The sequence below is a fragment of the Mycolicibacterium chubuense genome (assembly GCF_001044255.1).
GTDB lineage: Bacteria > Actinomycetota > Actinomycetes > Mycobacteriales > Mycobacteriaceae > Mycobacterium > Mycobacterium chubuense.
In genome coordinates, this window is record NZ_JYNX01000060.1 from 329932 (window position 1) to 387602 (window position 57671).

Consider the following 57671-nt stretch of genomic DNA (forward strand, 5'->3'; position numbering starts at 1 on the left):
GCAGCAACACCAGCAAATGCGGTTTTCCTGAACACTCGCTGTTAACCCGCTGGTCGCCTGCTGCTCGTCGGAGTGTCGTACGGTGCGGGCGGTCCGGCCGGCAGCCCCCGGCCGGAGGTCCGCGTGGGAAGGAACCGGAAGATCTCATGGCGCTCGTGCCGCTGAACCTGTTCGTCAGCCACGACGGGAAGTCCCGTCGGCAACACATCACGTGCGTCTTTAAGTGCGGCGACGCGTGCTCCAAGCCGGTGCCCAACCGGAGCGACAACGAGTACTTCGGCGACATCGCCAAGGTCGTGTCCCGCCGTTCGATCCTGCAGGCCGGCAGCGTCGCGGTGCTCGCCGTCGGCGCCGGATCCGCGCTCGCGGCATGCTCATCGCCGACCCAGCCCGCGCCGACGTCGTCGTCGGCGCCCGCCCCGGCCTCTCCCCCACCGGGCATGAACTTCGCGTCGGTGGCCCCCAACAGTGAGGACGCGGTCGTCGTCGCCGACGGCTACCGGCAGGCCGTCGTCATCAGCTGGGGCGACCCGATCCTTCCCGGCGCGCCCGCCTTCGACGTCGCCAAGCAGACCGGCGCGGCCCAGCGCGGCCAGTTCGGGTTCAACAACGACTTCGCCGGGTTGCTGCCGATCCCCGGCCGGCAGAACCGCTTCCTGCTGGTCACCAACTTCGAGTACGTCACCCCGCAGTTCATGTTCCCCGGCTTCGACGCCGACGCCCCCACCCGCGAGCAGTTCGAGGTCGAGCAGGCCGCGGTCGGGATGGGCGTGGTCGAGGTGGAGCGCACCCCCGACGGTCTGAAACCGGTGATGGGCTCCTACAACCGGCGCGTCACCGCCGACACCCCGTTCACCCTGACCGGTCCCGCAGCGGGCAGCGATTTCGTCAAGACCGCCGCCGACCCCGCCGGACGCACCGTGGCGGGCACGTTCGCCAACTGCTCGGGCGGCGTGACGCCGTGGGGCACCGTGCTGTCCGGGGAGGAGAACTTCCACGAGTACTTCGGCGCCGCCGACGGTGCGCCGGCGCCGGGCCCGGTCGACGCCGACCGCAGGGACCGCTACGGCGTCGCGGCCGAACCCACCGCCCTCAAGTGGGAGACGTTCGACCCGCGCTTCGACCTGACGAAGACGCCCAACGAGGTCAACCGGTTCGGCTACGTCGTCGAGCTCAACCCGTGGGACCCCGCGTCGACCCCGGTGAAGCACTCCGCGATGGGGCGCCTCAAGCACGAAGGCGCCACCATCTACGTCACCGACGACGGCACCGTGGTCGCCTACACCGGCGACGACCAGCGCTTCGACTACATGTACAAATTCGTCTCCGCCAAGAAGGTGCAGCCCGGCACCGATCCGGCCGCGATGGCGCACAACATGACGATCCTCGACGAGGGCACGCTCTACGTCGCCAAGCTCTCCAGCGACATCCCGCCCTCGGAGATCGACGGCTCCGGCACTCTGCCGGCGAAGGGCTCGTTCAGCGGCACCGGCACCTGGCTTCCGCTGCTGCGCAGCGGGCCCGGTGGGCAGGCGCAGTCACTGGTCGACGGCGTCACCGCACAGGAAGCCGCGGTGTTCACCCGGATGGCCGCCGACAAAGCCGGCGCCACGAAGATGGACCGCCCCGAGGACTTCGAGGCCAACCCCAAGACCGGCAAGGTCTACGTGGCGCTGACCAACAACGACGAACGCGGGGCGCCCGGCGAGGCCGCTCCCGACGCCGCCAACCCGCGCAACGACAACAAGAGCGGACAGGTCCTCGAGATCACCGATGACCACGCGGGCACCGACTTCACCTGGGAGCTGCTGCTGGTGTGCGGTGACCCGAAAGCGGCCGACACCTATTTCGCGGGATTCGACAAGAGCAAGGTCAGCCCGATCTCCTGCCCGGACAACCTGGCCTTCGACAGCCACGGCAACCTATGGATCTCCACCGACGGCAACGCACTCGACTCGAACGACGGACTGTTCGCGGTCGCGCTCGACGGCCCCAATCGCGGTGAGGTGAAACAATTCCTGACCGTTCCCCTGGGCGCGGAGACCTGCGGACCGATCGTGACCGACACGCTGGTGACGGTGTGCGTGCAGCACCCCGGGGAGAACGACGACAACAGCATCGACAACCCGCAGTCGCGCTGGCCCGAGGGCGGCAACGGCACGGCGCGGCCGTCGGTGGTGGCAGTGTGGAAGGACAACGGGCAGATCGGTCTCTGAACGGTTGCGCGCGTTTGCGTCTGCTCGCGAGAGGCTATCTTGAGGCATGACCCGACCCGTGCGTATCGGCGTGCAACTGCAGCCACAACACTCCACCGAATACCGCCACATCCGGGACGCGGTGCGCCGCTGTGAGGACATCGGCGTCGACGTCGCGTTCAACTGGGACCACTTCTTCCCGCTGTACGGCGACCCCGACGGCGCACACTACGAATGCTGGACGATGCTCGCCGCGTGGGCCGAGCAGACCTCCCGCATCGAAATCGGCGCCCTGGTGACGTGTAACTCCTACCGCAACCCCGAGCTGCTCGCCGACATGGCCCGCACCGTCGATCACATCTCCGACGGCCGGCTCATCCTCGGTATCGGATCCGGTTGGAAGCAGAAGGATTACGACGAATACGGCTACGAATTCGGCACCGCGGGCAGCCGACTCGACGACCTCGCCGCGGCGCTGCCGCGCATCGAATCCCGGCTGGGCAAGCTGAATCCCGCTCCGCTGCGCGACATTCCGATTCTGATCGGTGGGCAGGGCGAGAAGAAGACCCTGCGCCTGGTCGCCGAACACGCCGACATCTGGCACGGCTTCACCGACCGCTCCACCTACCCCGGCAAGGCCGAGGTGCTCGACCGCCACTGCGCGGACGTCGGGCGCGACCCCTCGGCGATCGAGCGCTCATCGGGCGTGCCCGAGGGCAGCGAGGACGCCATGCTCGCCGGAGCCGAGGCCCTGGTCGGCCTCGGTGTCACGCTGCTGACGATCGGCGTCAACGGTCCCGACTACGACCTCACCAAGGCCGAGGCGCTGTGTCGGTGGCGGGACCGCCAGGCGGGCTGACCGGCGCGGCATTGCACTCCGATTGAGCCGAACCTTCCGGCCCTGGCGCGCGGCCCACTACGTTGCTTGAGATGAGCAGCAAGCGGGTACCGCGCCTGACCGTGAAAAGTTTCGTTCTGGTCCTGGTGGCGGCGATGATCGCGGCGATGGGGTTCGCCGCCCCGGCGGGCGCGCAGGTGGATCAATGCGCCCCGCCCGGGGTGCAGAGCGCCAGTGCGCTGCCGACCAATCTGGCGGCCGCGGCCACCGGCCCCGCCGAAGACAAGTACACGACCGCCGGCGTGCGTCCGCTGCAGGACATCGACATCAACGCGCTGGGCTTGTCCAGCCCGGGCACGCTGACGGTCGGCACCCTGTCCGATGCGCCGCCCAGCATCTGCATCAACTCAGCCGGCCAGTTCACCGGGTTCGACAACGAGCTGCTGCGGGCGGTCGCCGACAAGCTGGGCCTGAAGATCAACTTCGTCGGCACCGAGTTCTCCGGCCTGCTGGCACAGGTCGCGTCCCGCCGCTTCGACGTCGGCTCCTCGTCGATCACCACCACCGACGCCCGGCGGCAGACCGTCGGCTTCACCAACGGATACGACTTCGGTTACTTCTCGCTCGTGGTTCCTCAGGGCTCGCCGATCACCGGGTTCGACAAACTCGCCGCGGGTCAGCGCATCGGCGTCGTGCAGGGCACGGTGCAGGAGGCCTACGTCATCGACACCCTCAAGCTGCAGCCCGTGAAGTTCCCCGACTACAGCACGCTCTACGCAAGCCTCAAGACCCGCCAGCTCGACGCCTGGGTCGCGCCGTCGCAGCAGGCGCAGGGCACCGTGCAGCCGGGTGACCCCGCCGAGATCGTCGAAAACACCTTCAGCCTGGACAATTTCGTCGCGTGGGCGGTCGCGAAGAACAATCAGCCGCTGATCGACGCGCTCAACTCCGGCCTCGACGCGATCATCGCCGACGGCACCTGGTCGCGGCTGTACTCCGACTGGGTGCCGCGCGCCCTCCCGCCGGGCTGGAAGCCCGGATCCAAGGCCGCACCCGAACCGAAGCTGCCCGACTTCGCCGCGATCGCCGCGGAGAACCAGTCGAAGGCCACCCCCGCGCAGGCCGCGGCGCCGCCGTCGACACTGTCCCAGCTCGCCGCGTCGTTCCTGGACTGGGACCTCTACAAGCAGGCCATCCCGGACCTGTTCAAGACCGGTCTACCCAACACCCTGATCCTGACCTTCGCCGCCAGCGTGATCGGACTCGTGCTCGGCATGGCGCTCGCGGTCGCCGGCATCTCGACCTCGCGGTTACTGCGCTGGCCCGCCCGCATCTACACCGACATCTTCCGAGGCCTGCCCGAAGTGGTGATCATCCTGCTGATCGGGCTCGGCATCGGACCGGTGGTCGGACAGCTGACCGGCAACAACCCCTACCCGCTGGGGATCGCCGCGCTCGGCTTGATGGCCGCCGCGTACGTCGGCGAGATCTTCCGGTCCGGCATCCAGAGCGTGGACCCGGGACAGCTGGAGGCGTCGCGCGCGCTCGGCTTCAGCTACGCGACCTCCATGCGGCTCGTCGTCATCCCGCAGGGCGTGCGCCGGGTGCTGCCCGCGCTGATGAACCAGTTCATCTCGCTGCTCAAGGCGTCGTCGCTGGTGTACTTCCTCGGCCTGATCGCCAACCAGCGCGAGCTGTTCCAGGTGGGCCGCGACCTCAACGCCCAGACCGGCAACCTCTCACCGCTGGTCGCCGCCGGACTGTTCTACCTCGCCCTGACCATCCCCCTCACCCACCTGGTGAACTTCATCGACACCCGGCTGCGCCGCGGCCGCCGGCCCGACGAGGAGGACCCGCTGCTGACCTCGACCTCCCAGGAGATGAACTGATGACGACGACGACCGCGGTCTCGCTGGCCGCCACCGACCTGCACCTGTCCTTCGGCCCGAACGCCGTGCTGCGCGGCGTCGATCTCGACGTCGCCGCCGGCACCTCGACGGCGGTGATCGGACCGTCCGGGTCGGGCAAGTCCACACTGCTGCGCACTCTCAACCGGCTCTACGAACCCGATCGCGGGGACATCCTGCTCGACGGGCGGTCGGTGCTGCGCGACGACCCGGACGAACTGCGGCAGCGAATCGGCATGGTATTCCAGCAGTTTCAGCTCTTCCCGCACCGCACCGTGCTCGACAACGTGACGCTGGCGCCGCGACGGCTCAAGGGCCTGGACGCCGACGCCGCCCGCGAGCTGGGACTCGCGCAGCTGGATCGGGTCGGACTGCGGCACAAGGCCGACGTGCGGCCGGCCACGCTGTCCGGTGGGCAGCAGCAACGCGTCGCGATCGCCCGCGCGCTGGCGATGTCCCCACAGGTGATGTTCTTCGACGAGGCCACCTCGGCGCTCGACCCCGAACTCGTCAAAGGGGTGCTGGCACTGATCGCCGAACTGGGGGCCGACGGCATGACGATGGTGATCGTCACCCACGAGATGGACTTCGCCCGATCCTTCGCCGACGCGGTCGTGTTCATGGACCGCGGACAGGTCGTCGAGACGGGACCCCCGGAGCAGGTCTTCGAGAAGGCCGAGACCGAACGGCTTCAGCGCTTCCTGTCTCAGGTGCTTTGACGCACCTGTCAAGTTTTTTTCTGCAAAGCCGCTGACCGGACGGTCCGCAAGCCCCCGACAGGTTAGACTGGCGAAATTATGACGGGCACGGAGACGCAGGTCAGCGAGGTCGCGGGCGAACTGCAGCGCGTGCTGGCCAAGGTGATGTCCGTGCTGCGCCACACCGGGAAGACGGCCACCGCCGGGGACCTGACGCTCGCTCAACTGTCCATTCTGCTCACGCTCCTGGATCAGGGCCCGATGCGGATGACCGAGTTGGCGGCCCACGAACGCGTCCGCACGCCGACCACCACGGTGGCCATCCGCCGGCTCGAGAAACTCGGCCTGGTCAAGCGGTCCCGTGACCCGTCGGATCTGCGCGCGGTCCTGGTCGAGATCACCCCCGAGGGCCTGTCCCAGCACCGGGATGCCCTGGCCTCCCGGCAGGCTCACCTGGCCGAGTTGCTCGCCAAGCTCAGCGAGGACGAGCTCGCCGCACTGACCAAGGCGCTCGCGCCGCTCGAGCGCATCGCCGAATAGCGCTCAGCCCAACCAGTCAAGCACTGCCGCGGCGGTCCACGACTGCTGCATACTGCCCAACGGCTCGCCGGTGAACGGCTCGTAGTACTCGGCGAACGTGCCATCGCTGGCTTGTCGCAAGCCTTCCCGCCGCAGCGTCGAGGACCGTTCGGCCCAACCGCGCCGCGCGAAGCACCACGAGAACAACCACGTCATCACCGGCCACACCGGACCCCGCCAGTACTCCCGCGAGCGGAAGTCACGCGACACCGGCGACGTCGACGGGATCAGCGCGTACGCGAGATCGGGATGCCCGCTGAACCGCGGGCCCTCCAGCAGCCGGATCAGCGCCCGCTCCCGGTCGTGCGGCAGGACGCCGCACAGCAGCGGCGCGAACTGCGCCACCGTCTCGGTCGCGATCCACCTCTCCGCGCGCACGTCGTAATCCCTTGCAGCACCGGTTCTTTCGTCGCTGGTCGCGACCACGCCCGCGCGGAAACGCTCCGCCCAGGAGTACAGGTCCTTCACGTCGGCGTTCGGGCGCTTGTGGTCCTCGCCGATCTCGGCCAGCACCTGGCACGCCACCGAGAAGATGGCCGAGACGAACACGTCCTCGACCGCGAAACTCATGGCCTTGGACAGCAATTCATCGTCGAAGCGGACGGCCTTCATCTCCTCGACCAGCCAGAGGTAGCGGTCGTACTCCATGTCGCTGGGCCGCTGGCTGGCGTCGGTGTTGATCTTGTTGTCCTCGCGCTGGTACTCGGGCACGTCGCCGGGAATCACGTTGGCGTACGGGCTGTCCCAGCGTGGGGAGTTGTCCATGCCGGATTCCCAGCCGTGGTACAGGGTGACGCGGCCGCGGCCCCTCTGATCGCGGCACTCGGCCAGCCACCGGTGCCAGCGCACCAGATCGCCCCAGCGCCGGTCGAGGAACGCGTCGGCGACAGCACGGGTGGACCGGCCGCGCCGACGGGCGTGGTCGAGGATGCGCTGCACGGCGATCGCGTGCACCGGCGGCTGGGTGATGCCTGAGGTGTGCCGGCCGCGCGGCGCGTCGGGGGACAACGCCGAACACGCCCAGCGGGCCGGGCCCGGGAAATACCCGTCCACCCCGTTGGCGAACACGATGTGCGGGATCATGCCGTTGCGCCACTGCGCCGACAGCAGCGTGTCCAGTTCGACGACGGCCCGCTCGACCGACAGCGGGGCAAGCCCGATGGCCACGAACGCCGCGTCCCAACTCCACATGTGCGGATAGAGCAACGGCGCCGCGGTGGTCATCGTGCCCAGGTCGTTGCCGCGCAACAGGTAGGCCGCGCGGGCGGCCAGTTGCGTCGGGGCAAAGCTCGGATCGTGGGGCATCGCCTCCCATGATGCGACCTCTTCGCCCGCCGCGCAGGTCGGTAGTGTCGGCGTGTGCCGACTGCCATGATCACCGGAGCGTCCGGAGGCCTCGGAGCCGCGCTGGCCGACGCGCTGGCTCCGACGCACACCCTGTTCCTCGCGGGGCGTCCCTCGGAGCGGCTGGACGCGGTGGCAGAGCGGCTCGGAGCGACCACCTGGCCCCTCGACCTCGCCGACCCCGACGCGATCCCCGCCGTCGTCGAACCCATCGTCGAGCTGGACGTGCTGATCCACAACGCCGGCGTCGCCTACCCCGGGCGGGTGGCCGAGACCACCGTCGACCAGTGGCGCTCCACGATGGCCGTCAACGTGATCGGCGCTGTCGCGCTGACCCTCGAACTCCTGCCGGCGTTGCGCGCCGCGGGCGGGCACGTCGTGTTCATCAACTCCGGCGCGGGCATCAACGCATCGCCGGGGCTGGCGTCGTATTCGGCAAGCAAGTTCGCGCTGCGCGGTTTCGCCGACTCGCTGCGCGCCGACGAACCGTCGCTGCGGGTGACCTCCGTGCACCCCGGCCGCATCGCGACGGCGATGCAGGAGGACCTCGTCGCCTATGAGGGCCGTGAGTACGACCCCGGGCAGTACCTCAGCGTGCAGACCGTCGCCCGCGTCACTGCCGACGCGATCAACGCACCCAGCGACGCGCACGTCCACGAGGTCATCGTCCGGCCCCGGTAATGGGATTTCGGCGTAGTTCGTCACCCTCAGCGTGACCAACTACACCCGAATCGCAGCCTTGATGGTCGCAAGGACGCGCTCCGGATATTCGGTCAGGTCCAACCAGGTGAAGCGCAACACCTGCCAACCCTGCAGAGCGATCACGTTCTGTCGTTCCCGATCGCTCTGGAACGTCGCCTGATCGCTATGGAACGCCCAGCCGTCCACTTCAATCACCACCTTCGCGCCGCGGAAGGCGACATCGACCATATATCCACCGATACGCACGTTGGCACGCCAACCGGTGATCCCCGACGACCGCAAAAGTCCGGTCAAGATTCTCTCGGCCGTGGAATGCGTGCCATCCGCGGCCTGTAGCAGGATGCGGGCGGCGGGTGAACCGTGGCGGCCCTTGTTCCGCAGGTGCGCGCTCCACAGCTGCTGAAGCGTCGCCTCCCGTTGGAGTGCCCGATCCATCACCGCCCGGTTGCCGGATCCGCGTACCGCAGCCTCCAGGGCGGTCAACGGTAAGGCTGTGACTTTCAGGCCTCTGCACTCCACGACATCACCCGTCTTCAGATCCCGCCGACGCACGCGCGCCCCCGGCCGCTTACGTCCGCTGCCATGGCGTGGCGTCGTCATTTCGACATCGACCGGCGCGTACCTGGTGAGGCCGTGCCACCACGCGGCGGCAAGTCCGCTGGCCACTGCATGCTCGCCGAACGACCACACTGCTGCACGCACCCGGGCAGCGTCGGTGAAGGGGCGGTCTTCGACGAAGTAGACACCCCGGGCGCACTGACGCCACTCGCCGGACTGGACCCTCCGGTTCACCGACTGTCTGCTCAACCCCACGGAAAGGGCCTGGCCCGCGGTGATCACTCCGTCGTGCCGGCGGAGGTAGTCGTTCAGCACACCTTCATGGACGCACCGGCGGCCGAACCGGTTCCGTGACGCGCGATTCGGGTGTCGTTGGTCAACGTCAGCGTGACCAACGACGCCGAAATCGCGAGTTAGACGACGATGTTGACCAGCCGGCCCGCCACCACGATGACCTTCTTCGGCATACGGCCGTCGAGGAAGGCCACGACCTTCTCATCGGCCAGTGCAGCCGCCTCCACGGTGTCGGCGACGGCATCCGCAGCGACCGTGACCCGGCTGCGCACCTTGCCGTTGACCTGCACCGGATACTCGACAGTGTCGTCGACCAGGTACTGCTCGTCGGCGATCGGGAACGGGCCGTGGGCCAGCGAGCCCTCGTGGCCGAGCCGCGACCACAGCTCCTCGGCCAGGTGTGGCGCAAGCGGCGCCACCATCAACACCAGCGGTTCGAGCGCGGCGCGCGCCGTGACCGACTGCTTGGTCAAATGGTTGGTGTACTCGATCAGCTTGGCCGCGGCGGTGTTGTTGCGCAGCCCCGCGTAATCGTCCGCGGCGCCGGCGATGGTGCGGTGCAGCAGCCGCAGCGTGGCCTCGTCGAGCGCGTCGTCGGTGGCACGCACTGCACCGGACTCCTCATCGACCACCAGGCGCCAGATCCGTTGCAGGAAGCGGTATGCACCGACGACGTCCTTGGTGGCCCACGGCCGCGACGCCTCCAGCGGGCCCATCGACATCTCGTACACCCGCAGCGTGTCGGCGCCGTAGTTGTCGCAGATCTCGTCGGGCGACACTGAGTTCTTGAGGCTCTTGCCGATCTTGCCGAACTCCTGGCTGACCTCGATCTCACCATCCGGCCCGGTCCAGAAGAACCGTCCGTCGCGCTCGATGACCTCCGCCGCCGGCACGTACGTCCCGCGCGCGTCGGTGTAGGCGAACGCCTGGATGTAGCCCTGGTTGACCAGGCGCCGATACGGCTCGCGGGAGCTGACATGCCCGAGGTCGTGCAGCACCTTGTGCCAGAACCGGGAGTAGAGCAGATGAAGCACCGCATGCTCGACGCCGCCAACGTACAGGTCGACGCCACCCGGGTCGTCCGGGCCGTGCTCGGCCGGGCGCGGCCCCATCCAGTACGCCTCGTTCTCCTTGGCGCACATGGCTTCTGCGTTGTAAGGGTCGGTGTAGCGCAACTCGTACCAGCTGCTGCCGGCCCACTGCGGCATCACATTGGTGTCCCGGGTGTAGGGCTTGGGCCCGTCGCCGAGGTCGAGTTCGACGTTGACCCAGTCGGTGGCCTTGGCCAGCGGCGGCGACGGCTCGCTGCCGGCGTCGTCGGGGTCGAACAGCACCGGAGAGTAGTCCGGCACGTCGGGCAGCTCCACCGGCAGCATGTGCTCGGGCAGGCCGTGGGCGCGGCCGTCGGCGTCGTAGACGATCGGGAACGGCTCGCCCCAGTACCGCTGGCGGGCGAACAGCCAGTCGCGCAGCTTGTATTCGATGCGGGCGCGGCCCCGGCCGTCGGCGGTGAGTCGCTCGGTCATGGCCGCCTTGGCCGCCGCCACGTCCATGCCGTCGAGGAAACCGGAGTTCACCATCAGGCCCTCACCGGTGTACGCCGCCTCCGATATGTCCCCGCCAGTAACCACTTCCACGATCGGCAGCCCGAACTCGGTCGCGAAGTCCCAGTCCCGCTGGTCGCCGCCGGGCACCGCCATGATCGCGCCGGTGCCGTAGCCGGCCAGCACGTAGTCGGCGATGAACACCGGAACCTGTTGTCCATCAGCGGGATTGGTGGCGTACGCGCCGAGGAACACGCCGGTCTTGGTCTTGTTCTCCTGGCGCTCCAGGTCGGACTTCGCCGCGATCGCGGCCCGGTAGGCGGCCACCGCCTCGCGCGGGGACGACGCACCGTAGGTCCACCGCGAGTCCACCCCGTCGGGCCACTCGGCGGCGACCAGGTCGTCCACCAGATCGTGCTCGGGTGCCAACACCAGATACGTCGCACCGAACAGCGTGTCCGGGCGGGTGGTGAACACCTCGACGTCGCCGGCGGGGGTCCCGAACAGCACGCTGGCGCCCGTCGAGCGGCCGATCCAGTTGCGCTGCATCGTCTTGACCTTCTCTGGCCAGTCCAGAACCTCGAGGTCGTCGAGCAACCGGTCAGAGTACGCGGTGATGCGCATCATCCACTGCCGCAGACGTTTCCGGAACACCGGGAAGTTGCCGCGCTCACTGCGGCCGTCAGCGGTGACCTCCTCGTTGGCCAACACTGTGCCCAGACCGGGACACCAGTTGACCACCGAGTCGGCCAGATAGACCAGCCGGTGCCCGTCGATCACGTCGGCGCGCTCACCGCTGCTCAACGACGACCACGGCCGGCCGTCGCCCGTCGCCCGGGTGCCCGCCTCGAACTCGGCGACCAGCTCGGCGATGGGACGGGCCCGGTTGCGCTCCGGGTCGAACCATGCGTTGAAGATCTGCAGGAAGATCCACTGCGTCCACTTGTAGAACTCGACGTCGGTGGTGGAGAAGCTGCGGCGCGCGTCGTGGCCGAGGCCGAGCCGCCCTAGCTGGCGGCGGAAGTTGACGATGTTGGCCTCGGTGCGGGTGCGCGGGTGCGTCCCGGTCTGGATGGCGTACTGTTCGGCGGGCAGACCGAACGCGTCGAAACCCAACGCGTGCAACACGTTCCGTCCGGTCATCCGGTAGTAGCGGGCGTACACGTCGGTGGCGATGTAGCCGAGCGGATGCCCGACGTGCAGCCCCTCCCCCGATGGGTACGGGAACATGTCCTGGACGAACATCTTGTCGGCCGGCACCGGTGTGCCGTCGGGCGCGGCCAGCGAGCCGACCGGGTTGGCGACGTCGAAGGTTCCGGCTTCGGTCCACCGCTGCTGCCAGGAGCGCTCGATGTCCCCGGCGAGCTCCGCGGTGTAGCGGTGCGGCGGGGTGTCGTCGGCGGCATGGTGCGCAGTCGGCGTGTCGGTCACGTGATCAGCGTATAAGCCGCTTGGTGGCGGCCCCGCGGGCCACGGGTTGATCTCGGTTCCGTTGCGGATGCGTCAGGGCTTGGTCCCAGGTCGATTCCAGCCCTGGTGAGCGTGTCGAGCCCGTGGATACATTGCTCGCCTGACCCGGGTGCGCTTGGCCCGGACCGTCGGGAAAAGGGATTGGGAGGACTTCACTCGATGAGCGAAAACGGCCGTCGCTGGCGGGTTCTGGCGGGAGGGATCGGCGCATGCGCCGGTGTCGCCGTTGTGCTGGGCGTCACGGGCACGGCGTCCGCGCAGCCACTCCCTGTGCAGCCGACGCTGCCGTCGCCGGCCACGATCGCCCAGCCGGTGCCGGCCGCGCCGAACGTCGTGCCCCTGCAGCCGGGTGTGACACCCGCCACTGCCGGGGTGGCCGCCGTACCCGCCGGCGTCACGGCCGCGACTCCGCCCGCCGTCCCTGCCGCGCCCGCGCCGACGATCGTGCCGGCGACCTCAGGCACGCTCAGCGACTTCTTCGCCGCGAAGGGCATCACCCTGGAGCCGCAGTCCAGCCGTGACTTCCGCGCGCTCAACATCGTGCTGCCCATGCCCCGCGGCTGGCAGCACATCCCCGACCCCAACGTGCCGGACGCGTTCGCGGTCATCGCCGACCGCGTCGGCGGCAACGGCCTGTACTCGTCGAACGCGCAGGTGGTGGTCTACAAGCTGGTCGGTGGGGACTTCGATCCCAAGGAGGCGATCAGCCACGGCTTCATCGACGCCCAGCAGCTGCCCGCGTGGCGCTCCACCGACGCATCGTTCACCGACTTCGGCGGGATGCCGTCCTCGCTGATCGAGGGCACCTACCGGGACAACGCGATGACGCTGAACACCTCCCGGCGCCACGTGCTCGCGACGGTCGGCCCGGACCGCTACCTGGTGTCACTGGCGGTGACCACGAGCGTCGACCAGGTGGTGGCCGCCGCGGACGCCACCGAGGCGATCGTCAAAGGCTTCAAGGTCAGCGTGCCGTCCGCGGCGCCCCCACCCGGAGTGCCCCTGGGCGCCCCGCCCGCACCGGCGCCGCCGGCACCCCCAGCTCCCGCTGTCCCCGCTGTGGCGGCCCCCCCGCCGCAGCTGCTGGGACTGCAGGGATAAGCGACGTCGTCCCCCGGGCGAAGCCTGGCGCCCGGGGGACGGCGGCCCGCTGCCGACGCCGTATCCTCTGACCCATGATGGTCGCCGCAATGCTGTGTCTCGGCGTCGCCGCCGTGACCGCGGCGCTGGGCGTCTGGTCGCTGACCCGGCCGGTGTCCGACGACTTCGTCCGTCAGGTGCTGCGCGGGGTCGCCCCGACACAGCTGGCCGCGGCGGTGATGCTCGCCGCCGGCGCGGTGGTCGGTTTGTCGGCTCCGCGGCCGACGTCGACGGTGGTGCTGCTGGTGTGCATCGGCGGTGCGCTGGCGACCGTGGCCGCAGGATGCTGGCAGAGCGCCAAGGTCGTGGCCCGCGCGAACGCCCGCGTCGCGGCGGGTGCGGACAGCTGCGCGGGGGCGTGCGCCTCGTGCACGCTGTCCTGCGACCGCTAGTTGCGGCTGAGATCGATGGGGTGTGTCGCGAGCAGCGACAGCGGCATCGGCTGACGACGCAGCACCCGCCCCCACAGGTCTACCCGTGGCTCCACCAGCACGTCTGACGGCAACGCGGACAACACGATCCAGTCGTCGCGCTCGATCTCGCCCTCGAGTTGGCCGATGGTCCAGCCCGAGTACCCGGCGAAGATGCGCACCCCCTCGACCAGCGGGGCGATCGCGTCGGGGTCGGCGTCCAGGTCGACCATCGCGATCCGGCCCTGCACGTGGCGAAGGCCATTGACGCCGGCCGGGTCCACGCCGACGCGCAGCGTCGCCAGGCACAGCGCCGCGTCGCGTTTGACGGGTCCGCCGATGAACATGGTCTTCGGTTTGGTCGCGAGCTTCACCCATTGCGGGAGGACGTTGTACACCGCGGTCTCGCTCGGCCGGTTGAGCACCACGCCCAGGGTGCCGCCGTCGTTGTGCTCGACGACGTAGATGACGCTGCGCCGGAACGTGGGTTCCAGCAGATCGGTGTTGGCCAGCAACATCGTGCCCGCGCGGACCCGGTAGGCCGCGGGTGCGACGAAATCCTCCGGATCCTCTGGCTGCGCCACCCGACCATTCTGTCATCACCGTCGTCTGCCGGAGGCGAACAAGCGGGGCCCGCCCGGATATTTGTACTGTGGCTCCGGTAGCGACATCTCTCGACGCAGCCACCACTCTCCTAGGACGTGAATCCCGTGCCCGACGATCGCGCACCTCGCGCAGCGTGGCGTTCGGTGTGGGCCTCGACCAGGTCCCTGCCCGAGTTCCGTCGCCTGTTGGAACTGCGGGCGGTCAGTCAGTTCGGTGACGGCCTGTTCCAGGCCGGGCTGGCCGGTGGGCTGATCTTCAGTCCCGAGCGGGCGGCGGGTCCCTGGCAGATCGCCGCGTCGTTCGCGGTGCTGTTTCTGCCGTACTCGCTGCTTGGCCCGTTCGCCGGCGCGCTGCTGGACCGCTGGGACCGCCGGGTGGTCCTCATCGCCGCCAACCTGGGCCGAATGGCTATGGTCATCGCGGTCGGGCTGCTGCTGGCCGCGGGCGTGGGTGATGTGCCGATCCTGTTGGGCGCGTTGATCGTCAACGGGCTGACGCGATTCGTGTCGTCCGGGCTGTCGGCCGCGCTACCGCATGTGGTGCCCCGCGAACAGGTAATGGCGATGAACTCCATCGCCACGGCCACCGGCGGCGCGGCGGCGTTCTTCGGCGCGAACTTCATGCTGCTGCTGCGCTGGCTGTTCGGCGCTGGCGACGCCGGCGCCTCGGTGATCATCTTCCTGGTGGCGGTGCCGGTGGCGCTGGCGCTGTGGCTGTCGGTGCGCTTCCCGCCGCGCATGCTCGGCCCGGACGAAAGCATCCGCGCGGTGCACGGGTCGGTCGCCTACGCGGTGGCCACCGGGTGGGTGCACGGCGCGCGCACCGTGCTCGCGGTGCCGACCGTCACCGCGACGCTGGCCGGGCTGTCGGCGCACCGGATGGCGTTCGGTCTCAACACACTGCTCGTGCTCGTGCTTGTGCGCCAGAGCGACTCCGCCTCCGTCGCAGGTCTCGGCACCGCCGCCCTGTTCCTCGCCGCAGCGGGACTCGGCAGCTTCCTGGCCAACGTCGTCACCCCGACGCTGGTGCGGCGATGGGGCCGCTACGCCACCCCGATCGGGGCGCTGGCCTTCGCCGCGGCGGTGCAACTCTGTGGCGCCACCCTGCGGCTGCCGGTGATGATCGCGTGCGGCTTCCTGCTGGGCGGCGCCGGTCAGGTGGTGAAGTTGTGCGCGGACACCGCGATGCAGATCGACGTCGACGACGCGCTGCGCGGCCACGTGTTCACGGTTCAGGACTCGCTGTTCTGGATGGCGTTCATCCTCGCCATCGCTGCGGCGGCGTTCGTCATCCCGGCCGACGGCCATGCGCCGGGACTGGCGGTCGCGGGCACCGTCGTCTATCTCGCGGGGCTGGCGGTCTACGCGACGGTCGGTCGCCGGCGCCGACAGCCGGGCTAAGGTGACCGGCATGGCCGGAGCTGCCCCGATGGTCGCGGACCTGCGCGCCGAGAGCGACGACCTGGACGCGTTGGTAGCCGACCTGCCGGCGGACCGGTGGGCGACCGACACTCCCGCCGAGGGCTGGACGATCGCCCATCAGATCGCCCATCTGCTGTGGACCGACCGCGTGGCGCTGGTCGCCGTCACCGACGAAGCAGCGTTCGCCGCGGACATCGTGTCGGCGGCCGCGCAGAATCCCACCGGGTTCGTCGACGCCGCGGCGGAGGAACTCGCGGTGACTCCGCCCGCGCAGCTGCTCGCCGACTGGCGACACACGCGCACCGCCCTGCACGACGCCCTGCTCACCGTCGAGGACGGCCACAAGCTGCCGTGGTTCGGGCCGCCGATGAGCGCGCCGTCGATGGCCACCGCCCGGCTGATGGAGACCTGGGCGCACGGCCTGGATGTGGCCGACGCGCTCGGAGTGACGCGGGTCCCGACGGGCCGGCTGCGCTCGATCGCCCATATCGGTGTGCGCACGCGCGACTTCGCCTACACGGTGCACGGGCTGACGCCGCCGGCCGAACCGTTCCACGTGAAACTTCACGCGCCGGACGGCGCGGAATGGTCCTGGGGCCCCGACGATGCGGCGCAGCGGGTGAGCGGGTCGGCCGAGCACTTCTGCATGCTCGTCACGCAGCGTCGCGCGCGGTCGGAACTCGACGTCGTCGCCGTCGGACCCGACGCCGAGCAGTGGCTGACGATCGCGCAGGCGTTCGCCGGCCCACCCGGGCGCGGCCGCGGCTGATCGGAGGTCAGAGGCTGTCGGCGCTGTCGGCGGCGCCGTCGTCGTCGGTGTCGACCAGGCGGACATCCCAGCGGCCGTCACCGTCGATGTCGACCCACGCCGTCCCCGCCCCGAACGCCCGGTCTGCCAACCCGTCACCGTCACTGTCGGTCAACCGCTCCGCTGCCTGCCCGTCCCCGTCGAGGTCCACCGTCGCGCTGTCCGCCGGGTGCTCCACCCCGTCGAGCCCGAGCCAGCGCACCGCGGCTGCCCGGTCTGCGCTCACCGCCCAGGTACCGGTCCCATCGTCGGTGACGTACGCCTCCCCGTCCCCGCCGAAGTCCAGCACCCCGTGGTCGGCCCACCCGTCGACGTCGAGGTCGGCGAGTGCGTCGTCGAGAAGGCCGTCGCCGTCCAGATCGAGCGTCACGGCGTCGCGCAGCCCGTCACCGTCGACATCGGTGGTCGGGTCGGCGCTCCATATCGTCGCCGAGCCGTCCGGATCGCCCAGGCAGTACTCCATACCTGTCAGACGCGCGGCTCACCCTTCTCGTTCCACCACGTCAAGAGTTCCTCGATCGCTTCCTCGCGGCTGAGCGGGCCGCGGTCCAGCCGCAACTCCTTGAGGTGATTCCACGCCTGCCCGACCTGCGGCCCGGGCGGGATGTCGAGGATCTGCATGATCTCGTTGCCGTCGATGTCCGGCCGCACCCGCGCCAAGTCCTCCTTGGCCGCCAATTCGGCGATGCGGTGCTCGAGGTCGTCGTAGTTGGCCTGCAGCCGTGCGGCCCGGCGTTTGTTGCGCGTGGTGCAGTCGGCGCGCACCAGCTTGTGCAACCGGCTCAGCAGCGGGCCGGCGTCGGTGACGTACCGGCGCACCGCCGAGTCAGTCCACCGGCCCTCGCCGTACCCGTGGAACCGCAGGTGCAGATAGACCAGTTGCGAAACGTCATCGATCATCTGCTTGGAGTATTTCAGCGCGCGCATCCGCTTGCGGGCCATCTTCGCGCCGACGACCTCGTGGTGGTGAAAGCTCACGCCGCCGTCGGGTTCGTGCTTGCGGGTGGCGGGCTTACCGATGTCGTGCAGCAGCGCCGCCCAGCGCAGCACCAGGTCCGGGCCGCCGCCTTCAGAACCGAGGGGTCCCTCGAGGTCGATCGCCTGCCGCAGCACGGTCAGCGAATGCTGGTAGACGTCCTTGTGCTGGTGGTGTTCGTCGATGGCCATCCGCATCGCCCCGACCTCGGGCAGCACCACCTCCCCCAGCCCGGTCTGCACCATCAGGTCGATCCCGGCCACCGGATCGGCGCCCAGCAGCAACTTGTCCAGTTCGGCGGCCACCCGCTCGACACTGATCCGGCCCAGCTGCGGCGCCATCTCCTCCAGCGCGCGGTGCACCCGCGGCGCCACGGTGAAACCCAGCTGCGACACGAACCGGGCCGCGCGCAGCATGCGCAGCGGGTCGTCGCCGAAAGACACCTCCGGCGCGGCGGGAGTGTCGAGGGTGCGGGCCTGCAGCGCGGTCAGCCCGCCCAGCGGATCGAGGAAGTCACCGATGCCCCCGGGCCGATCGGGGTCGATGCGGACCGCCATCGCGTTGACGGTGAAATCGCGGCGCACCAGGTCGTCGTCCAGGTTGTCGCCGAAGGACACCTCCGGATGCCGCGTCACCTGGTCATACGAATCGGCGCGGAACGTGGTCAGTTCCAGCCGGTCACCGTTCTTGCCGACACCGAGCGTGCCGAACTCGATGCCGGTGTCCCACAGTGCGTCGGCCCACCCGGCCAGCAGCGCCTTCATCTGCTCGGGGCGGGCGTCGGTGGCGAAGTCCAGATCGGTGCCCAGCCGGCCCAGCAGCGCGTCCCGCACACTGCCGCCGACCAGATAGAGCGCGTGCCCCCGCTCGGCGAACAACCGTCCGAGCCCCTCGAGCACCTCGCGATGCCGGTTCAGCGACACCTGCGCAGCGGCCAGCAGTTCGGGGACATCTCGTCCGGACGTGGGCTCAGGCACGTCCGGTGAGCCTACTGGTCACAGGCATGTCACCGACCGGCGAGTGCGGCGTGGGCTGCAGTTCACGGCAGCTACTATCGCTTGGGTGTCGGACGGCGAGCAGCCAAAACCACGACGGCGCCGAGGGCGCCGCCGCGGCCGACGCGCGGCAGGTCCGCCGGAGCCGGGTGCCGAGAACACCAACGGACACCGCCAGAAGGCGACCTCAAGCGCCGCAGACACCCCGTCGGCCGCGACACCCAAACCTGCGCGCTCCCGCCCCCGTCGGCCCACAGAACGGCTGCGCACCGTGCACGAGACATCGGCGGGCGGCCTGGTCATCGACGGTCTTGACGGACCCAAGGAAAGCCAGGTCGCGGCGCTGATCGGCCGCATCGACCGGCGCGGACGGATGCTGTGGTCGCTGCCCAAGGGGCACATCGAGCGGGGCGAGACGGCCGAACAGACCGCTATCCGCGAGGTCGCCGAGGAAACGGGCATCCAGGGCAGCGTGCTGGCGGCGCTGGGCAGCATCGACTACTGGTTCGTGACCGAGGGCCGCCGCGTGCACAAGACCGTGCACCATTACCTCATGCGATTCGCCGGCGGGGAGCTCTCCGACGAGGACGTCGAGGTGACCGAGGTCGCCTGGGTGCCCCTGCACGAACTGCCGAAGCGGCTGGCCTACGCCGACGAGCGCCGCCTCGCCGAGGTCGCCGACGAGCTGATCGACAAACTGCACACCGACGGGCCCGCGGCGCTGCCGCCGCTGCCGCGCAGCACGCCGCGCCGGCGCGGACAGACGCACTCGCACACCCGCAACCACCGGGCCGACTCCACCGCTCAACCACAGCCCGGCGGGCGGACGAACGGCTGCGGTCAGAGTCCGTGACCCGTCCGCCCGCGCGCCTGCTCGCCGCGGTCGTCGCGCTGCTGTTGGCTGTCGTGCCGATCGTCGCACCGGCCGTCGCGGACGCCCAACCCTCCACGCTGCCGTTCCTCACCGTGCAGATCGACGGCATCACCCCTGACGTCGTCACCACGACCAGCGACCCGATGGTCACCGTCACCGGCACGATCCGCAACGTCGGCGACCGCGCCGTGCGCGACGTGGTGGTCCGGCTGGAACGGGCCGGCGCGGTGACGTCCTCGACCGCGCTGCGCACCGACCTCGCCGGAAACGTCGACCAGTATCAACCGGTCGCCGACTTCATCACCATCGCCCCGGAAATGGCTCGGGGACAAGAGGTTCCGTTCCGGCTGGGCTATCCGCTGCGCTCCCCCGACCACTCGTCGCTCGACATCACCGAACCCGGGGTCTACCCGGTGATGGTGAACGTGAACGGCACCCCGGACTACGGGGAGCCCGCCCGGCTCGACGACTCGCGGTTCCTGCTTCCCGTACTCGGCGTGCCGCCCGCGCAGTCGTCCGACGCCACCACCGACGCGGTGACCTCCGCGGTCCCCCCGGACACCACCCGTCCGGTCGGGCTGACGATGTTCTGGCCGCTGGCCGACCGGCCGCGGCTGGCCGCCGGCGCACCGGGTGGCACCACCCCGGTACGGCTGATCGACGACGACCTCGCCACCTCGTTGGCCGCGGGCGGCCGGCTGGACGCCCTGCTCGCCGCGGCCGATTTCGCGACCAGCCCGCAGGTCGATCCCGGCGGCGAGGTCACCAGTGCGCTGTGTCTGGCCGTCGACCCTGACCTGCTCGTCACCGTGAACGCGATGACCAACGGCTACGTCGTCAACGACGCCGCCGACGCCGGGCCCCGGACCACCCCGACCCATCCGGGCACCGGCCAGCAGGCCGCGATCGGCTGGCTCAACCGGCTCAAGGCGCTCGCCCAGCGCATGTGCGTGACGCCGACCGTCTACGCCCAGGCCGACCTCGACGCGCTGCACCGGGTGGCCGATCCCGGCCTGTCGGCGATCGCGACCAACGGTGCCGGCGACATCGTCGACCAGATCCTCGGGGTCACCTCGACCCGCGGGGCCAGCATCGTCGGCGACGGGCCGCTGACCGCGCCCGCGGTGGATCTGCTCTCGGCGCAGGGCCCGACCGTGGCCATCGCCGCGGCGAACCTGACCGGGCCCAGCGACGCCGACGGCGGGCAACCCGGGACCGCCGACACCGCGCCGGTGCGCTACACCGCCAACGTGGTCACCACTCCGTTCGACCCGGCGGTCGGCGCGGCGCTCGCCGGTATGGGCACCGGCCCAGAATCGCCGTCGTACCTGGACCCCTCGTTGGACATCGCGGTCAAGCAGGACTCCGCGATCGCGCGGCGCCAGGATGCGCTGGGCGCGCTGTTGTGGCGCGGGCTCGACCCCGAGACCGTGCCGCGTGACCAGATCCTGATGCCGCCGATGACCTGGAGTGCCACCGCCGACGACGCCGAGGCCGTCCTCACCGCGGTGGCCAGCACCATCCGGTCCGGGCTGGCCGTGCCGCGGCCGCTCACCGCGGTCATCGATGCGGCGAACGCGGTGCACGGCGGCGTGCCTGCGCCGCCGGAGAACGCGGGCAACCCCCGCGGCCGGTTCGACGACGGTGTGGTGTCGGGCATCGCCGCGACGACCGCCCGGCTGTGGGGCCTGACCGGCGCACTGACCACCGACGAGCGGACCGGACTGACCGGCACGCAGTACACCGCTCCGCTGCGCGAGGATCTACTGCGCGCGCTGAGCTTGTCGGTACCACCCGATGCCCGCAACGGGCTGGCCCAGCAGCGACTGACCACCGTCGGCACCACGGTCGAGGACCTGTTCAAGGCGGTCACGATCGTCAACCCTGGCGGCTCCTACACCCTGGCCACCGAACGCAGCCCGCTGCCGCTGGCGCTGCGCAACGACCTGCCGGTGCCGATCCGGGTGCGGCTGGACATCGACGCCCCACCCGGGATGACGGTGACCGATCCCGGCGAGATCGTGCTGCCCCCGGGCTTCCTGCCGCTCAAGGTGCCGATCGAGGTGCACTTCACCCAGCGCGTCGCCGTCGACGTCGCGCTGCGCACCGCCGACGGTCTGGCCCTCGGCGAGCCGGTGCGGCTCTCGGTGCACTCCAACGCCTACGGCAAGGTGCTGTTCTTCATCACGCTGACCGGCGGGGCCGTGCTGGTGCTGCTGGTCGGACGACGGTTGTGGCACCGGTTCCGCGGCCAGCCCGATCCGGCCGACCTCGACCGGCCCGACCCCATCGAAGTGGCACTGGCGTACCAGGACGACGACGGAGGGCGCCGGTGAGCACCGCCGGTCCGCGCCGGGCGCCCGCCCGCTCCGAACTGTCCGACGCCGCCGTCGTGTCCCGATCCTGGGGCATGGCGCTGGCCACCCTGGTCAGCCGGCTCACCGGATTCGCGCGGATCGTGCTTCTCGCCGCGATCCTGGGTGCGGCCCTGTCCAGCGCGTTCACCGTGGCCAATCAGCTGCCCAACCTGATCGCCGCGCTGGTCCTCGAGGCGACGTTCACCGCGATCTTCGTCCCGGTGCTGGCCCGCGCCGAGCGCGACGACGCCGACGGCGGAGCGGCGTTCGTGCGCCGCCTGCTCACGCTGGCGACCACGCTGCTGCTGGTCGTCACCATCGTCTCCACGCTCGCCGCGCCGCTGCTGGTCGACCTCATGCTCGGCTCCGACCCCCTGGTGAGCCGCCCGCTGACCACCGCGTTCGCGTTCCTGTTGCTGCCGCAGATCATCTTCTACGGGCTGTCGTCGGTGTTCATGGCGATCCTGAACACCCGCAACGTCTTCGGGCCGCCCGCGTGGGCGCCGGTGGTCAACAACGTCGTCGCGATCCTCACCCTCGGGCTGTATGTCCTTGTCCCGGGCGAACTCTCGATCGATCCCGTCGAGATGGGCAACGCCAAGCTGCTGGTCCTGGGCATCGGCACCACGCTCGGCGTGGTGGCGCAGACCGCAGTCCTGCTCGTGGCGATCCGCGCCCAGCGGGTCAGCCTGCGTCCGCTGTGGGGCATCGACGAGCGGCTCAAGAAGTTCGGCATGATGGCGCTGGCGATGGTGCTCTACGTGCTGATCAGCCAGGTCGGCATGGTGGTCGGCAACCAGATCGCCAGCGGTGCGGCCGCGTCCGGCCCGGCGATCTACAACTACACCTGGCTGGTGCTGCAGCTGCCGTTCGGCATCATCGGCGTCACGGTGCTCACCGTCGTGATGCCCCGGCTGTCGCGCAACGCCGCCGCCGACGACGGGCCCGCCGTGCTCGCGGACCTGTCGCTGGCGACGCGGCTGACGATGGTCACCCTGATCCCGATCGTGGCGCTGTTCACCGTCGGCGGCCCGGCGATCGGCAGCGCGCTGTTCGCCTACGGCAATTTCGGCTCCGTGGATGCCGGATACCTCGGCATGGCGATCACGCTGTCGGCGTTCACGCTGATCCCGTACGCGATGGTGCTGCTGCAGCTGCGGGTGTTCTACGCCCGCGAGGAGCCGTGGACGCCGATCGTGCTGATCGTCGTGATCACCACGGTCAAGATCGCGGCGTCGTTGGCGGCGCCGCACCTGACCGCCGATCCCGAAATGGTGGCCGGCTACCTGGGCCTGGCCAACGGGTTGGGTTTCCTCGCCGGGGCGACGGTCGGTTACCTGCTGCTGCGCTCGCGGCTCGACCCGCCCGGCGGCCGGCTGCTGGGCCTCGACGTCATCCGCACGATCCTGGTCACCATCACCGCGTCGCTGGCCGCCGGACTCCTCGCCCACGTGCTGGACCGCCTGCTCGGGCTGGCAACCCTGACCGACCGCTGGGGCGGCGCCGGCTCACTGCTGCGCTTGGCCGTGCTCAGCCTGGTGATGGCGCCGATGATCGCCGGAATCCTGCTGGCGGCGAAGGTGCCGGAGGCGGTGGCGGCGCTGGCCGCCGTGCGCGGCCGGCTACGTCGGAGCCGGGCGCCGGCCGGGAGTTCCGTCCCGACCCGGGCGGCCGGTCCGCTCACGTACCCTGATCTCACATCGTCTCCGCGACGCCCGCGTCAGTTTCCCGGGCCGGCGCGGCGGGGACCCAGGGGCATGGTTGCCGACGACAGGAGAGGGAAAGGAGCTGGTGTGAGCGACACCCCCGCCGGCGGTTCCCCTGCGCCCTCCGACTCCTCCGCCACCACCCGGATCAATCGTCCGTCGGCCGACGACTTCCAGCCCGACGTTCCCGAGGTGCCCGAGGCCGCCCCGCAGCCTGACCGCCCCACCGAGGCGATCGCCACCGCCGGCCCGCCGCGACCGCGTTCGGACTACAGCAACGACCCCACCCGCGAGTCGCTGGCCTTCGATCCGCCCCGCGAGCCCCCGCTGGAGGCCGCGACAGCCGTCGAGGACGCCGCCCACCTCATCCCGGGCGCGACCGTCGCCGGCGGGCGCTACCGCCTCCTGGTGTCCCACGGCGGACCGGCCGGCCTGCAGTTCTGGCAGGCCCTCGACACCGCGCTGGACCGGCAGGTGGCCCTGACCTTCGTCGACCCCGAGTCCCGGCTCCCCGATCACGAGGTGCAGGAGATCCTCGACCGCACCCAGCGGCTGGGCCGCATCGACATGCCCGGGGTGGCGCGCGTCCTCGACGTGGTCCGCGTCGGCAAGGGCGGTCTGGTGGTCTCCGAGTGGATCCGCGGTGGATCGCTGGCCGAGGTCGCCGACACCTCGCCGTCCCCGATCGGCGGCGCCCGCGCGGTCCAGTCGCTGGCAGCCGCCGCCGAAGCCGCACACCGCAGCGGCGTGGCACTCGCCATCGACCACCCCGCCCGGATCCGGGTCAGCATCGAGGGCGATGTGGCCCTTGCCTTCCCGGCCACGCCGGCCGCCGCGACCCCCGACGACGACATCCGGGGTGTCGGCGCAGCCCTCTACGCACTGCTGATCAACCGCTGGCCGCTGCCGGAGACCGGTGAGCCCAGCGGACTGGCCGCCGCCGATCTCGACCCAGCGGGCCAAGCCGTGGAGCCACGCACCGTCGACCGGGACATCCCCTTCCAGATCTCCGCGGCCGCCGTGCGGGCGGTGCAGGAGAACGGCGGCATCCGTAGCGCGTCGACGATGCTCAACCTGCTGCAGCAGGCAACGGCGGTCGCCGACCGGACCGATCACCTCGCACCTGTGGACGAGACGGTCGAGGAGCCCGGCAGCGCGTGGCAGGCGCAGGCCGATCCCGAGACCGCGAACCGCCGCCGCAAGGGACTGATCATCGGCCTCACCGTCGCCGCCGGCGTCGTCATCATCGCGGTGGTGCTCCTGGCCACGGTGCTCAGCCGGATCTTCGGCGACGTCGGCAACGGACTCGGCGGTGACGAGCTCGGCCTCAACGCCCCGTCGTCGTCCTCTGAGCAGAGCCCCTCCACGGGAGCCGGTGCGGTCGTCAAACCTGTTCGCGCGACCGTCTTTTCGCCTGAAGGCGAGGCCGACGCACCCGACCTCGCCGGGCTGGCGATCGATGGCGATCCCTCGACGGTGTGGCCCACCGACACCTACAGCGACCCGGCGCCGTTCCCCGGCTTCAAGAACGGTGTCGGGCTGATGCTCCAACTCCCCGAGCCGACGACCATCGGCTCGGTCACGATCAACGTCAACAGCACCGGTACCGCCGTGCAGATCCGCTCGGCGACCTCGGCGTCGCCGTCGTCGCTGGACGACACCACCGCACTGACCCAGCCGACCACGCTCAAACCCGGCGCCAACACCATCCCGGTCGAGGGCGCCGCCCCGACGTCCAATGTGCTGGTGTGGATCTCGACGCTCGGCCAGGTGAACGGGCAGAGCCGCAGCGACGTCTCGGAGATCACGCTCAAAGCCGCCGGCTGACGCCGGCCGGTGAAAACTGGTGCATCAGAGCACCGTCGGCTCCGCTTAGTGTTCGGCTGTGGGGATTTTCGGACGACCGCCGGACCGGCCGCGGACCGACGCCGAACTGCTGGCCGCGCATGTCGCGGGCGACCGGTACGCCTTCGAGGAACTGTTCTACCGGCATCACCGCCAGCTCTACCGGCTGGCGACCCTGACCACCGTCAACCGCGACGACGCCGCCGAGGCCCTGCAGGACGCGCTGCTGGCCGCGCACCGCACGGCCGGCTCGTTCCGGCACGACTCGGAGGTCCGCAGCTGGCTGCACCGCATCGTCGTCAATGCCTGCCTGGACCGTCTGCGCCGCAACAAGTTCCGGGACTACGCCGAGCTCGACGACCAGTTCGGCCGGATCCCCGACCCGACCGCGCACGTCGACACCGCGATCGTCGTCGAACGTGCGCTCCTGGGACTGCCGCTGGAACAGCGGGCGGCCGTCGTCGCGGTCGACATGCAGGGCTTCTCGGTGGCCGAGACCGCGCGGATGCTCGGCGTGCCCGAAGGCACGGTGAAGAGCCGCTGCGCCCGAGCCCGCGTCAAGCTCGCCGAGTCGCTGAGGAGCTTGGCCGCGCACCGCGCCGAGTGAGCGCCGTCGGCTACCCTCGGACGGTCACACACGACCGGCGGGGGTGGACATGGAGGACGATCCCGATCAGACGGAGCTGGACGGGGTGCGGCGGGAGCTGCGCCGCCTCGCTGCCGACGACGCCGCCGCGCCCGAGGTGCCCGCGGAGGTGACCGCCCGGGTGGGAGCGGCCCTGCGCAACGCCCCGTCGCCCCGACGACGTTTCCGCTTCCCGAGACTTCGCTGATGCTTTCGCCCGACCGCCGCCAGGTCATGGCTGTCGCCGTGGACGCCACGTGCACAGCGGCCGCACCCGGGGTACTCGCTGAGCGCACGGTGAAACGCCGCTGAGCCGCCGGTGAGGCCCCCGGGAACACCCCGGCCTACCCTGGTGTTCAAGGAACAGGCAGAAAGGCACTCATGACCTCCTCGTCCACCGTTCACGACGTCATCATCGTCGGCTCCGGCCCCGCCGGATACACCGCGGCCGTGTACAGCGCCCGCGCTCAGCTGAAGCCCCTCGTCTTCGAGGGCACGCAGTTCGGCGGTGCGCTGATGACCACGACCGAGGTCGAGAACTACCCGGGCTTCCGTGACGGCATCACCGGCCCCGAACTCATGGACCAAATGCGCGAGCAGGCGCTGCGCTTCGGCGCCGACCTGCGCATGGAAGACGTCGACGCCGTCGACCTCACCGGCCCGATCAAGAAGGTCACCGTCGGCGACGAGACCTACCAGGCCCGCGCGGTCATCCTCGCGATGGGCGCGGCGGCGCGCCACCTTGGTGTCCCCGGCGAGGAAGAACGAATCGGCATGGGTGTCAGCACCTGCGCCACCTGTGACGGATTCTTCTTCCGCGACCAGGACATCGCCGTCGTCGGCGGCGGTGACTCCGCGATGGAGGAGGCCACCTTCCTCACCCGGTTCGCGCGCAGCGTCACGCTGATCCACCGCCGCGACGAGTTCCGCGCCTCCAAGATCATGCTGGAGCGCGCCGAGCAGAACGAGAAGATCACCATCCTCACCAACACCGCCGTCACCTCGATCGAGGGCGACCCCAAGGTGACCGGAATCAGGTTGCGCAACACCGTGACCGGTGAGGAGTCGGAGCTCGCGGTGACCGGTGTGTTCGTCGCGATCGGCCACGACCCGCGCTCGGATCTGGTGCGCGGGCAGATCGAGGTGGACGACGAGGGCTACGTGAGCACCGTCGGACGCACCACCTACACCTCGGTCGACGGAGTCTTCGCCGCAGGCGATCTCGTCGACCACACGTATCGCCAGGCCATCACCGCGGCCGGAAGCGGTTGTGCCGCAGCGATCGACGCCGAACGCTGGCTGGCCGATCACGCCGAGCCGGGCGAACGAACCTCCACCACAACCGATGACAGCGATCTGATTGGAGCACAGCAATGAGCGATGCCAAGACAGGAAGCTCGACCGTTGCCGTCACCGACGACTCGTTCTCCCAGGACGTGCTGTCCAGCGGTACGCCCGTGCTGGTGGACTTCTGGGCGACGTGGTGCGGGCCGTGCAAGATGGTCGCTCCCGTCCTGGAGGAGATCGCCGCCGAGAAGGCCGGCTCGCTGACCGTCGCGAAGCTCGACGTCGACGTGAACCCCGCCACCGCGCGCGACTACTCCGTGGTGTCGATTCCGACGATGATCCTGTTCAAGGACGGTCAGCCGGTGAAGCGGATCGTCGGCGCGAAAGGCAAGGCAGCGCTGCTGCGCGAGCTCGGCGACGTGCTCTGACGCCGCTTTTGCGGCCCGGACACTTCCCTGGGGTTTTCCGGAATCCTCTCCCCTTCTGAGAGAATGCTGCCTATGTCGAGTCTGCGTCGCGGTGACCGTTCAGCGGCGGTCACCGAGATCCGGGCCGCGCTGGCCGCGCTCGGCATGATCACCGACCCCGATGAGGATCTGAGCACCGGGCGCCACGTCGCCGCGGACGTCTTCGATGGGGAGCTCGACCATGCGGTGCGTGCTTTTCAGCAGCACCGCGGGCTACTGGTCGACGGGGTCGTCGGCGAGGCCACGTATCGCGCGCTCAAAGAGGCGTCCTACCGGCTCGGGGCGCGCACACTCAACCATCAGTTCGGCGCCCCGATGTACGGCGACGACGTGGCGACGCTGCAGGCCCGTCTCCAGGATCTGGGTTTCTACACAGGCCTGGTCGACGGGCATTTCGGATTGCAGACCCACAACGCGCTGATGTCCTACCAACGCGAGTACGGGCTGTATCCGGATGGCATCTGCGGCCCGGAGACGTTGCGCTCGTTGTACTTTCTCGGCTCCCGCGTCACCGGCGGATCCCCGCACGCCATCCGCGAGGAGGAGCTGGTGCGCAGCTCCGGGCCCCGGCTTTCGGGGAAGCGGATCATCATCGATCCGGGCCGCGGCGGCGGGGACCACGGGCTGATCACCAACGGTCCCGCGGGGCCGATCAGTGAAGCAGACATCCTGTGGGACTTGGCGAGTCGCCTCGAAGGCCGGATGACCGCGATCGGCATGGAGACGTTCCTGTCGCGCTCGGCCACCGCCTCGCCGACCGATGCGGAGCGGGCCGCGACCGCCAACACCGTCGGCGCGGATCTGATGCTCAGTCTGCGGTGCGAGACCCAGACGAGCCCGGCCGCCAACGGCGTGGCCTCGTTCCATTTCGGCAATTCGCACGGGTCGGTGTCCACCATCGGGCGCAACCTGGCCGATTTCATCCAGCGGGAAGTGGTGGCGCGGACCGGTTTACGGGACTGCCGCGTGCACGGCCGGACCTGGGACCTGCTGCGGCTGACCCGGATGCCCACGGTGCAGGTCGACATCGGCTACATCAGCAATCCGGGCGACCGGGCCACGTTGGTCTCCCCTGCCGCGCGCGATTCGATTGCCGAGGGCATCCTCGCGGCGGTCAAGCGTCTCTACCTTCTGGGCAAGAACGACCGTCCCACAGGCACTTTCACGTTCGCCGAACTGCTGGCCCACGAGCTGGCAGTCGATCAGGCCCGCCGCGGCTAACTGCAGGGCGACGCGCCCGCACCGACGGGCTGCTGCAGCTGCGCACTCTCCAGCAGACGTTCCAGCGCGGCCTCCACGCCAGCCTTCCAGCCCAGACCCTGCTCGAGTTCCAGACGCAGGCGCGGGAAGTAGGTGTGGTGGGACACCACCACGAAGCCGGCATCGAGGAGCAGATCGCTCGGCACCACGCAGGTGGACGTCGCGCAGTCTCCGAGTACTTCGACGACCGGCCGCACATCCGGGGGTACGTCCGCCACGTCGCCGAGTTCGTCGACCGCGGCCGTGCGACCGAACGCTTCCAGGGCGCGGACACCGCGTCGGACGAGGTCGCCGACGACCGCGGTGATCAACGCGTGGGAGAGATCCTCATGCCCCGGGCCGGCGTCGACGCCCAGCGACGTCAGGAGCACCGCGTCCGCGCTGACCGGTCCGGTCGGAAACCGGCCCGCCCGCGGCACGCTGCGCGGCGGCGCGTAGAACGCGTAACCCAGGCAGGGCTCGTCGCCGGTCTCGCCGGGTTGATCGCGGCACTCCAGCGCCAACTGACCGCACGATCCCCACTCGAGCATGACCATCGACAGCCATGCTTCCTTCTCGAACTCGGGATCCGAGAGATGATCCTCGGTGCCCAGCGTCGACGGGTCGACTTCCCAGTAGACGCAGCGACGTGCGTGCTTCGGTAGTTGCTCGAACGCTTCGAGCCGCAGAGGCCTGATCCGTGCGGTCACTACGCTCCCGGGTGTCTCCGCCGCGAAGGGATCCGCGGCTGCCCCTCCAGGATAGAAGGCGTCGGCGCTGTCGGCCCGCCGCGGCCGCTCTCCGGCGCCCGTCGTCCGTCCGGCGTTGAAATCATCAGCCGCACAGCACCTTTCCCTCCCCCACGCCGATCGCCGGACATTCCGGCCAACCCAGTGTCACAGTGACGTAATTCCCGCGTGTGACCGGTCACTGGGTCGACGAGTTCATCAACTCCACAATCCGTTGCAAATCGTCGACCGACCCGAACTCGACGACGATCTTGCCCTTGCGTTTGCCGAGACTGACGGTGACCCGGGTGTCGAAGGCCGAGGAGAGGCGTTCGGCGACATCCTGCAGCCCGGGCATCTGGATGGGCTTGCGGCGCGGCGCCGGCGGGGTTCCCGTCTCCTCCCGATTCGCCAATGTGACGGCTTCCTCGGTGGCGCGCACCGACAGTCCCTCGGCGACGATGCGGGCGGCCAACTCTTCCTGCTGCTCGGGTCCGCCCTCGAGGGCGAGGAGGGCACGCGCGTGGCCGGCGGACAATACGCCCGCCGCGACCCGGCGCTGCACCGCGATCGGCAGACGCAACAGACGGATCATGTTCGTGATCACCGGGCGGGACCGGCCGATCCGCGCGGCGAGTTCATCGTGGGTGACGGCGAACTCCTCGAGCAGCTGCTGGTAGGCGGCCGCCTCTTCCAACGGGTTGAGCTGGACGCGGTGGATGTTCTCCAGCAGGGCGTCGCGCAGCATGCTGTCGTCGGCGGTCTCGCGGACTATCGCCGGGATCGTCGCGACGCCGGCCTGCTGAGCCGCCCGCCAGCGCCGCTCCCCCATCACCAGCTGGTAGCGCGGTGCACGATCATCGCCGGGAACGGCCCGCACCACGATCGGCTGCATGAGTCCGAACTCGCGGATCGAGTGCACGAGCTCGCTGAGGGCTTCTTCGTCGAACACCTGGCGCGGCTGACGCGGGTTCGGATCGATCTGCGACGGCGCGATCTCCCGGTACACCGCACCCACCTCGCTGGCGGGCACTGCGGGCTCGGTACTCGTCGGCGATGCGCCGAACACCGCGTCGGCCGCGGCTGCACCCATCCGCGGACCCGTGGTGGCCGGCTCGTCGCCTTCGGCGGGACCGGTCGGGATCAGCGAGGCCAGCCCCCGGCCGAGTCCGCTGCGCTTGCGTGCCGGGTTGTTCATGCGTGTCCTTCTCTGATCGTCGCGCCGGTGCTGCTGGTGTCCGAGGGTGTCATCGTGCCTGTTCCGGCGCGCCGCGCTGAGCCAGTTCGCGGCTCGCGTCGAGGTAGCTCATCGCTCCGCGCGACCCGGGGTCGTAGTCGATGATCGTCATGCCGTAGCCCGGCGCCTCCGACACCTTCACGCTGCGCGGGATGACCGTGCGCAGCACCTTGTCACCGAAGTGCGCGCGGACGTCCATCGCCACCTGATCGGCCAGCTTGGTACGCCCGTCGTACATCGTCAGCACGACCGTGGTGACGTTCAGTTCGGGGTTCAGGTGCGCCTTCACCATCTCGATGTTGCGCAGCAACTGGCCGACGCCCTCCAGCGCGTAGTACTCGCACTGGATGGGGATCAGCACCTCGGGGGCGGCGACGAGCGCGTTGATGGTCAGCAGTCCGAGCGACGGCGGGCAGTCGATGAACACGTAGTCGAAGTCGTGCTGCTTCAGTTCAGCGAGAGCGGTGCGCAGCCGGCCTTCCCGGGCGACCATGCTGACCAACTCGATCTCCGCGCCGGCGAGGTCGATGGTGGCCGGGACGCAGAACAGGAGCTCATTGTGTGGGCTCTGCTGCAGCGCCGCCTCGACCGGGATCTCGCCGATCAGTACTTCATAGGACGACGGGGTGCCGGGTCGGTGCTCGATGCCCAACGCAGTGCTGGCGTTGCCCTGGGGGTCGAGGTCGATGACGAGGGTGCGGGCACCCTGCAGGGCGAGCGCCGCGGCGATGTTGACCGCGGTCGTCGTCTTGCCGACTCCGCCCTTCTGGTTTGCCACCGTGAAGATGCGCTGGCGCGAGGGTTTGGGAAGTAACCCCTCGGACGCCGCATGCATCAGCCGCACCGCGCGCTCCGCCTCCGCCCCGATCGGCGTATCGGACTCCTGCGCGTTCCACGTTTCACGTGAAACATCGACCGGTGCCCGGTCGGGTTCCCCCGCCGTAGACGTCACCGCTGTCTCCTTCCCACCGGAGGCCGGCGACGCCGCTCCGCTTGCAGCAACCCTACGACCACCGTCGCGGGCGGATCCACGTATTGGGCGCCACATGTCCTCACCTCTACCTCGGTCAGGCCGAGCGCTGCCATCGACCGCCGGTGCTGCTGCACCTCGTCGGCGGCGCGCTCGCCCTTGATCGCCAGCATGCGTCCGCCCGGTCGCAGCAGCGGGACGCTCCACTTGGCCAACTTGTCGAGTGACGCGACGGCTCTCGACACCACGACGTCCCTCTCCCCCGCGTCGTCCCGCACGGCGCGATCCTCGGCGCGACCGCGCACCACCACGCAGGCGATGCCGAGCTCGTCGATCACCTCGCGCAAGAAATCGCTGCGGCGCAGCAGCGGCTCGACGAGCGTCACGTGCAGATCGGGGCGGGCCAGCGCCAACGGTATCCCGGGCAGGCCCGCCCCACTACCGATGTCGGCGACGCTCTCGCCGTCGGCCAGCGCCTCGCCCACAACCGCACTGTTGAGCACGTGCCGGTCCCACACCCGGTCCACTTCCCGCGGCCCCAGGAGTCCGCGCTCCACGCCGGCGCCCGCGAGGATCTCGGCGTAGGCGACCGCGGAGTCGACGGCGTCGCCGAAGACTGCCTCGACCGCCGGTGGCGGTGGTGGCACCTCCGCATGTTTCACGTGAAACATCCTCCGCATGTGCGCCCGGCGATCGCCCGCCTCCGAGAACTACATCGATGTAACTCGCAGTGGGTCAGTCGACGAGCACGACCACGCGACGCGACGGCTCCACGCCCTCGCTCTCGCTGTGCACGCCCGAGACACCGGCCACGGCGTCGTGCACGATCTTGCGCTCGAACGGCGTCATCGGCGACAGCTCCTCGCGCTCACCGGTCTCCAGCACCCGGTGCGCCACCTTGTTACCCAGGGCGGCCAACTCGTCGCGCCGGCGCTTGCGCCACTGGGCGATGTCCAGCATCAGCCGGCTCCGCTCGCCGGTCTTCTGATGCACCGCCAGCCGGGTGAGCTCCTGCAGTGCGTCCAGCACCTCACCCTTGCGGCCGACGAGCTTGTTCAGGTCTCCCCCGCCGTCGATGCTCACGACCGCGCGGTCGCCCTCGACGTCCAGGTCGATATCGCCGTCGAAGTCGAGCAGGTCCAACAGCTCCTCGAGATAGTCGCCGGCGATCTCGCCTTCGGCGACCAGCTTGTCCTCGAGATCCGTCGTCGGCTCGGCGGTCTCCTCGACAGCCTCCTCGATGGTCGTCTCGTCCGTGGTCACGGCTTCTGAATTCGTCATGGATACACCTCTCCCTCGTTCGCGGTCACCCGCGCGTCAACGTTTCCGTTTCTTCGGCCGGGCGCCCGGTCGGGGGGTTCGGTTCACCGACCCGTTCCGTGCCGCGGACTTGCTCACGCCGTTTCCGTCCGCACCGTCGGCCGACGGCGGCGCCGGTTCCTCGGTCGCTCCGGACTCCGTGATCTCCACCCCGTCGATCGCCGCCGTGTCGGCATCGGTGCCGGTCTTCTTCTTCCGGCTCGGCTTGGCCCCCGGCGCCGGCGCGTTGGCCGCGCGTCGCTCGAGTGCCTCCTGCTTCTTCTCCTCTTCTTCCTTCTCGATCTTGCCGAACACGTAGTGCTGCTGACCGAAGGTCCAGATGTTGTTCGAGAACCAGTACAGGATGATCGCCAGCGGAAGGAAGGGACCGCCGACCACGACGCCGAGCGGGAACACGTACAGCGCAAGCTTGTTCATCATCGCGGTCTGCGGATTGGCGGCCGCCTCGGGACTCTGGCGCGCCACCGATGCCCGGCTGTTGAAGTACGTCGCGATACCGGCCGCGATCATGATCGGCACGCCGACGGCGATCACGGCGGGCCGATGGAATTCGGTGAACGCCTCCAACCCGTGCTTCTGGATCATCGTCGCGCCCAACGGCGCTCCGAACAGGTTGGCGTCCAGGAAGTGGCCGACGTCGGTGGCGCTGAAGAAGTAGTTGCCGAGGCTGCGGTTCTCCTCGACGGACAGCCCGAGACGGCCGATGCCGGTCTGGGTCCGGTTGAACGACATCAGCACGTGGTAGAGACCGAGGAACACCGGGATCTGCGCCAGCATCGGCAGGCAGCCGAGGATCGGGTTGAATCCGTGCTCGCGCTGCAGCTTCTGCATCTCCAGCGCCATCTTCTGGCGGTCCTTGCCGTACTTCTTCTGCAGCGCCTTGATCTGTGGCTGCAGTTCCTGCATCTGCCGGGTGGTCCGGATCTGCCGGACGAACGGCTTGTAGAGGATCGCGCGCAGGGTGAATACGAGGAACATCACCGACAGCGCCCAGGCGAAGAAATTGGACGGGCCCAGCAGGAAGGCGAACGCCTTGTACCAGACCCACATGATCCCCGACACCGGGTAGTAGATGATGTCGAGGCTGAAGAAGTTAAACACGCGGCAGACTCTTCCCTTGCTGAACCGGCTCACCCCGGTCTTCGGCTGCGCCACCGGACCCTTCGGCTGTGGCGTCACTGTGACGTTCGCGCTCGATACCGCGATCCGGTATCGGATCCCACCCTCCGTTATGCCATGGACCGCACTTGAGCAGACGCACCAGGGCCAACCAGCCGCCACGCAGCAGACCGAATTCGGTCAGAGCCTCGACGGCGTACTGACTGCAGGTCGGCGTGAAGCGGCAGGTCGGCAGACGCAGCGGAGAGATGGTGGTGCGGTAGAGCTGAATGAGGAACACCGCGGCGCGGACCGGACGAGACGTCACGAAGGGGCTCCGTTGCGGGTGCGGATCCGCTGCAACGCAGTGCGCAGCTCCTGTTCCAGTCGCGGCGAGATGGCCCGCCGGCTCCCCGGCAGGGCACGGATGACGACACGATCGGCGGGATCGAGTTCGGGCAGAATCGCTCGCGCGACATGCCGCAACCGGCGCGACACCTGGTGCCGCGCTACGGCGTTGCCCACCGCCTTGGAGACCACCAGGCCGATCCGGGGTCCGGTGTCCTCGGTGTGATCAGAACGCAGGCAGTAGACGACGAGGTCGGGCTGCCCCGCCCGCGTCCCTCGACTGACTGTGGCACCGAACTCGGTCGACCGCGTCATCCGGTTCTGCGCCGGAAGCACCGCGTCAGACCTTGCGCCGTGTCACGCAGTCAGAGAACGACGGCCCTTGCGGCGCCGATCGGACACGATCGCGCGACCCGCGCGCGTGCGCATCCGCAACCGGAAACCGTGCACCCTGGCCCGGCGGCGGTTGTTGGGCTGGAAGGTCCGCTTGCCCTTGGCCACGGCAGTCACTCCTCGTCGGTCTGGCCCCCACGCCTTTGCCCGCATGATCTCTCATGACAGGCAGGACGCCGTCGGCCGTTGGTAAGCTCATCGGTCTCGCTGTACTTGCCAGCGCGGTCCCCGGCACATGCCGGATCGCAGCCGTATCGCCACGTGCGGGCGACTGTTCGAGGGTACTGACGAGAATTCGCCGGGTCAAACCTGCGCTCACCCGCCCCGATACCGCCAGCCGGCCCGAGCTCACAGAACTCCCGCGCACGTCAGCGGCATCACACGAATCACAGCCGTCACGTTCTTCTGGAACGATTGAGCCAGACCGCATTACGGTTCCTCGCAATGTTGCAGAACTGTTGGCACTCGGAGAGAAAACTGTTAGCTTCTGGCAATGCCGCATCCACCGCGGGGCGGCGCACGACAACGAAGCGAGGACGACCCACTCGGCCGCGAGCCCACTACGTGTACCCACCTGGTGCCGAGCTCCGACCCACGGCGTCCTCGCCGGTAGACAACCTAACGACGACGAACTTTCACTTTCCACAACCTGTGGATAACTTTGTGGACAGTTCGTCCTCGTTTTTTGGCCGACCGTGTGCCGGCTGCTAGGGGGTTCGAGTCCTTGACAGCTGACCCCGACCCACCCTTCGTCTCCATCTGGAACAACGTCGTCACCGAGCTCAACGGAGACGGCGGTTCCGCCAACGGTTCCCTCACCCCGCAGCAGCGTGCCTGGCTGAAGATGGTGCAGCCCCTCGTCATCACCGAGGGATTCGCGCTGCTGTCGGTACCCACCCCTTTCGTGCAGAACGAGATCGAACGCCATCTGCGTGAACCGATCGTCGCGGCACTGAGCCGTCAACTCGGTCAGCGCGTCGAACTGGGCGTCCGTATCGCCGACCCCGAACCGGCCGACGGCACCGACGCACACAACGGATTCACCCCGGCGCCCGTCCCCCACCTCGCCGACGACGACGACCTCGTCGATGACGACCTCGCCGCCCGCGCGAGCGCCGAGGAGAACTGGCCGTCGTTCTTCGCCAACCGTGCGCAGAACACCACCAGCGACGATCCGACCGCGATCAACCTCAACCGCCGCTACACGTTCGACACGTTCGTGATCGGCGCGTCCAACCGATTCGCCCACGCCGCGTCGCTGGCCATCGCCGAAGCACCGGCCCGCGCCTACAACCCGCTGTTCATCTGGGGCGAGTCCGGGCTGGGCAAGACCCACCTGCTGCATGCGGCCGGCAACTACGCACAGCGGCTCTTCCCGGGGATGCGCGTCAAGTACGTGTCCACCGAGGAATTCACCAACGACTTCATCAACTCGTTGCGCGACGATCGGCGGGCGTCGTTCAAACGCACCTACCGCGACATCGACGTGCTGCTCGTCGACGACATCCAGTTCATCGAGGGCAAAGACGGTATCCAGGAAGAGTTCTTCCACACGTTCAACACGTTGCACAACGCGAACAAGCAGATCGTCATCTCCTCGGACCGCCCGCCCAAACAGCTCGCCACGCTGGAGGACCGGCTGCGGACGCGGTTCGAGTGGGGTCTGATCACCGACGTCCAGCCTCCGGAGTTGGAGACCCGCATCGCGATCCTGCGTAAGAAGGCGCAGATGGACCGCCTCGATGTGCCCGACGACGTCCTCGAGTTGATCGCCAGCCGCATCGAGCGCAACATCCGTGAGCTCGAAGGTGCGCTGATCCGCGTGACGGCGTTCGCGTCGCTGAACAAGACGTCGATCGACAAGTCGCTGGCCGAGATCGTGCTGCGCGATCTGATCTCCGATTCGTCGACCATGCAGATCAGCACCGCGGCGATCATGGCCGCCACCGCCGAGTACTTCGAGACCAGCGTCGACGAGTTGCGCGGCCCCGGTAAGACCCGGGCGCTCGCTCAGTCCCGGCAGATCGCGATGTACCTCTGCCGCGAGCTGACCGACCTGTCACTCCCCAAGATCGGCCAGGCCTTCGGCCGCGACCACACGACGGTCATGTACGCGGAGAAGAAGATTCGCGGTGAGATGGCCGAGCGCCGTGAGGTGTTCGATCACGTCAAGGAACTCACCACCCGGATCCGGCAGCGCGCCAAGCGCTGACCCTCCTCGCCGGCTACCCACCCTTCACCGCACAGCGGTGGGGGGTGTTTTTCTGTGCCGAGAAACCGAAAAACTTGCATCGCTTTCGCCTCACCCGTCACAGCGCAGAGCTGTGGACGATCTGTGGACAAGCTGCGGTCAACTCCGTGTCGTTGCGGACAGTTCGTCCACAGTTCGTGGTTCATCCCCAACGTCTCACCGACCGGGCCGCCGCCATGCACAGTGTGTCCACACCTGCTCACGGGTGCTGGCCTGCGCGGACGCCGAGCTGTCCCCAGAATGCACAGCACCTAGTACTACTGCTCATTTCTTTCTATCAATTTCTTCTCGAAGAAGCCGCCTGGGGAAAGCCGAACGTCACGGCCCCGTCGGGGCCGCTTGTCGCCCAGATGTCGGGCCGATCGTTTAGCTTTCAAGTTGGGGCCGAAAGCTCTACGGTGGTTCATCGACAGCCCTTCCGGTCGTCGCAGCGTGTCACAGCGGCGCGGTGTGTCAGTCCAGGAAACCGCTGCTCATCGCTTCATCGGGGTGCACATCGAAGGGACGCTATGAACGTGGCGACGACAACGGCAGGTCTCACGGACTTGAAGTTCCGGTTGAGCCGCGAGGAGTTCGCCGACGCGGTGGCCTGGGTCGCGCGTAATCTCCCGTCGCGTCCGACGGTGCCCGTGCTCGCCGGTGTGCTGCTGACCGGCTCCGACGAGGGGCTCACGATCTCCGGCTTCGACTACGAAGTGTCGGCCGAGGTGCAGATCGCCGCCGAAATCGCTTCTCCGGGAAGTGTTTTGGTGTCCGGTCGGCTGCTGTCCGACATCGTGCGCGCGCTTCCGGCCAAGCCGGTCGACGTCAGCGTCGAAGGCACCCGCGTCGCCCTGACCTGCGGCAGCGCCCGTTTCTCGCTGCCGACGATGGCCGTCGAGGACTACCCGACGCTGCCGACGCTGCCCGACGAGACCGGTGTGGTGTCGGCGGACCTGTTCGCCGAGGCCATCGGCCAGGTCGCCGTGGCCGCCGGCCGGGACGACACGCTGCCGATGCTGACCGGCATCCGCGTCGAGATCTCCGGCGAGAAGGTGGTTTTGGCCGCGACCGACCGGTTCCGGCTGGCGGTGCGCGAGCTGACATGGTCGACGTCCACTCCCGGTGTCGAAGCTGCGGTCCTGGTGCCGGCCAAGACGCTGGCCGAGGCCGCGAAGGCGGGAACCGACGGTAACGAGGTGCACCTGTCCCTCGGATCGGGTCCGTCGGTCGGCAAGGAAGGCCTGCTCGGGATCCGCAGCAAGGGCAAGCGCAGCACCACCCGGCTGCTGGACGCGGAGTTCCCGAAGTTCCGCCAGCTGCTGCCCACCGAGCACACCGCTGTGGCCACCATCGGGGTCGCCGAATTGACCGAGGCGATCAAGCGTGTGGCACTCGTCGCCGACCGTGGCGCGCAGGTGCGGATGGAGTTCGCCGACGACGTGCTGCGGTTGTCGGCCGGCGCCGACGACGTCGGCCGGGCCGAGGAGGATCTGCCGGTGGAGTTCTCCGGGGATCCGCTGACCATCGCGTTCAACCCGACCTATCTGACCGACGGTCTGGGTTCGTTGCACGCCGAGCGGGTGACGTTCGGATTCACCACACCGAGCCGGCCCGCGGTGCTGCGTCCGGCCGGTCAGGACGACGCGGCTGCCGGTGGCTCCGGGCCGTTCCCGGCCGCGCAGACCGATTATGTGTATCTGCTGATGCCGGTGCGCCTTCCCGGCTGACCGGCCGCATCGACTACAGGAGGGGCGCTGACATGCAGCTGGGTCTCATCGGCCTGGGCAAAATGGGGTTCAACATGCGGGCCCGCCTGCGCGAGGGTGGGCACGAGGTCGTGGGGTACGACCCGCGACCGGAGGTCTCCGATGTCGCCTCGCTCGCCGACCTGGCCGCCGCGCTGCCGGCACCGCGGGTGGTGTGGGTGATGGTCCCGTCCGGCACGATCACCGATCAGACCATCACCGAACTCGCCGGGGTGCTCGGTGAGGGTGATCTGGTGATCGACGGGGGCAACTCCCGCTACACCGAGGACGGTCCCCACGCGAAGATGTTGGCGGAGAAGGGAATTGCGTTCATCGATGCCGGCGTGTCCGGCGGCATCTGGGGGTTGACCGAAGGGTACGGGCTGATGGTGGGCGGCGACGACGCCGACGTCGCGCGCGCCACGCCGATCTTCGAGGCGCTGCGGCCCCCGGGTCCGGTGGAGGACGGCTTCGTCCACGTCGGCCCGGTCGGCGCGGGTCATTTCGCCAAGATGGTGCACAACGGCGTCGAGTACGCGCTGATGACGGCCTACGCCGAAGGCTACGAGATGTTGGCGGCCGAGGATCTGGTGCGCGATCCGCAGGCTGTCTACCAGGCGTGGACCAACGGAACCGTCGTGCGGTCCTGGCTGCAGCAGCTGCTGGCGAAGGCCCTCAAAGAGGACCCGGGCCTCAACGACATCAGCGGCTACACCGAGGATTCCGGTGAAGGCCGGTGGACCGTCGAGGAGGCGATCCGGCTGCGGGTTCCGGTCCCGAGCATCGCGGCATCGTTGTTCGCGCGGTTCCTGTCGCGCCAGGACGACTCCCCCACCATGAAGGCCGTGGCCGCGTTGCGCAATCAGTTCGGTGGCCACGCCGTCAAACGAGTGAGCGAATCCGGGTGACCGGGGCGGACCCGTGCACGTACGTCGCCTTGCGCTGACTGACTTTCGATCCTGGCCGCGGGTCGAACTCGACCTGGAGCCCGGCCGCACCGTCTTCGTCGGACCGAACGGCTTCGGCAAGACGAATCTCATCGAGGCGCTGTGGTATTCGTCGACCCTCGGGTCGCACCGGGTCGCGGCCGACGCGCCGCTGATCCGCGCCGGCGCCGACCGCGCGATCATCTCGACGATCGTCGTGAGCGAGGGTCGTGAGCTCGCGGTCGATCTCGACATCACCTCGGGCCGTGCGAACAAGGCGCGGCTGAACCGCTCCCCTGTGCGCTCGGCGCGCGAGATCCTCGGTGTCCTGCGCGCCGTGCTGTTCGCGCCGGAGGATCTCGCCCTGGTCCGTGGTGATCCAGGTGATCGCCGGCGCTACCTCGACGAACTGGCCACCACGCGGCGGCCGCGGATCGCCGGTGTCCGGTCCGATTACGACAAGGTGGTGCGGCAGCGGACCGCACTCCTCAAGACCGCCTCGGGCGCCCGTTTCCGCGGGGACCGCGGTGCGCTGGACACCCTCGACGTGTGGGACGGCCATCTGGCTTCCCATGGGGCCCAACTCATTTCGGCGCGAATCGAGCTCGTCAACGAGCTCGCCCCCGAAGTGGAGAAGGCGTACCAGCTGTTGGCGCCGTCATCGCGCCCGGCGGCGATCCGGTACCGCAGCGGTGTCGAGGTGGTGGAGGCCGAGGCGGCCGCCGGCAACGCCGATGTGGAGGTGCTGGAGGCGGCGCTGCTGGACGCGTTGAGCCGGCGCCGCGACGCCGAACTCGAGCGGGGCGTGTGTCTTGTCGGACCCCACCGCGATGATCTGGATCTACGGCTGGGTGACCAGCCGACCAAAGGCTTTGCCAGTCATGGTGAATCGTGGTCGATGGCGTTGGCGTTGCGGCTGGCCGCCTACGAACTGTTGCGCAAAGAGGGGAGCGATCCGGTGCTGCTGCTCGACGACGTGTTCGCCGAACTCGACACCGCGCGCCGCGAAGCGCTCGCCCAGGTGGCCGCCACCGCCGAGCAGGTGCTGGTGACCGCGGCCGTGCACGATGACATCCCCGCCGATTGGGATGCGCGACGCGTCGAGATCACCATGCGCGACGACGATGCGGGCCGTATCTCCGAGGTGCTGCGATGAGCGACGGCGACGAACCGATCGAGCCGCCGGCGCATCTGGCCGGCCTGAAGGGGATGGATCTGGTGCGCCGGGCACTGGAGGAAGCCCGGGGAGCCGCTCGCGAGCAGGGAAAGAACGTGGGCCGCGGCCGGACGTCCCCGGCGCCGCGCCGCACGGGTCCGGCCGCCAACCGGCGCCGCTGGTCCGGGCCGGGCCCCGACAGCAGGGATCCCCAACCGTTCGGGGCCGCCAGTAGTGAGGTCGCCCGCAGCCGGGGCTGGTCCGGCCGGGTGGCCGAGGGGGCGGTGTTCGGGCGCTGGCGCGAGGTCGTCGGCGACCAGATCGCCGACCACGCCGCACCTGCGTCGCTCCATGACGGTGTGCTCACGGTGTCGGCGGAATCGACGGCGTGGGCGACACAACTGCGGATGGTGCAGGCTCAGCTGCTGGCCAAGATCGCCGCGGCGGTCGGCGACGGCGTCGTGACCTCGCTGAAGATCGTCGGACCCGCCGGCCCCTCCTGGCGCAAGGGTCCCTACCGGGTGCCGGGCCGGGGTCCCCGCGACACCTACGGATGAGCCGGCGGACCGTTGTCTGAGAGCCGCCAGAACGCGATCACCGAGTTTCCGAAGCGTCAAGACCTATCTTCTGCCGCAAAAATCGGCGCACGGCGCGATTAGGTATGTCAAAACGCGGTTCCTGAATCGGTCCTGACGGCATGTTTCGGTAGACTGTGACGGTGATCCGCGAGGGGGTCGTCGGATCCCCCGTGCAGGCTTTCGCCTGCCCAAGACCCAAGGAGACGCGTCCAACGTGGCTGCCCAGAAGAACAATGCCCCGAGTGAGTACGGCGCCGACTCGATCAAGGTCCTCGAAGGTCTGGAAGCGGTCCGCAAGCGCCCGGGCATGTACATCGGGTCCACCGGCGAGCGTGGCCTGCACCATCTGATCTGGGAGGTGGTCGACAACGCCGTCGACGAGGCGATGGCCGGCTTCGCCACCAAGGTGGATGTGCGGATCCTCGAGGACGGCGGAGTACAGGTCACCGACGACGGCCGCGGCATCCCTGTCGCGATGCACTCCACCGGCATCCCCACCATCGATGTGGTGATGACCGTGCTGCACGCCGGCGGCAAGTTCGAAGAGGGCGCCTACCAGGTGTCCGGGGGTCTGCACGGCGTGGGCGTGTCCGTGGTGAACGCGTTGTCGACGCGGCTCGAGGCCGATGTCCGCAAGGACGGTTACGAGTGGTTCCAGACGTACGACCGCTCGGTGCCCGGGACGCTCAGGAAGGGCGAGAAGACCAAGGGCACCGGCACCACGATCCGGTTCTGGGCCGACCCGGACATCTTCGAGACCACCAACTACGACTTCGAGACGATCGCGCGCCGGCTGCAGGAGATGGCCTTCCTGAACAAGGGCCTGACCATCGAGCTCACCGACGAGCGGGTCGCCCCGGAGGAGGTCGTGGACGACGTCGTCAGCGACCACGCCGAGGCGCCGAAGTCCGCCGAGGAGAAGGCGGCTGAACAGTCCGCGCCGCAGAAGGTCAAGCACCGGGTGTTCCACTACCCCGGCGGTCTGGTCGATTTCGTCAAGCACATCAACCGAACCAAGACCGCGATCCAGCCCAGCGTCATCGACTTCGACGGTAAGGGCCCCGGTCACGAGGTCGAGATCGCGATGCAGTGGAACGCGGGCTACTCCGAGTCGGTGCACACGTTCGCGAACACGATCAACACCCACGAGGGCGGCACGCACGAAGAGGGCTTCCGTGCGGCGCTCACCTCGGTGGTGAACAAGTACGCCAAGGACAAGAAGCTGCTCAAGGACAAGGATCCGAACCTCACCGGTGACGACATCCGCGAGGGTCTGGCCGCGGTCATCTCGGTGAAGGTCTCCCAGCCGCAGTTCGAGGGCCAGACCAAGACCAAGCTGGGCAACACCGAGGTCAAGTCCTTCGTGCAGAAGATCTGCAACGAGCAGCTCACCCACTGGTTCGAGGCGAACCCGGCCGAGGCGAAAACTGTTGTGAACAAGGCGGTCTCGTCGGCGCAGGCCCGGATGGCGGCGCGTAAGGCGCGCGAGCTGGTGCGGCGCAAGAGCGCCACCGACATCGGCGGGCTGCCCGGCAAGCTGGCCGACTGCCGCTCGACCGATCCGAGCAAGTCCGAACTGTATGTGGTGGAGGGCGATTCGGCCGGCGGTTCGGCCAAGAGTGGCCGGGACTCGATGTTCCAGGCGATCCTGCCGCTGCGTGGCAAGATCATCAACGTCGAGAAGGCCCGCATCGATCGCGTGCTGAAGAACACCGAAGTCCAGGCGATCATCACCGCTCTGGGCACCGGCATCCACGACGAGTTCGACCTCTCGAAGCTGCGCTACCACAAGATCGTGCTGATGGCCGACGCCGACGTGGACGGCCAGCACATCTCGACGTTGCTGCTGACGCTGCTGTTCCGCTTCATGAAACCGCTTGTGGAGAACGGCCACATCTTCCTGGCGCAGCCGCCGCTGTACAAGCTCAAGTGGCAGCGCAGCGAGCCGGAGTTCGCGTATTCCGACCGCGAGCGCGACGGGCTGCTCGAGGCGGGCCGCGCCGCCGGCAAGCGGATCAACGTCGAAGACGGCATCCAGCGCTACAAGGGTCTGGGCGAGATGGACGCCAAGGAGCTGTGGGAGACCACGATGGATCCGTCGGTGCGCGTGTTGCGTCAGGTGACGCTCGACGACGCCGCGGCAGCCGACGAACTGTTCTCGATCCTGATGGGTGAAGACGTCGAAGCACGCCGCAGCTTTATCACCCGCAACGCCAAAGACGTTCGCTTCCTTGACGTTTAAGACGCTAGACGAGGCATAGGAAACTCATGACTGACACCACGCTGCCGCCGGGCGACGAGACCGGCGACCGCATCGAACCGGTCGACATCCAGCAGGAGATGCAGCGCAGCTACATCGACTACGCGATGAGCGTGATCGTGGGCCGCGCGCTGCCCGAGGTTCGGGACGGCCTCAAGCCGGTGCACCGCCGGGTGCTCTACGCGATGTTCGACTCCGGATTCCGGCCCGACCGCGGGCACGCGAAGTCCGCCCGCTCGGTCGCAGAGACGATGGGTAACTATCACCCGCACGGTGATTCGTCGATCTACGACACCCTCGTCCGGATGGCGCAGCCGTGGTCGCTGCGCTACCCGTTGGTCGACGGGCAGGGCAACTTCGGCTCGCCGGGGAACGATCCGCCGGCCGCCATGAGGTACACCGAGGCGCGGCTGACTCCGCTGGCGATGGAGATGCTGCGTGAAATCGACGAGGAGACAGTCGATTTCATTCCGAACTACGACGGCCGCGTGCAGGAGCCGACGGTTCTGCCGAGCCGGTTCCCGAACCTGCTTGCCAACGGTTCGGGCGGTATCGCGGTCGGCATGGCCACCAACATGCCTCCGCACAATTTGCGCGAGCTCGCCGAGGCGGTCTACTGGTGCCTCGACAACCACGAGGCCGACGAGGAGGCCACGCTTACCGCGGTGTGCGAGCGGGTCAAGGGCCCCGACTTCCCGACGTACGGCTTGATCGTTGGCTCACAGGGGATTTCGGACACCTACACCACCGGGCGCGGTTCCATCCGGATGCGTGGCGTGGTGGAGATCGAAGAGGACTCCCGCGGGCGAACCTCGCTGGTGATCACCGAGTTGCCCTACCAGGTCAACCACGACAACTTCATCACCTCGATCGCCGAGCAGGTGCGCGACGGCAAGCTCGGCGGCATCTCCAACATCGAGGACCAGTCCAGTGACCGGGTCGGTCTGCGCATCGTCATCGAGGTCAAGCGTGACGCGGTGGCCAAGGTCGTGCTCAACAACCTGTACAAGCACACCCAGCTGCAGACCAGCTTCGGCGCCAACATGCTGTCGATCGTCGACGGCGTTCCGCGCACGCTACGCCTCGACCAGCTGATCCGCCACTACGTCAACCACCAGCTCGACGTCATCGTCCGGCGCACCCGGTACCGGTTGCGCAAGGCCAACGAGCGGGCCCACATCCTGCGCGGTCTGGTCAAGGCGCTCGACGCGCTCGACGAGGTGATCGCGCTCATCCGGGCCTCGGCCAACGTCGACGTCGCGCGTCAGGGCCTGATCGAGCTGCTCGACGTCGACGAGATCCAGGCCCAGGCGATCCTCGACATGCAGCTGCGGCGCCTGGCCGCCCTGGAACGTCAGCGCATCATCGACGACCTCGCCAAGATCGAGGCCGAGATCGCCGACCTCGAGGACATCCTGGCCAAGCCGGAGCGCCAACGCGCCATCGTGCGCGACGAGCTCAAGGAGATCGTCGACAAGTACGGCGACGATCGGCGCACCCGCATCATCGCCGCGGACGGCGAGGTGGCCGACGAGGACCTGATCGCCCGCGAGGACGTCGTCGTCACGATCACCGAGACCGGCTACGCCAAGCGCACCAAGACCGACCTGTACCGCAGCCAGAAGCGCGGCGGCAAGGGAGTGCAGGGCGCCGGGCTCAAGCAGGACGACATCGTCAACCACTTCTTCGTCTGCTCGACCCACGACTGGATCCTGTTCTTCACCACGCAGGGCCGGGTGTACCGCGCGAAGGCCTACGACCTGCCGGAGGCGTCGCGCACCGCGCGCGGTCAGCACGTCGCGAACCTGCTGGCCTTCCAGCCCGAGGAACGCATCGCCCAGGTCATCCAGATCAAGGGCTACGAGGACGCGCCGTACCTGGTGCTCGCCACCCGTAACGGCCTGGTGAAGAAGTCGCGTCTGGTCGACTTCGACTCCAACCGGTCGGGCGGCATCGTCGCGGTGAACCTGCGCGACGGCGATGAGCTCGTCGGCGCGGTGCTGTGCTCGAGCGAGGACGATCTGCTGTTGGTGTCGGCCAACGGCCAGTCGATCCGGTTCTCGGCCACCGATGAGGCGCTCCGCCCGATGGGTCGCGCCACCTCCGGTGTGCAGGGCATGCGGTTCAACGGCGACGACGCGCTGCTGTCCCTGAATGTGGTCCGGCCCGATACGTATCTGCTGGTGGCGACGTCGGGTGGTTATGCCAAGCGCACGGCCATCGACGAGTACCCGGTGCAGGGCCGCGGCGGCAAGGGGGTGCTGACCATCATGTTCGACAAGCGTCGTGGCACTCTTGTCGGTGCGTTGATCGTCGACGACGACACCGAGTTGTATGCCATCACCTCAGGTGGGGGCGTCATCCGGACCGCCGCGCGACAGGTTCGCAAGGCCGGCCGCCAGACCAAGGGCGTCCGGTTGATGAACCTCGGTGAGGGCGACACCCTGATCGCGATCGCACGCAACGCCGAAGAGGGCGACGGTACCGACGAGGTCGACACCGACATCGGTGAAGAGCCGACGACGGAGCAGTGAGGAGCGGTCTGTGAGCTCACCGAACGAGCCGGGACACCCGCGCGCGGGTGAGGCGTCCGGTGCCACCGGCAACGGGTCACCGGCTGCGCCGGCGCCGGTGCCCAGCGGGGTACCGCCCCAGGGGCCCGCTCACGGCGCCGAGCACGCTGACGTGCCGCCGTGGCAGCGGGGTCCCGCGGCCCGGGCCCGCCAGCAGCAGGCCCCGGACGCGCAGGGCGGGCTCGACGCCCGGCTGAACCGCTTCATCTCCGGCGGCCAGGACACCGAGTCGACACCGCGCGGCGACCGCACCGAGGTGCTTCGTCCGGAGGGCACCCGTCCGGAGGGCACCCGTCCCGAGGGCAACCGTCCGGAACCGCCGACGCGGACCGAGGCACACCGCCCCGAGCCCCCGACCCGCACCGAGAACACCGGCGGGGCGGCGTACAAGAGCGAGCTGCCCGACCTGTCGGGTCCGCCCCGGACGACGCAGCAGCGTAAGCCGGCGGAGCGTCAGACGTCCGAGCCGCCCGCCCGTCCCGCGCAGAAGGCCGCCGGCGGCCGGGCCGTGCAGGTCGGTCCGCGGCAGCACACCGGGCCGGTCCGTGCCAGCATGCAGATCCGCCGGGTGGATCCGTGGAGCGCGTTGAAGGTGTCACTGGTGCTGTCGGTGGCGCTGTTCTTCGTGTGGATGATCGCGGTCGCGTTCCTGTACCTGGTGCTCGGCGGCATGGGCGTGTGGAGCAAGCTCAACAGCAACGTCGGCGACCTGCTGACCAGCGCCAGCGGCAGCTCGGGCGGCGAGCTGGTGTCCAGCGGCACGATCTTCGGTGGCGCCGCCCTGATCGGCCTGGTCAACATCGTTCTGCTGACCGCGGCGGCGACGATCGGGGCGTTCATCTACAACCTCACCACCGACCTCGTGGGCGGTGTCGAGGTCACTCTGGCCGACCGCGACTGAGCTGGTTTGGGAGTCGGGTTGTCCGTGCGGTAATCTCGCTGCTCGGCCATGCGGTTGCACGGGGCTATAGCTCAGGCGGTTAGAGCGCTTCGCTGATAACGAAGAGGTCGGAGGTTCGAGTCCTCCTAGCCCCACGGAAAGGTACACATCGATGAAGGTGGTGCTGCTGCTCGCGGCGGGCATCGCCGCGGCCGCCGGGTTCGTGGTCTGGCGGACCCAGCACAGCCCCGAGGTGTGGCACACACTCGCCGATGCGCCTTCCTGACGAGGGGCCTTAGCTCAGTTGGTAGAGCGCTGCCTTTGCAAGGCAGATGTCAGGAGTTCGAATCTCCTAGGCTCCACAAGCACCACAGCAACTGTCCGCGCGCTGCCGGTCTGCGGACCCCGTCTCGCCATCGTCGCGAACTGCCCGCACCGAACGCCACGGCGGTGGACAATCATGCCCACACTGCAACTGAACGGTGACGAGGGTGAGATGTCGGTGGGCATGTCGACGAAACACCGAAGCGGCTTCACGCCGGCCCTCCGTCGCGCCACCGCCGAGGACCACGCCTCGGTGGACCGTCTCGTCGATCTCCCCCGCCTGGTCGAACGCGGGTACTACGCGGCGGTTCTCGGCGGGCTGATCGAGGCCGCCGAGGCCGTCGAGGCAGTGTTGCCCGGAATCCCGCGCGCACTGTGGGTCGAGGGGCTGTCGCCCGCCGAGGTGTCCAAGCGAGCAGCGATCGATGCCGAGTCATCCTTCCTCGACACTCTGGGCGGGTCCCGCCCGAACTCACCACGTGTCTACGACATCGGCCGACTGCCGCTGACGACGCCAGGACGCGCAGCCATGGTGGGTCTGATCTACGTCTACGTCGGTTCGGCTCTGGGCGGCTTGCATCTGCTGCGCGTCGCCCGGACCGCGTCGTGGTGGCAGACCGACCGCGAACAGTCGCTGCTCCGACCCTATGGCGATCAACTCCACGCCCGCTGGCGCGCGGTGCTCGACGCCGTGGATCGCGTGGACGCGAAAGACGCAGACACCGCAATCGCGGCCGCGCGTGCCGGCTTCGAGCTCCACCGGACGGCGCTCGTCGAACATCTTTCGGCGGGAAGCCATCGATGACGAGCGGCACCCCGGAGGCGATGTGGAAGGTGGTCGGTCACGAAGGCTGCGAGACCGAACCCATCGACAAGCCCGACGCGATCCAGGCACACGGATGGCTCCTCGCGGTCGACCTCGCGCGGCGCCGCGTCTCCCACGTGTCGTCGAACCTTCAGGCGCCGATCTGCGCGAAGCTGGGCGCCCCAGCGGTGCTCGGGACGACTGTCGAGCATGTCGCCCGCGCGCTCGAGCTGCCCACCGGCGTCACCCGATTCGAGGTGATCGATGGTTGGCGATCCCACATGCCTTGGCTGACAAGCGATCCCGTGGTGATCACCGCCCACGGGACGGCTGATCACTACATCGTCGAGGTCGAGCGTGACATCGCACCGATCGCTGAGGATCCGACCGCGATGATCAGCACGCTGCTGCAGGCGCCGAGTTGGCAGGTGTTCTCCGAGCAGACGGTCACGGCGCTGGGACAGATGTTCGGCTATGCGCGCACCATGGCCTACACGTTCCATCCCGACTACCACGGCGAGGTGACCGCCGAGTACATCAACCAGCCCGACCTGGAGCCATACCTCGGGTTGCACTATCCCGCATCGGACATCCCCCCGCAGGCCCGGCGGTTGTACGTGGAGCAACTGGTGCGGGTCATCGAGGACGTCGACGGACCGACGGTCCATCTCCTGGGCTCGGCTCCCGAGGGCGGCCCGGCACGCGCTCTCGATCTCACCTTCGCTCACCGTCGCGCCGTCTCGCCGGTGCACCTGGAGTACATGCGCAACATGGGTGTGGCTGCCACCGCCGCGGTGTCGGTTGTCCAGCGCGAACGGCTGACCGGGATGTTCGTCATGCACCACACCGAGCCCCGCGCACTCAGCCTGGGGGATCGTCAGGCTCTCACCACCGTCAGCCGCATCGCCTCATTCGTCGCAGCGACCATGGACGAGAAGAGCTTTGGCGCCCGGCGCGCTCAGGTGGCATCGCTCGCGGAAGAACTCCGCCGGAATCTCACGGCCGGAGATGACGCCATCCACTGCTTCCGCGCGGTCGGCGACGACATGATGAAAGCGGTGCAGGCGGACGGGTTCGCCGCCCGGTTGGGTCGAGAGGTGGTCCGCCTCGGCGAGGTGCCCCGGCAGGAGGCGATCGACGATCTGTTTCGCGAATCCGGCTCGACAGCAAAGGACCTCGTGCAGGCAACCGACTGCCTCGCCGTCGACATGCCGCAGCTCGCCACCGCTGACACGTGTGCAGGCGCCATCGTGTCCCGATTGCCGGGCACCCCGGAGGGGTATCTCACCTGGTTCCGCCGTCCGTTCCTCGACACCGTCCGCTGGGGCGGAGAAGTGAATGCATTGGTTCGCAAGGACGAACACGGGCGCCTGCACCCACGCGGGTCGTTCAGCGAGTTCGTCGAGAACGTCACCGACCGCAGCCGCATGTGGTCCGAGCACGACCGGATCGCGGCTGACACCCTCTACCAGGCCGTGCATTCAGGACTCAACGAGTGGGCCTATCGGCAGCTCGCGACCCAGGCGACCGTCGATCCGCTCACGGGCCTGGGCAACCGCCGCGCGCTGTCACTGGCCCTCGACAGCGAGATCCGATCCCCGCCCGCAGTACGGCGTTTCGCGCTGCTGTTCCTCGACCTGGATCGCTTCAAGCAGATCAACGATGCGTACGGACATCACCGGGGAGACCTGGTGCTGCAGGCCACCGCCGACCGGCTGGAGCGGGTGACGTTCTATCTGGTCGGACGGTCCGGCAGCGTGTTCCGCCTCGGGGGCGACGAATTCGTTGTGCTGCTCCGCGACACCACGTCCGGTGAGGTTTCGCGGGTCGCCGAGGGGATCCTGGCGGCGTTCCGGGATCCGGTGCTCGTGGAAGACGTCACCATCGTGGTGAGTGTCAGCATCGGTGCGGTCACCGACAGCGATGCCGAAGGCGTCGCCGACGCCGGTGAACTCCTGCGGCGCGGAGACCTGGCGATGTACTCGGCCAAACGTGCCGGCGGGTCTCGTATCACGTTCTACCAGGACGACTTCTCCCAGCGGGCGGTGCGTCGTTCGATGCTCGAGCAGCAGCTCTATCGGGCGCTCGCCGGCGACGAACTCGTTCCGGCATTCCAGCCCATCGTCTCGTTGCGAACCGGCGAGATCATCGGCGCGGAGGCGCTCGCTCGATGGCGCCAACCGGCCGGCGATGTCCTCCTGCCCGACGAATTCGTCCCTCTCGCCGAGGAGACAGGTCAGATCCGCCAGGTCGATCGACGGATCACCGAGCGTGCCGTGGCGCAGTGCCTCGAGCTGTTGCGCGACAGGACCCGGCATTTCCACTTGGCGGTCAACGTCAGCGCGATGACGGTGGACGCGGAGTACGTGACCTTCCTCGCTGATCTGATCGCGCAGTACCACGTCCCGCCCGACCGATTGACCATCGAGCTGACGGAGACGGCGATTGTCCACGAAGCGGGCCGACTTCAGCTGCTGCTCAACGCGATTCGATCGCTCGGTGTCACTGTGGCCATCGACGACTTCGGGATCGGCTACTCCTCGCTCGCCCATCTGCAGAATCTGCCGGTCGACATGGTCAAGTTGGACCGCACATTCGTCCAGCGGCCACGACGCGGCCACGACGTCGTCGCGCGCTGGGCGATCCAGCTGGTGTCGGATCTCGGATTACGCATGATCGCCGAGGGTGTCGAGACGCACCAGCAGGAAGAGATGTTGCTGTCACTGGGGTACGACTGGGTGCAGGGCCACCGATACGGCCCACCGAAGTTCGGACCCCCGCCCACCGGTCCGTACGAAGTGCAGTAGCCGACTACTGAGGGCGGCGGCCGAATACGGGTGGACACTGCGGTTCATCATGTAGCGCTCGCACGTCGGGGGCGATGTCGCTGCCTGCCGAGGATGGAGGACCGTGATGAGCTCAGCGACGCGCACGGCAGTCGAGTGCAGCCGACACATCAGCCTGGCGGGAGCGCTCGCGGTCGGGCTCGGCATCGGCGCGGGGGTGATCGCCGGGCCGTGGACAGCATCAGCCTCGCCCGCAGAGACCGGCACGTCATCGGTGTCGGACACAGCCTCGCGGCCGGACCGCGGCCCGTCCGCCGTCCCCCGCACCTCCGCCCGTGACCAGCGCGACCCGGCCGATTCACCGGGCGCGCGTCGACGTGCGAACCGCTCGGACGGCGACACCGACGTCCGACCACGGTGGCGTCCGTTCCGCGCGGCAGACACGCAGACCACCTCGAACGAAACGGCACCCGTGAGTCTTTCGCTGCGCCGGCTGCCTCGGGCGCAGTCTCCGGTCGCGGACGCCGACCCGTCGAACACCAAATCACCCGACGTCCCCGCGGACGGCCCGACCGCCTTCACCCTGCTGGCGCTCTCGCGACGGGATACGGAGGAATCAGCAAACGCACTGAGACGCAACGGGGTGCGACCCCCAGTCGCCGAACGCGTCGTCGCGACCGGCGGGTCGACCGATCCTGTACCTGCCGACACCATCACGGCGCCTGCCGTGGAGCCCCCGGTCTTCACCGGGAGGCCGTCCCTCCTGTCCAAGACCTTGAGCGCGGTCTTCGGTGCGGTGGGCAAGATCGGAACTCTGGTGCATGCGGATCTGACATTCCCCCTGACGGGGTTGCTGCAGAGCGACCATCCGCCCCGGCGAACGATGCGCGGCCTGACGGTGGAGCGCACCGAGTTCGAGGGGATGCCGGTGTGGACCCTGCAGTCCGTCCGGTCGACCTCCGAGAAAGCCGTCGTGGCCGTGCACGGGGGTGCGCTGAGTCTTCAGCCGACGGTGTTCAACTGGCTGTTCTACAGCGCGATGGCGCGCAAGACCGGCGCCACGGTGGTCGTGCCGCTCTACCCGTTGGTGCCGGAGGGGACGGCGCGTGAGGTGGTACCGGCGGTCGCCGACCTGATCACCACGCAGATCGATCAACGGGGCGCACCCAACGTCAGCGTCTTCGGTGACTCGTCCGGAGGCAACATCGTGTTGGTCGCCGTGCAGGAGCTGGTCCGTCGCGGCGATGCGATACCGTCGCGCATGGTGCTGAGCGCACCCGGTGTGGACAGCACGCTGAGCAATCCGGCGATCGCACTCGTCGACGACCCGCTGTTCACCCCGGAAGTCCTCGCGGACCTCCGGACTAACGTCGCCCAGTGGGCCGACGGTCTGGACCTCACCGACCCGCTGCTGAGCCCGCTGTTCGGGTCACTCGAGGGCCTGCCGCCGACCGCGGTGTACGTCGGCAGCCGCGATGTGGTCGCTCCGGACCTTCTGCTGCTTCGGGAGAAGGCCGCGGCGACGCCCGGTGCTGACTTCACGTTCGTCCTTCGCGAGGGCGAACTGCACGACTGGGCGATCTTCACGATCTTTCCCGAGACCAGGGCCGTCCTGCCCGACATCTACCGGCAGTTGGGCATTGCCTGACCGACGCCGCTCAGCACTCGACGACGTTCAGCGCCAGTCCCCCACGCGAGGTCTCCTTGTACTTGTCGGCCATGTCGGCCCCGGTGTCGCGCATCGTCTTGATCGCGGTGTCGAGGCTGACGTGATGCGTGCCGTCGCCGAACAACGCCATCCGCGCGGCGGTGATCGCCTTCACCGACGCGACCGCGTTGCGCTCGATGCACGGGATCTGCACCAGTCCCCCGACCGGATCGCACGTCAGCCCCAGGTTGTGCTCGATGCCGATCTCGGCGGCGTTCTCCACCTGCGCCGGTGACCCGCCCTGCACCGCGGCCAGCCCGGCCGCCGCCATCGAGCACGCCGACCCGACCTCGCCCTGGCAGCCGACCTCGGCCCCCGAGATCGACGCGTTCGCCTTGAACAGCTGTCCGATCGCAGCGGCCGTCAGCAGGAACTCGACGACGCCGTCGTCGTCGGCATTGGGGACGAATCGCCAGTAGTAGTGCAGCACAGCCGGAATGATCCCGGCCGCACCGTTCGTCGGCGCCGTCACCACCCGGCCGCCGGCGGCGTTCTCCTCGTTGACGGCCAGCGCGTACACCGTCACCCAGTCCATCGCGAACAGCGGATCGGTCGGATCGGCCTCGAGCGCCCGGGCCAGCGCCGCGGCCCGTCGGCGCACGTGAAGCACGCCCGGCAGCGTGCCCTCGGCGGTGAGGCCGTTGGCCACGCACTCGCGCATGGTCGCCCAGATGTGCAGCAGACCCTCCCGCAGGCGAGGTCCGTTGCCCAGGGCCTCCTCGTTGGCGACGACGAGATCGGCGATCCGGCAACGGTTTTCCTCGGCCAGCGCGACGAGCTCGGCCGCGGTGCGGAACGGGTACGGCACGGCGACGTCGCCGGCGGCCGGCGTCGTCGCCTCGTCCTCGTCGACGACGAACCCGCCGCCGACGGAGTAGTACACGTGCCGGTCCACCTCGGTGCCGTCGGCGCGCTCGGCGTGGAAGACCATGCCGTTGCTGTGAAAAGCCATGGCCTGCAGCATCATCACGATGTCGAACTCGACCGGCCTCTCCCCCGCCAACAGGAGGCGACCCTCCCGCTCGATCGCGGCGACCCGCTCTCGCGCCGCGGCCGGATCGATCGACTCCGGCTGCGCCCCCTCGAGTCCGAGCATCACCGCACCCGGGGTGCCGTGTCCCGCACCGGTCGCGCCCAGCGAACCGAAGAGTTGTACGCGTACCCGGGCGACCTCGTCGAGCGACCCACGCAGCCGTTCGGCGAAGCGGTGCGCCGCGCGCATGGGCCCCACGGTGTGTGAACTCGACGGCCCGATACCGATCGAGAACAGGTCGAACACCGAGACGGCCATGATCGGACCCCCGCTACGGTTTCGGCGCGACCTCGACGCTCGGCGGCAGCGGCGAGGGCTCCGGCTGCGTCGAACGACGAACGATCGTGAAGGCTGCCGCTCCCCCGGCCAGCACCACCACCGCGATGCCGGCGACCAGCAGCCGCGGACGGCGCCGGCTCCGCCGAGTGCGCGCCTTGTCCAACGTCTCGGGCAGGTTCGCGATGGCCTCCTGCGCCGAGGCGAGTTCGGCCTTGAGCTGGCGGGCGACCTGACTGGTGCGGTAGCGCTCACCGACCCAGGACGCCGACGACCGCACCGAGTCCACGCCCAGACCGACCGCTCCCCTGGTGACGTCCACCGGCCCGACCGTCGAATACTTCAGGCCGCGGCTCAGCCGCTGGCTCGGGGTCAATCGGACTCGGGTCTTGGAGCTCATGGCCCACCTTTCTCGGCAGCATGTGACTAGGACCTTCAGCCTGCCACTTCCACCAACCCCACGGTGCCCGGTTGGGGGTCGGAGGCGGCGTGGCACACTGACTTCCCGTGACGAGTCCTCTTCAGACCGCGACCGCGACCCTGCACACCAACCGCGGCGACATCAAGATCGCTCTGTTCGGTAACCACGCGCCCAAGACGGTGGCCAACTTCGTCGGCCTGGCCCAGGGCACCAAGGACTACAGCACCGAGAACGCCTCGGGCGGCTCGTCCGGCCCCTTCTACGACGGCGCGGTCTTCCACCGTGTCATCGACGGCTTCATGATCCAGGGCGGCGATCCGACCGGTACCGGTCGCGGCGGCCCGGGCTACCAGTTCGCCGACGAGTTCCACCCTGAGTTGCAGTTCGACAAGCCCTACCTGCTGGCGATGGCCAACGCGGGGCCGGGCACCAACGGCTCGCAATTCTTCATCACGGTCGGCAAGACGCCGCACCTGAACCGTCGCCACACGATCTTCGGCGAGGTCGTCGACCCCGAGTCGCAGAAGGTGGTCGACGCGATCGCCACCACGGCGACTGATCGCAGCGACCGCCCGACCGATCCGGTCGTCATCGAGTCGGTCACCATCTCCTAGCGATTTCGGCGTCGTCGGTCACGCCAGGCGCGACCAACGACACCGAAAATCACGCCCCTGCGCCGCGCGCGAAGCCGGCGTCGGTCAGCGCGTCCAGCACGCGTAACGGGTCGCTGCCCAGGTCCCACCGGCTGAGCACCAGCAGGCGGTCGTCGGTGGTGTCGATCTCCAGCAGACGCATGGTGCGACCGATCCGGCGGAACTCCGTGATGCGGATCAGGCTGATGTCCGGGCGTGCCAACCGCCTCGTGGTGAACCACCCGCGGTACACCAGGACGTCGCCGTCGATTGCCAGTTTCGGCCGGGCGCGCCACGACACGACCGCAAACGCCAGCAACCCCACCGCCGCAATGCCGATGAGGATGCGCCCCGGCACGTCTGTGACCAGCGTCACAACGGCGATTCCGAGCAGAATGCCCACTGCTGCGGCGCCGGCGATGCCTGCCGTCGGCGGACCCCAAGATGTTTGCTGAGCGGTCAACTCACACACTCCTACCGCGCCGAACGGGGTTATCCACAGGTGCTATCCCCAATGGGGATGAATCACATCGATGTGATCCGGTGTCCGCAGGGTTGCGAGCAGGGGAACGCCGGGGGTCGAGATGTTCGTCACATCCGGCTCCGCTGACGGTCAGCGCCAGCGCATCGTGAGCAACAGCCCCGTGATCATGAAGGCAAACGCGATGCCGTAGTTCCACACGTTCAGGTCGCTCATCCACTGCAGGAAGCTGGGCACGTCCGGGCCGCTGCCCGCGAGCTGGAAGACGATCAGCCAGACGAGCCCGATGAGCATCAGGCCGACGAACAGGACGACGAACCAGACGCTCGACGGACCGGCCTTGACCTTGACCGGAGTCCGGCTCACCGGATTGATGGTGAAGTCGTTCTTCTTGCGGACCTTGGACTTGGGCATGGGTACCTTCGGACGATCGGTGCGACGATGGGTGAATCGATGATGTGTAGGTCAAAGCCTAACGCAGCTACGAGCAGCGCCGACGCGTGAGGAGACCGAACCGATGAAAGCCCGTGACGCAACCGTGCGCCGGCGGTCGGTGTGGCGGTTCGGGGTGCCGGTGGTGTGTGCGGCGGCGGGCCTGCTGCTCGGCGCCACGCACGGGGTGTCCGGTGGCGACGAGATCCGGCGCAGCGACGCCCCCCGGCTGGTCGATCTGGTGCGCGAGACGCAGCGGTCGGTCGACCGGCTGACCGCCGAGCGGGACGTACTGGCGCCGCAGATCGAGAATCACCACGGCGGCTCCCCCACCGCGGCCGCGGCGCTGGCCGCGATCACCCGCCGTGCCGACGCGCTGGCCCCCGAGGCCGCGCTGACGCCGCTGCGCGGCCCCGGCCTGGTGGTCACCCTCAACGACGCGCAACGCGATGCTCAGGGCCGGTTCCCGCGTGACGCGTCGCCCGACGACCTCGTCGTGCACCAGCAGGACATCACCGCGGTGCTCAACGCGCTGTGGAGCGCCGGCGCCGAAGGCATCCAGATGCAGGACCAGCGTCTGATCGCCACATCGGCGCCCCGCTGCGTGGGCAACACGCTGCTGCTCAACGGCCGGACCTACAGCCCGCCCTACGTGATCACCGCGATCGGGGACGCCGCGGCGATGCAGCGCGCCCTGGCCGCCGCCCCGCTGGTGACGCTGTACAAGCAGTACGCGGTGCGGTTCGGCCTCGGCCACACCGAGGAGACCCGCGACGTCGAACTCGTCGGGTACACCGCGCCGGTGCGGATGAGGTTCGCCGAGCCGATCGGTCCGCTCGGCTACTGAAGGCCCGGCGGTAGCCTGGGCACATGCAGGTTCTGGTCGTCGACAACTACGACAGCTTCGTGTTCAACCTCGTGCAGTATCTGGGTCAGCTCGGGGTGGACGCGCAGGTGTGGCGCAACGACGACGACCGCCTGGCCACCGATGCCGACATCGCTTCTGTCGCAGAAGAATTCGACGGGGTGCTGCTCAGCCCCGGCCCGGGCACCCCGGAGCGGGCCGGCGCATCGATCCCCCTGGTCAACGCGTGCGCGGCAGCGGCGACGCCGCTGCTCGGCGTCTGCCTGGGGCATCAGGCCATCGGCGTCGCGTTCGGCGGCACGGTCGACCGCGCCCCGGAACTGCTGCACGGCAAGACCAGCACCGTCTTCCACACCGACAGGGGAGTGCTCAAAGGGCTGCCCGATCCGTTCGTCGCGACGCGCTACCACTCGCTGACGATCCTGCCGGACACCGTGCCCGATGAGCTGGAGGTCATCGCCCGCACCGAAGGCGGCGTGATCATGGGCGTGCGGCACATCGAGCTGCCGATCCACGGTGTGCAGTTCCACCCGGAGTCGATCCTCACCCAGGGCGGGCACCGGATGCTGGCCAACTGG

Annotated in this window: 51 protein-coding genes and 2 tRNA genes (1 of these 53 running past the window's edge); 34 read left to right on the forward strand and 19 right to left on the reverse strand. The window is 68.9% G+C overall.

Annotated features, from left to right (window positions below):
• Positions 1 to 146 precede the first annotated feature (146 nt).
• From MCHUDSM44219_RS22395 to MCHUDSM44219_RS22415, 5 genes are all read left to right on the forward strand, one after another.
• Positions 147 to 2216: a PhoX family protein gene (locus MCHUDSM44219_RS22395; RefSeq protein ID WP_048420398.1), complete on the forward strand. Its 2070-nt coding sequence runs from the start codon at positions 147 to 149 to the stop codon at positions 2214 to 2216.
• A 46-nt stretch (positions 2217 to 2262) separates the two neighbouring features.
• Positions 2263 to 3054: an LLM class F420-dependent oxidoreductase gene (locus MCHUDSM44219_RS22400; RefSeq protein ID WP_048420399.1), complete on the forward strand. Its 792-nt coding sequence runs from the start codon at positions 2263 to 2265 to the stop codon at positions 3052 to 3054.
• Between the two features lie 71 nt (positions 3055 to 3125).
• Positions 3126 to 4922, forward strand: a complete 1797-nt coding sequence (locus MCHUDSM44219_RS22405) for an ABC transporter substrate-binding protein/permease (protein WP_048420400.1) — start codon at positions 3126 to 3128, stop codon at positions 4920 to 4922.
• Complete coding sequence (locus tag MCHUDSM44219_RS22410; protein WP_048420401.1) at positions 4922 to 5659, forward strand: amino acid ABC transporter ATP-binding protein; 738 nt, start codon at positions 4922 to 4924, stop codon at positions 5657 to 5659. The genes MCHUDSM44219_RS22405 and MCHUDSM44219_RS22410 overlap by 1 nt, the downstream gene beginning before the upstream one ends.
• Positions 5660 to 5737: 78 nt before the next feature.
• Positions 5738 to 6178, forward strand: a complete 441-nt coding sequence (locus MCHUDSM44219_RS22415) for a MarR family winged helix-turn-helix transcriptional regulator (protein ID WP_048420402.1) — start codon at positions 5738 to 5740, stop codon at positions 6176 to 6178.
• 3 nt (positions 6179 to 6181) lie between these two features.
• On the opposite strand, the gene ggh is transcribed toward MCHUDSM44219_RS22415, so the two are convergent.
• Entirely contained in the window at positions 6182 to 7522 is a 1341-nt protein-coding gene (ggh, locus tag MCHUDSM44219_RS22420; protein WP_048420403.1) for a glucosylglycerate hydrolase, read from the reverse strand.
• Between the two features lie 54 nt (positions 7523 to 7576).
• Here ggh and MCHUDSM44219_RS22425 point away from each other — a divergent pair, with 54 nt between their 5' ends.
• Complete coding sequence (locus tag MCHUDSM44219_RS22425; RefSeq protein ID WP_048420404.1) at positions 7577 to 8242, forward strand: SDR family oxidoreductase; 666 nt, start codon at positions 7577 to 7579, stop codon at positions 8240 to 8242.
• Between the two features lie 39 nt (positions 8243 to 8281).
• Here the strand turns inward: MCHUDSM44219_RS22425 and MCHUDSM44219_RS22430 are convergent, their stop codons facing one another.
• Complete coding sequence (locus MCHUDSM44219_RS22430) at positions 8282 to 9136, reverse strand: type IV toxin-antitoxin system AbiEi family antitoxin domain-containing protein (RefSeq protein ID WP_048420405.1); 855 nt, start codon at positions 9134 to 9136, stop codon at positions 8282 to 8284.
• Between the two features lie 98 nt (positions 9137 to 9234).
• Positions 9235 to 12090 (reverse strand): leucine--tRNA ligase, encoded by a 2856-nt coding sequence (leuS, locus tag MCHUDSM44219_RS22435; protein WP_048420406.1) that lies wholly within the window; start codon positions 12088 to 12090, stop codon positions 9235 to 9237.
• A 198-nt stretch (positions 12091 to 12288) separates the two neighbouring features.
• Here leuS and MCHUDSM44219_RS22440 point away from each other — a divergent pair, with 198 nt between their 5' ends.
• Together MCHUDSM44219_RS22440 and MCHUDSM44219_RS22445 are read left to right on the forward strand one after the other, a co-directional pair.
• The gene (locus MCHUDSM44219_RS22440) at positions 12289 to 13230 is read left to right on the forward strand and encodes an LpqN/LpqT family lipoprotein (protein WP_048420407.1); all 942 of its coding nucleotides are present in this window, start codon (positions 12289 to 12291) and stop codon (positions 13228 to 13230) included.
• A gap of 74 nt (positions 13231 to 13304) precedes the next feature.
• Positions 13305 to 13661 (forward strand): hypothetical protein, encoded by a 357-nt coding sequence (locus MCHUDSM44219_RS22445; RefSeq protein ID WP_048420408.1) that lies wholly within the window; start codon positions 13305 to 13307, stop codon positions 13659 to 13661.
• Here MCHUDSM44219_RS22445 and MCHUDSM44219_RS22450 read toward each other — a convergent pair.
• Entirely contained in the window at positions 13658 to 14263 is a 606-nt protein-coding gene (locus tag MCHUDSM44219_RS22450) for a YqgE/AlgH family protein (protein ID WP_048420409.1), read from the reverse strand. The two genes, MCHUDSM44219_RS22445 and MCHUDSM44219_RS22450, sit on opposite strands and share 4 nt — an antisense overlap.
• 126 nt (positions 14264 to 14389) lie before the next feature.
• On the opposite strand from MCHUDSM44219_RS22450, the gene MCHUDSM44219_RS22455 reads away from it, so the two are divergent.
• Positions 14390 to 15685, forward strand: a complete 1296-nt coding sequence (locus MCHUDSM44219_RS22455; RefSeq protein WP_048420514.1) for an MFS transporter — start codon at positions 14390 to 14392, stop codon at positions 15683 to 15685.
• Between the two features lie 10 nt (positions 15686 to 15695).
• Positions 15696 to 16475 (forward strand): TIGR03084 family metal-binding protein, encoded by a 780-nt coding sequence (locus MCHUDSM44219_RS22460; RefSeq protein WP_048420515.1) that lies wholly within the window; start codon positions 15696 to 15698, stop codon positions 16473 to 16475.
• A gap of 7 nt (positions 16476 to 16482) precedes the next feature.
• Here the strand turns inward: MCHUDSM44219_RS22460 and MCHUDSM44219_RS22465 are convergent, their stop codons facing one another.
• Together MCHUDSM44219_RS22465 and MCHUDSM44219_RS22470 are read right to left on the reverse strand one after the other, a co-directional pair.
• Entirely contained in the window at positions 16483 to 16977 is a 495-nt protein-coding gene (locus tag MCHUDSM44219_RS22465; RefSeq protein ID WP_048420410.1) for a hypothetical protein, read from the reverse strand.
• Positions 16978 to 16982: 5 nt separating this feature from the next.
• Complete coding sequence (locus tag MCHUDSM44219_RS22470) at positions 16983 to 18467, reverse strand: CCA tRNA nucleotidyltransferase (protein WP_048420411.1); 1485 nt, start codon at positions 18465 to 18467, stop codon at positions 16983 to 16985.
• Positions 18468 to 18552: 85 nt separating this feature from the next.
• On the opposite strand from MCHUDSM44219_RS22470, the gene MCHUDSM44219_RS22475 reads away from it, so the two are divergent.
• The 8 genes from MCHUDSM44219_RS22475 (at position 18553) to MCHUDSM44219_RS22510 (ending at position 28867) form a co-directional block, all read left to right on the forward strand.
• Positions 18553 to 19338, forward strand: coding sequence for an NUDIX hydrolase (locus tag MCHUDSM44219_RS22475; protein WP_048420412.1), 786 nt, complete (start codon positions 18553 to 18555; stop codon positions 19336 to 19338).
• The gene (locus tag MCHUDSM44219_RS22480) at positions 19335 to 21695 is read left to right on the forward strand and encodes a DUF6049 family protein (RefSeq protein WP_048420413.1); all 2361 of its coding nucleotides are present in this window, start codon (positions 19335 to 19337) and stop codon (positions 21693 to 21695) included. Before MCHUDSM44219_RS22475 ends, MCHUDSM44219_RS22480 begins: the two co-directional genes overlap by 4 nt.
• Before the next feature lie 74 nt (positions 21696 to 21769).
• Complete coding sequence (murJ, locus tag MCHUDSM44219_RS22485; protein WP_109777906.1) at positions 21770 to 25249, forward strand: murein biosynthesis integral membrane protein MurJ; 3480 nt, start codon at positions 21770 to 21772, stop codon at positions 25247 to 25249.
• Between the two features lie 58 nt (positions 25250 to 25307).
• Complete coding sequence (gene sigM, locus MCHUDSM44219_RS22490; protein ID WP_048420415.1) at positions 25308 to 25874, forward strand: RNA polymerase sigma factor SigM; 567 nt, start codon at positions 25308 to 25310, stop codon at positions 25872 to 25874.
• A gap of 49 nt (positions 25875 to 25923) precedes the next feature.
• On the forward strand, positions 25924 to 26100 hold the full coding sequence (locus tag MCHUDSM44219_RS30065; RefSeq protein WP_157868780.1) for a hypothetical protein: 177 nt from the start codon (positions 25924 to 25926) through the stop codon (positions 26098 to 26100).
• Between the two features lie 173 nt (positions 26101 to 26273).
• Positions 26274 to 27269, forward strand: a complete 996-nt coding sequence (trxB, locus tag MCHUDSM44219_RS22500) for a thioredoxin-disulfide reductase (RefSeq protein WP_048420417.1) — start codon at positions 26274 to 26276, stop codon at positions 27267 to 27269.
• Positions 27266 to 27607, forward strand: coding sequence for a thioredoxin (gene trxA, locus MCHUDSM44219_RS22505; protein ID WP_048420418.1), 342 nt, complete (start codon positions 27266 to 27268; stop codon positions 27605 to 27607). Before trxB ends, trxA begins: the two co-directional genes overlap by 4 nt.
• A gap of 72 nt (positions 27608 to 27679) precedes the next feature.
• Positions 27680 to 28867, forward strand: a complete 1188-nt coding sequence (locus MCHUDSM44219_RS22510) for an N-acetylmuramoyl-L-alanine amidase (RefSeq protein ID WP_048420419.1) — start codon at positions 27680 to 27682, stop codon at positions 28865 to 28867.
• On the opposite strand, the gene MCHUDSM44219_RS22515 is transcribed toward MCHUDSM44219_RS22510, so the two are convergent.
• The 9 genes from MCHUDSM44219_RS22515 to rpmH form a co-directional block, all read right to left on the reverse strand.
• Positions 28864 to 29595: a hypothetical protein gene (locus MCHUDSM44219_RS22515; protein WP_048420420.1), complete on the reverse strand. Its 732-nt coding sequence runs from the start codon at positions 29593 to 29595 to the stop codon at positions 28864 to 28866. The two genes, MCHUDSM44219_RS22510 and MCHUDSM44219_RS22515, sit on opposite strands and share 4 nt — an antisense overlap.
• A 217-nt stretch (positions 29596 to 29812) precedes the next feature.
• A complete protein-coding gene (locus MCHUDSM44219_RS22520) occupies positions 29813 to 30811 on the reverse strand; it encodes a ParB/RepB/Spo0J family partition protein (protein WP_048420421.1) in 999 nt (332 codons plus the stop codon).
• Positions 30812 to 30860: 49 nt separating this feature from the next.
• Complete coding sequence (locus MCHUDSM44219_RS22525; protein ID WP_082162337.1) at positions 30861 to 31898, reverse strand: ParA family protein; 1038 nt, start codon at positions 31896 to 31898, stop codon at positions 30861 to 30863.
• Entirely contained in the window at positions 31799 to 32482 is a 684-nt protein-coding gene (gene rsmG, locus MCHUDSM44219_RS22530) for a 16S rRNA (guanine(527)-N(7))-methyltransferase RsmG (protein WP_048420516.1), read from the reverse strand. Before rsmG ends, MCHUDSM44219_RS22525 begins: the two co-directional genes overlap by 100 nt.
• A gap of 73 nt (positions 32483 to 32555) precedes the next feature.
• Positions 32556 to 33101 (reverse strand): Jag family protein, encoded by a 546-nt coding sequence (locus tag MCHUDSM44219_RS22535; RefSeq protein ID WP_048420423.1) that lies wholly within the window; start codon positions 33099 to 33101, stop codon positions 32556 to 32558.
• Positions 33102 to 33137: 36 nt separating this feature from the next.
• On the reverse strand, positions 33138 to 34241 hold the full coding sequence (gene yidC / locus MCHUDSM44219_RS22540) for a membrane protein insertase YidC (protein ID WP_048420517.1): 1104 nt from the start codon (positions 34239 to 34241) through the stop codon (positions 33138 to 33140).
• Entirely contained in the window at positions 34234 to 34566 is a 333-nt protein-coding gene (gene yidD, locus MCHUDSM44219_RS29175; RefSeq protein ID WP_048472511.1) for a membrane protein insertion efficiency factor YidD, read from the reverse strand. Before yidD ends, yidC begins: the two co-directional genes overlap by 8 nt.
• Positions 34563 to 34922 carry a ribonuclease P protein component gene (gene rnpA, locus MCHUDSM44219_RS22545; protein WP_048420424.1) on the reverse strand — a complete coding sequence of 120 codons (360 nt, stop codon included), beginning with the start codon at positions 34920 to 34922 and terminating at the stop codon, positions 34563 to 34565. Before rnpA ends, yidD begins: the two co-directional genes overlap by 4 nt.
• Before the next feature lie 21 nt (positions 34923 to 34943).
• Positions 34944 to 35087: a 50S ribosomal protein L34 gene (gene rpmH, locus MCHUDSM44219_RS29180; protein WP_014818477.1), complete on the reverse strand. Its 144-nt coding sequence runs from the start codon at positions 35085 to 35087 to the stop codon at positions 34944 to 34946.
• Positions 35088 to 35703: 616 nt separating this feature from the next.
• Between rpmH and dnaA the strand changes: the two genes are divergently transcribed.
• The 13 genes from dnaA to MCHUDSM44219_RS28565 all read left to right on the forward strand — a co-directional run bounded on the left by dnaA (position 35704) and on the right by MCHUDSM44219_RS28565 (position 52893).
• Positions 35704 to 37191 carry a chromosomal replication initiator protein DnaA gene (dnaA, locus tag MCHUDSM44219_RS22550; protein WP_048420425.1) on the forward strand — a complete coding sequence of 496 codons (1488 nt, stop codon included), beginning with the start codon at positions 35704 to 35706 and terminating at the stop codon, positions 37189 to 37191.
• A 554-nt stretch (positions 37192 to 37745) separates the two neighbouring features.
• Complete coding sequence (gene dnaN, locus MCHUDSM44219_RS22555; RefSeq protein ID WP_172506307.1) at positions 37746 to 38939, forward strand: DNA polymerase III subunit beta; 1194 nt, start codon at positions 37746 to 37748, stop codon at positions 38937 to 38939.
• A 32-nt stretch (positions 38940 to 38971) separates the two neighbouring features.
• Positions 38972 to 39865, forward strand: coding sequence for a phosphogluconate dehydrogenase (NAD(+)-dependent, decarboxylating) (gene gnd / locus MCHUDSM44219_RS22560; protein WP_048420427.1), 894 nt, complete (start codon positions 38972 to 38974; stop codon positions 39863 to 39865).
• A 13-nt stretch (positions 39866 to 39878) separates the two neighbouring features.
• Complete coding sequence (gene recF / locus MCHUDSM44219_RS22565; protein WP_048420428.1) at positions 39879 to 41039, forward strand: DNA replication/repair protein RecF; 1161 nt, start codon at positions 39879 to 39881, stop codon at positions 41037 to 41039.
• Complete coding sequence (locus tag MCHUDSM44219_RS22570) at positions 41036 to 41596, forward strand: DUF721 family protein (RefSeq protein WP_048420429.1); 561 nt, start codon at positions 41036 to 41038, stop codon at positions 41594 to 41596. The genes recF and MCHUDSM44219_RS22570 overlap by 4 nt, the downstream gene beginning before the upstream one ends.
• Positions 41597 to 41831: 235 nt before the next feature.
• The gene (gyrB, locus tag MCHUDSM44219_RS22575; protein WP_048420430.1) at positions 41832 to 43859 is read left to right on the forward strand and encodes a DNA topoisomerase (ATP-hydrolyzing) subunit B; all 2028 of its coding nucleotides are present in this window, start codon (positions 41832 to 41834) and stop codon (positions 43857 to 43859) included.
• Positions 43860 to 43885: 26 nt separating this feature from the next.
• Positions 43886 to 46411 carry a DNA gyrase subunit A gene (gyrA, locus tag MCHUDSM44219_RS22580; RefSeq protein ID WP_048420431.1) on the forward strand — a complete coding sequence of 842 codons (2526 nt, stop codon included), beginning with the start codon at positions 43886 to 43888 and terminating at the stop codon, positions 46409 to 46411.
• Between the two features lie 10 nt (positions 46412 to 46421).
• Positions 46422 to 47351, forward strand: a complete 930-nt coding sequence (locus MCHUDSM44219_RS22585; RefSeq protein ID WP_048420432.1) for a DUF3566 domain-containing protein — start codon at positions 46422 to 46424, stop codon at positions 47349 to 47351.
• Between the two features lie 60 nt (positions 47352 to 47411).
• Positions 47412 to 47485, forward strand: a tRNA-Ile gene (locus tag MCHUDSM44219_RS22590).
• A 134-nt stretch (positions 47486 to 47619) separates the two neighbouring features.
• Positions 47620 to 47692: transfer RNA gene (locus MCHUDSM44219_RS22595), tRNA-Ala, on the forward strand.
• 98 nt (positions 47693 to 47790) lie between these two features.
• Positions 47791 to 48459: a heme oxygenase-like domain-containing protein gene (locus MCHUDSM44219_RS22600; RefSeq protein ID WP_048420433.1), complete on the forward strand. Its 669-nt coding sequence runs from the start codon at positions 47791 to 47793 to the stop codon at positions 48457 to 48459.
• Entirely contained in the window at positions 48456 to 51266 is a 2811-nt protein-coding gene (locus MCHUDSM44219_RS28560) for an EAL domain-containing protein (RefSeq protein WP_053081353.1), read from the forward strand. Before MCHUDSM44219_RS22600 ends, MCHUDSM44219_RS28560 begins: the two co-directional genes overlap by 4 nt.
• 106 nt (positions 51267 to 51372) lie before the next feature.
• Positions 51373 to 52893, forward strand: a complete 1521-nt coding sequence (locus MCHUDSM44219_RS28565; RefSeq protein ID WP_053081356.1) for an alpha/beta hydrolase fold domain-containing protein — start codon at positions 51373 to 51375, stop codon at positions 52891 to 52893.
• A 10-nt stretch (positions 52894 to 52903) separates the two neighbouring features.
• On the opposite strand, the gene MCHUDSM44219_RS22615 is transcribed toward MCHUDSM44219_RS28565, so the two are convergent.
• The gene (locus MCHUDSM44219_RS22615) at positions 52904 to 54244 is read right to left on the reverse strand and encodes an L-serine ammonia-lyase (RefSeq protein WP_048420434.1); all 1341 of its coding nucleotides are present in this window, start codon (positions 54242 to 54244) and stop codon (positions 52904 to 52906) included.
• A 13-nt stretch (positions 54245 to 54257) separates the two neighbouring features.
• Entirely contained in the window at positions 54258 to 54662 is a 405-nt protein-coding gene (cwsA, locus tag MCHUDSM44219_RS22620; protein ID WP_048420435.1) for a cell wall synthesis protein CwsA, read from the reverse strand.
• A gap of 107 nt (positions 54663 to 54769) precedes the next feature.
• Here cwsA and MCHUDSM44219_RS22625 point away from each other — a divergent pair, with 107 nt between their 5' ends.
• The gene (locus MCHUDSM44219_RS22625) at positions 54770 to 55297 is read left to right on the forward strand and encodes a peptidylprolyl isomerase (RefSeq protein ID WP_048420436.1); all 528 of its coding nucleotides are present in this window, start codon (positions 54770 to 54772) and stop codon (positions 55295 to 55297) included.
• A gap of 49 nt (positions 55298 to 55346) precedes the next feature.
• Here MCHUDSM44219_RS22625 and MCHUDSM44219_RS22630 read toward each other — a convergent pair whose 3' ends face one another.
• Both MCHUDSM44219_RS22630 and crgA read right to left on the reverse strand, forming a co-directional pair.
• Positions 55347 to 55778: a PH domain-containing protein gene (locus MCHUDSM44219_RS22630; protein WP_048420519.1), complete on the reverse strand. Its 432-nt coding sequence runs from the start codon at positions 55776 to 55778 to the stop codon at positions 55347 to 55349.
• Positions 55779 to 55928: 150 nt separating this feature from the next.
• On the reverse strand, positions 55929 to 56210 hold the full coding sequence (gene crgA / locus MCHUDSM44219_RS22635; RefSeq protein ID WP_048420437.1) for a cell division protein CrgA: 282 nt from the start codon (positions 56208 to 56210) through the stop codon (positions 55929 to 55931).
• Between the two features lie 103 nt (positions 56211 to 56313).
• Here crgA and MCHUDSM44219_RS22640 point away from each other — a divergent pair, with 103 nt between their 5' ends.
• Positions 56314 to 57075, forward strand: a complete 762-nt coding sequence (locus MCHUDSM44219_RS22640; protein ID WP_048420438.1) for a DUF881 domain-containing protein — start codon at positions 56314 to 56316, stop codon at positions 57073 to 57075.
• Positions 57076 to 57098: 23 nt separating this feature from the next.
• Positions 57099 to 57671: the 5' portion of an aminodeoxychorismate/anthranilate synthase component II gene (locus MCHUDSM44219_RS22645; protein WP_048420439.1), read on the forward strand. It continues 102 nt past the right edge of the window; only the first 573 of its 675 coding nucleotides appear in the window; its start codon is at positions 57099 to 57101; its stop codon lies beyond the right edge, outside the window.

Bases quoted from the DNA above. Each gene is read 5' to 3' on its own strand.
- MCHUDSM44219_RS22395 (WP_048420398.1), top strand. From the start codon at position 147: ATGGCGCTCGTGCCGCTGAACCTGTTCGTCAGCCACGACGGGAAGTCC.
- MCHUDSM44219_RS22400 (WP_048420399.1), top strand. From the start codon at position 2,263: ATGACCCGACCCGTGCGTATCGGCGTGCAACTGCAGCCACAACACTCC.
- MCHUDSM44219_RS22405 (WP_048420400.1), top strand. From the start codon at position 3,126: ATGAGCAGCAAGCGGGTACCGCGCCTGACCGTGAAAAGTTTCGTTCTG.
- MCHUDSM44219_RS22410 (WP_048420401.1), top strand. From the start codon at position 4,922: ATGACGACGACGACCGCGGTCTCGCTGGCCGCCACCGACCTGCACCTG.
- MCHUDSM44219_RS22415 (WP_048420402.1), top strand. From the start codon at position 5,738: ATGACGGGCACGGAGACGCAGGTCAGCGAGGTCGCGGGCGAACTGCAG.
- ggh (WP_048420403.1), bottom strand. From the start codon at position 7,522: ATGCCCCACGATCCGAGCTTTGCCCCGACGCAACTGGCCGCCCGCGCG.
- MCHUDSM44219_RS22440 (WP_048420407.1), top strand. From the start codon at position 12,289: ATGAGCGAAAACGGCCGTCGCTGGCGGGTTCTGGCGGGAGGGATCGGC.
- MCHUDSM44219_RS22445 (WP_048420408.1), top strand. From the start codon at position 13,305: ATGATGGTCGCCGCAATGCTGTGTCTCGGCGTCGCCGCCGTGACCGCG.
- MCHUDSM44219_RS22460 (WP_048420515.1), top strand. From the start codon at position 15,696: ATGGCCGGAGCTGCCCCGATGGTCGCGGACCTGCGCGCCGAGAGCGAC.
- MCHUDSM44219_RS22465 (WP_048420410.1), bottom strand. From the start codon at position 16,977: ATGGAGTACTGCCTGGGCGATCCGGACGGCTCGGCGACGATATGGAGC.
- murJ (WP_109777906.1), top strand. From the start codon at position 21,770: ATGGCGCTGGCCACCCTGGTCAGCCGGCTCACCGGATTCGCGCGGATC.
- MCHUDSM44219_RS30065 (WP_157868780.1), top strand. From the start codon at position 25,924: ATGGAGGACGATCCCGATCAGACGGAGCTGGACGGGGTGCGGCGGGAG.
- trxB (WP_048420417.1), top strand. From the start codon at position 26,274: ATGACCTCCTCGTCCACCGTTCACGACGTCATCATCGTCGGCTCCGGC.
- trxA (WP_048420418.1), top strand. From the start codon at position 27,266: ATGAGCGATGCCAAGACAGGAAGCTCGACCGTTGCCGTCACCGACGAC.
- MCHUDSM44219_RS22510 (WP_048420419.1), top strand. From the start codon at position 27,680: ATGTCGAGTCTGCGTCGCGGTGACCGTTCAGCGGCGGTCACCGAGATC.
- MCHUDSM44219_RS22520 (WP_048420421.1), bottom strand. From the start codon at position 30,811: ATGAACAACCCGGCACGCAAGCGCAGCGGACTCGGCCGGGGGCTGGCC.
- MCHUDSM44219_RS22525 (WP_082162337.1), bottom strand. From the start codon at position 31,898: ATGTGGCGCCCAATACGTGGATCCGCCCGCGACGGTGGTCGTAGGGTT.
- MCHUDSM44219_RS22535 (WP_048420423.1), bottom strand. From the start codon at position 33,101: ATGACGAATTCAGAAGCCGTGACCACGGACGAGACGACCATCGAGGAG.
- gnd (WP_048420427.1), top strand. From the start codon at position 38,972: ATGCAGCTGGGTCTCATCGGCCTGGGCAAAATGGGGTTCAACATGCGG.
- MCHUDSM44219_RS22570 (WP_048420429.1), top strand. From the start codon at position 41,036: ATGAGCGACGGCGACGAACCGATCGAGCCGCCGGCGCATCTGGCCGGC.
- gyrA (WP_048420431.1), top strand. From the start codon at position 43,886: ATGACTGACACCACGCTGCCGCCGGGCGACGAGACCGGCGACCGCATC.
- MCHUDSM44219_RS22600 (WP_048420433.1), top strand. From the start codon at position 47,791: ATGCCCACACTGCAACTGAACGGTGACGAGGGTGAGATGTCGGTGGGC.
- MCHUDSM44219_RS28560 (WP_053081353.1), top strand. From the start codon at position 48,456: ATGACGAGCGGCACCCCGGAGGCGATGTGGAAGGTGGTCGGTCACGAA.
- MCHUDSM44219_RS28565 (WP_053081356.1), top strand. From the start codon at position 51,373: ATGAGCTCAGCGACGCGCACGGCAGTCGAGTGCAGCCGACACATCAGC.
- MCHUDSM44219_RS22615 (WP_048420434.1), bottom strand. From the start codon at position 54,244: ATGGCCGTCTCGGTGTTCGACCTGTTCTCGATCGGTATCGGGCCGTCG.
- cwsA (WP_048420435.1), bottom strand. From the start codon at position 54,662: ATGAGCTCCAAGACCCGAGTCCGATTGACCCCGAGCCAGCGGCTGAGC.
- crgA (WP_048420437.1), bottom strand. From the start codon at position 56,210: ATGCCCAAGTCCAAGGTCCGCAAGAAGAACGACTTCACCATCAATCCG.
- MCHUDSM44219_RS22640 (WP_048420438.1), top strand. From the start codon at position 56,314: ATGAAAGCCCGTGACGCAACCGTGCGCCGGCGGTCGGTGTGGCGGTTC.